Raw genomic sequence first — 55,549 nt, forward strand, 5'->3', positions numbered from 1 at the left:
TTTTGGTCGATCAAATCTTGCAGACGGATGAAGTTGAGAACAGCTGACATGGCGATCCAGATGACGAGTGGAAGGAAGTGCGCTATTTTACCGCAAGCACCAGCGCAATTCGCTGATTTGTCCCGCTTTACTGAAAAACATGCAACAAACGCAATCCGGTGAAAACCAGCATGCCAAACACGATGGTTTGCAGCATATTGCGTCGTATCAAATAAAAAATCGTCGCGGCAATACCGGACAGCAGCTTGGGGTTGAGCAGGTCGAGCTGCAGCTGGGCGCTGTCCATCAGGAGGTCGGGCGCGATAATGGCCGCCAGCGCGCAGGCCGGCGCAAAGCGCAGCATCTCATTGACGCGCCTGGGGATGGTGATGTGGTGGCCGACCAGCCAGAAGGTGCTGCGGGTGGCGGCCGTGGCCAGCACCAGCACCACGATGGTGGCCCAGACGTCGAAGCTGTCCATGTTGATTGCATCAGCCATGCTGGTTCTTCCATTTTTCAGTCAGTTCTTCCACCGCCATGGCGCTCAGCATGCCGGCCAGCACCGCCACCAGCAGGCCCAGCTTATAAGGCAGGCGAAACGCCGCCACCGCCACCGCGCCCGACACCAGCACACCGCACAGGGCCGCGCGCCCCAGCACCAGCGGCACCGTCACGCAGATGATGGCCAGCGTGCCCGCAAAGCCCAGGCCCCATTCGGCGGGCACGGCCGCGCCGAGGAAAATACCGGCCAGCGAGCCGACCTGCCAGGCGGTCCAGTTCGGGTAGATCAGCCCTTTTAAAAACGGCACCTTGCCCGCATCGGGCGTTTCCAGCGGGTAGCGCTTCATGAACAGGCCGACCGCGATATCGCCGGAAATATAGCCGAGCGCCAGGCGCTGGCGCCACGGCAGGTGGGAAAAATGCGGTGCCAGCAGGGCCGAAAAGATCACGAAGCGCAGGTTGACCACCAGCGCGGTGGCAAAGATCACCCAGATCGGCGCGTGCGCGGCCAACAGCGGCAGGGACGCAAGCTGGGCCGAGCCGGCAAATACCAGCAAGGTCATCACGCCAGCCTGCGTGACCGTCAGGCCGCTTTTGACCATGGCGATGCCGACCACCATGCCCCAGGCGGCGATGCCGATCAGGGTCGGCGCGCCCAGCAGCAGGCCTTCGCGAAACGACTGGCGCTCGGCGGTGGTGCTCAAACGGCACCTCGAACGGCAAAGTGTATTATGCGCACAACGGCGGCGCAGGCCAACGGCAGCGCGCCTGGCGTGAAAAAGACGGTATCAGGGTTCATGGTGGCGGCCTGCGCGCGCGCTTTTCACATGAAAACGGCGCCCTGCCCTAGCGGATCAAGCCGCCATTCTACGGATGAATTTTCCTGCCTGCGCGAATCCGTTAAAATCGTGGTTTTTGCACGCCGCGTTTTCACCCTAACTTTATTATTTTAGCCTCACGGAGCATGACAAGATGACAAACACCACCCAGCCAGCGGTCGAACTCGACGGTAAAGACCTGCCAGCCCACTGCCCTAATCCGGCCATGCCGCTGTGGTCGTCGCATCCGCGCGTGTTCCTCGAATTTGACAACCATGGCACGGCCAAGTGCCCGTACTGCGGCACGGCCTACAAACTGAAACCAGGCGCCAGCGCCGGCCACCACTAAGAACACCTGACAAAACTGCTGCGCGTCGGTATTTGTGGCCTGCGATGCTCACCGCCTCGGCGGCCCCGTACTCTGTACGGTTGCGCTTCTCAGCCACAACTCCCTTCCGCTCGCTACGGTTTTGTTAGGCGTTCCAGGCCCTCATAAAATTAACCATCAAGCCCCAAGACCGGAGTCGTCATGAAAAGTGTGAAGGAATTGAATGGCAGCGCCGCCGAAGTCGAGGTGGCTTTCTACGATGCCCTCAACCGCGCCGATCTCGATGCGCTGATGGCGCTGTGGGCCGACGATGAAGAAATCGTCTGCATCCATCCGGGCGGCGCGCGCCTGATCGGCCATGCCGCCATCCGCGCCTCGTGGGAAGCCGTGCTGGCCGGCGGCGGCCTGCACATCCTGCCGACCCAGCTGCATGAAACGCATAATCTGATGAGCTCGGTTCATACGGTGGTCGAAGGCAGCACCGCCAGCGAAGGCGCGGCCGCGCACTTGCTGGCCACCAATGTCTATGTAAAAACCCCGCGTGGCTGGCGCATCGTGCTGCACCATGTCTCGATCGCCCCCGGCGCCGCACCGTCGGACGCGGCCGGAGCGCAGATCCTCCATTAAGTCATCGATGCACTACCGCGCGCCATTCTGGCTGCCCGGCGGCCATCTGCAAACCATCGCGCCGGCCGTCTGGTTTGCCAAGCCGCCGGTGGCGTTCCGGCGCGAACGCTGGCAGGCGCCCGATGGCGATTTTGTCGACGTCGACCTGATCGACGGCCAGCCGGGGCAGCCTTTCGTGGTGCTGTTCCATGGCCTGGAAGGCTCTTCCGACAGCCACTATGCGCGCGCCCTGATGGCGCAGGTGGCGCAGCGCGGCTGGTCGGGCGCGGTGCCGCACTTTCGCGGCTGTTCGGGCGAGGCCAACCTGGGGCCGCGCTTCTATCATTCGGGCGACGCCGAGGAAGTGGACTGGGTGCTGCGCCGCTTGCGCCAGCGCGCCAGCGGCAGGTTTTACGCGGCCGGCGTCTCGCTGGGCGGCAACGCCCTGCTGTGCTGGCTGGGACAGTCGCGGCACGGCGCCGAGTTTGTCGACGCGGCGGCGGCCGTGTCGGCCCCGCTGGACCTGGCGCAGGGTGGCAAAGCCTTGTCTGCCGGCGCCAACCGCCTGTACACGCGCATGTTCCTGCAGACCCTGAAACCGAAATGCCTGGCCAAGCTGGAGCAGTTTCCCGGCCTGTTCGAGCGCGAGGCCATGCTGGCCGCGCGCGACCTGCATGCGTTCGACAATGCAGTGACGGCGCCGCTGCACGGCTACCGCGACGCCGACGACTACTGGCACCGCGCCAGCGCCAAACACGTGTTGCACGACATCACCGTGCCGACCCTGGTGCTCAACGCCCTGAACGATCCGTTCCTGCCGGGCCGGCATTTGCCGCGCAGCGCTGCGCCGGCGGTAGTGCTCGAGTATCCGCGCCATGGCGGCCATGTCGGCTTTGCCGGCAACAACCTCGATTGGCTGCCGCAGCGCCTGCTGCAGTTCTTCGAACGAGGCAGCGCGGCGACACCGTTGGCGCAAAGCTGTCAGGCTGGCCACATCGACCACCCTGCGAAAGCTGCCCTACATGGATGACCTCGTTAAACAGGCGATGGCCAAATGGCCAAATGTGCCCCACTGCTACGGCTGGCTGGGGCTCGACGCGCGCGGCGGCTGGCGCATGCGCGACGAGCGCGCCCAGCAATCGCAGCTGCCCGGCGACAAGATCGCCCACGCCGCCCTGCTCGGCTTTATCAATCGCAACTATTCCCATGATGAACGCGGCTGCTGGTTCTTCCAGAACGGTCCGCAGCGCGTCTACCTGAACCTGGAAGCAACGCCTTTTATTGCCCGCAGCGATCCGCAGCAAGGCTTTGTGCTGCAGACAGGCGCCGCACTGGCGGCGGTCGACGCGGCATTTCTGTGCGATAACGGTGCGCTGATCCTGCGGCAGGGCGACATCGTCGCCCAGGTCGATGACCGCGACATGGCGCAGGTGATGGCGTTACTGCGCCTCGACGGCCAGCCGGTGGGCGACGAGGCCCTGCTGGCCTGGCTGGAACACGCCACTGGCAAGCTGACCTTGCAGCATGGCGGCCAGGCCATTCCGGTGCAGCCGCTGGCCCATGAGCAGGTGCCGCGGCATTTCGGCTTCCAGCGTGCGCCGCAGCCGGCATAACTACGACTTCTGATCCTTGAGCTGCTCGCGGCGTTTTTCCTGCAGCTCGCGTTCGCGCGCGTCGATCACGGCCTGGTCATAAAAGGTGGCGTCGGTCGACTTGCGGGCGATCGTCAGCTGGTCCAGCGCGGCCATGGTGGCGCCCTGCAAGACATACGATTCGGCCAGCGCGATATGCTGCAAGGTGCGCTTGCCCTGGGTCGCATAGGCCCTGGCCAGCAGGTCATGCAGTTCCGGCTCTTCCTTGTATAGCTGCACCTGCTCGCGCAAATAGACGGTGGCCTTGTCGAGCTGCTTGTCGGCGATCAGCGCTTCCGCATACTGATAGGCGATGCCGCGCGACAGCGGAAAGCGGTGGCGCGCGGCGTCCGCCGCCTTGACCGCTCGCGGCGCGACTTCCGGTTTTTGCGCCGGCATCAACAGCACTTCCAGTTCCATCGCCGCCAGCAGCGAGTTGGGTCCTTGCGTGCCGCCCGAAGTAAATACATTGGCCCCGGCTGGCTGGTGCAGGGCCGCATTGGCCGCATCGAGTTCGGCCTGGGCCTCAAGCGTCTTGCCCTCTTTGATGGCGATAAACGCCAGGCCATAATGGGCGGCCGTCACCTGGAAGCGGCTTTGCTGTTCCAGCTGGGTCTTGAAGGTTGCTTTCGCGTTCAGCAGACCCTGCATGCTTTCATCCTGCAGCACGCGGGCGCGCGCCCGCGCCAGGTGAAAGTTCAGGCTGTCGGGCCGCTGCTTGTAGGGCTGCTCGCGGATGCGCGCCTGGATATCGGCGATGCGCTCGGTGGTCAATGGGTGGGTCTGCAAATACGCCGGCATCAGGTCGCTGTACGAGCGGCTGGCCGCCTGCATGCGGCCAAAGAAGGCCACCATGCCGGTGGTGTCGAAACCGGCTTCGCCCATGATCTGGAAACCGATGCGGTCGGCCTCGCGTTCGGCGTCGCGGCCGAAATTGAGCTGGCGCTGGATCGCCAGGCCCTGGCCGGCGGCGAACACGCCCATCGCCACGTCGCCGCCGGCGCGCGAGGCCAGCGCCGCCAGCAAGATGGCCGCCAGCGGCATCAGGGCATCCTGGCGCTGCTGGCCCAGCATGCGCGCGATATGGCGCTGCGCCACATGGCCGATCTCGTGCGACAGCACGGAAGCGAGTTCCGCCTCGGTCTGCGCGGCCAGCAGCAAGGCCGAGTGCACGCCGATAAAGCCGCCCGGCAAGGCAAACGCGTTCAGCTGCGGATCGCGCACGACAAAGAAGAAATAGTCGTAGCTGGTTTCGCCGCGCACGCTGGGGCGCGCCGCCACCAGCGCATTGCCGAAGGTATTCATGTATTCCAGCAAAGGCGCATCATCGAGATAATCGCGGTCGCCACGGATGCCGCGAATGATCTCTTCGCCCACCTTGCGCTCCATCGCCGGCGACAGGTCTTCGCGCGAGGTGTCGCCCAGGGTCGGCAGATTCGGCGTGGGTGCCAGCGGCAGCGGCGTCCAGTTGGCAGCGGGCGTTGCCGGCTTGGCCGGCGTGGCGGCGGGCGCCGGCGTTTGCGCCAGCGCCAATGGGGCGGCCAGCAGCAAGGCCGCCAGCGTGCCGGCTTTTAAACAAGCCATCGGATAAAAAGGGTGGGATTTCACGGCTGCTATCATAACCCGTAAGCGCGATCATTTTCCACGCGTGCGCCGCCCCCTATAATGGTGGCAAGAATAATTGCGAACATCGAGCCGACACCATGAGCATACCCGAGCAAGACGCGCCCGCTGGCGCACTGACCCACTTCGACGCCACCGGCCAGGCCCATATGGTTGACGTCGGCGGCAAGGACGACACGCGCCGCAGCGCCGTGGCGGCCGGCACCATCCGCATGCAACCGGCCACCTTGGCCATCATTGTCAAAGGCAACGCCAAAAAAGGCGACGTGCTGGGCATCGCCCGCATCGCCGCCATCATGGGCGCCAAGCGCACCAGCGATCTGATTCCGCTATGCCACCCGCTGGCGATCACGCGCGTGACGGTCGACTTCGAGATTGACGAAGCGGCCAGCAGCGTCCACTGCCGCGCCCAGGTCGACACGACCGGCAAGACCGGCGTGGAAATGGAAGCGCTGACGTCGGTGCAGATAGGCCTGCTGACCATCTACGACATGTGCAAGGCGGTCGACCGCGGCATGGTGATGACCAATGTGCGGGTGCTGGAAAAGCATGGCGGCAAGTCAGGCGACTGGACGGCCGCGGTGTAGACGCAGCTCATTGAGCAGCCATAGCGCGCAGCCCAGGCACAGCACGATGACCGCCATCGACAGCGGCAAGTGAAATTGTTCCAGCCCCGCCAGCGCAAAGCCGGCGTGGATCACGAAGGTGGCCAGGCCCAGCGCGGCGCAGATGGCGGCGTACAGGCGCGCGCGCGGCAGCGCCAGCAGCACTTGCCGGTAGCCGGCCAGCACCACGGCAATCGCCGCCAGGTTAAAGACCAGGAAGCCCTGCACGCCGCCCGGCAGGTAGAACATTTCCCATTCACGCCAGTAGGCGGCGTCGATCTGATGCAGGATCAGGCATAACATGGTCCAGAAGTAGCTGCGCGCCATGGCGTATTTCATGATGATTAATATTGCCCGATTGTAAAACAAAACGGGCAAGCTGTCGGCGCTTTTTGCTTCACAGGGCGGCTACGGCCGTCGCAATATTGTTGCGCAAGATCGCTTCCCTGGCCGCCGTATTGGTGACCGTGGTGCTGTTGAACCAGGTCAGGCTGCTGCTGCCCGCATCCATCCTCATGGTGATGGTCTGGCCGGCGAGACCGGTGCCCAAGTCGGGCGCCAGAGTCAGCGTGATATTGCCATTTTCGACACCGGCGCTGGCCACTTCGCGCGTCGCGCTGAAGGCGGGAATCGGGCTGGGCCTGGCTTCGGTGGTGGTGCTGCAGGCGGCCGCTTCGCCGCCATTTTCCTGCACACACAAGGCCACCGCCGTCTTCAGGGGCGCCGCGGCCGCCAGCACATTGCTGATCTTGGCCCGCATGGTGTAGTCGCTGTATTGCGGGATCGCCACGGCCGCCAGGATGCCGGCGATCGCCACCACGATCATCAGTTCTATCAGGGTAAATCCGGACTGCGCGCGCATGGTTTCCTCCTGTTGTCAGATGCTCACCAAGGGGAAAGTGCAAGCGCCATGCCAGCGCCACGCACGGGCTACGCCGGGAAGCAAGGCAAGAAAAGCGACGCGGCGCGTCCTGTTTGCGCCCGCCGCCGTCGCCGCGCGACCAGAATGGCCGTGGCTGCCAGACAATAAAAAAAGGAGCCGCAGCTCCTTTTTTATACCACTGTTACCAGGCTGTGATTACAGCATGGCTTTCAGCAGACGCGCCATTTCCGACGGGTTCTTGGTGACGGTGATGCCGCACGCTTCCATGATTTCCAGCTTGGCTTGTGCCGTGTCGGCGCCGCCCGAGATCAGCGCGCCGGCGTGGCCCATGCGCTTGCCTGGAGGCGCGGTGACGCCGGCGATAAAGCCGACCACCGGTTTTTTCATGTTGTCCTTGATCCAATACGCGGCATTGGCTTCGTCAGGACCGCCGATTTCGCCGATCATGATGACCGCGTCGGTATCCGGATCGTCGTTGAACATCTTCATGATGTCGATGTGCTTGAGGCCGTTGATCGGGTCGCCGCCGATGCCGACTGCCGACGATTGGCCCAGGCCCAGTGCGGTCAACTGACCCACTGCTTCATAGGTCAGGGTGCCCGAACGCGATACCACGCCGATGCGGCCCTTTTTATGGATGTGGCCTGGCATGATGCCGATCTTGATTTCGTCTGGCGTGATCAGGCCTGGGCAGTTAGGGCCCAGCAGCAAGGTTTTGCTGCCCGACTTGGCCATGCGGTCTTTCAACGCCATCATGTCGCGTACTGGAATGCCTTCGGTGATGCAAATGGCCAGATCCATTTCAGCTTCGACAGCTTCCCAGATCGCGGCGGCAGCGCCTGCTGGCGGCACGTAGATCACGGAAACATTGGCGCCGGTTTCTTTTTTCGCTTCGGTGACGCTGGCGAAAATAGGAATGCCTTCGAAATCTTCGCCGGCTTTCTTCGGGTTCACGCCTGCCACGAAGGCAGCTTTGCCGTTCGCGTAGTCGCGGCAACCGCGGGTGTGGAACTGGCCGGTCTTGCCGGTGATCCCTTGGGTAACGACTTTGGTATCTTTATTGATCAGAATGGACATGTTGATTCCTTAATTAAGCTTGACCGGCAGCAGCGGCAACGACACTCTTGGCTGCATCTTCCATGGTGTCGGCTGCGATGATAGGCAGACCGGAATCGGCCAGCATCTTTTTGCCCAGGTCTTCGTTGGTGCCCTTCATGCGCACCACCAGCGGCACGTTCAGCGAGACGGCCTTGACCGCGGCGATAACGCCTTCGGCGATCACGTCGCAACGCATGATGCCGCCGAAAATGTTCACCAGGATGGCTTTCAGGCCCGGGTTTTTCAGCATGATCTTGAACGCTTCGGTCACTTTTTCGGCCGTGGCGCCGCCGCCGACGTCGAGGAAGTTGGCTGGCTCGCCGCCGAACAGTTTGATGGTGTCCATGGTGGCCATGGCCAGGCCGGCGCCGTTCACCAGGCAGCCGATGTTGCCGTCGAGCGAAATGTAAGCCAGGTCGAATTTCGACGCTTCGATTTCAGCCGGATCTTCTTCGTCCAGGTCGCGCAGGGCGACGATTTCCGGATGGCGGAACAGCGCGTTCGGGTCGAAGTTGAACTTGGCGTCCAGCGCGATGACCTTGCCGCTGCCGGTGACGATCAGCGGATTGATTTCGGCCAGCGAGCAATCGGTTTCCCAGTAGGCTTTGTACAGGCCTTGCAGGTTGACGCGGGCGTCGACGATGGAACCGGCAGGCACGCCGATTTTGGTGGCGATATCGTCTGCCTGGGCATCGGTCAGGCCAACGCTAGGCTCGATGGTGACATGATGGATTTTTTCAGGATGGCTCTCGGCCACTTCTTCAATGTCCATGCCGCCTTCGGACGAGGCCATCAGCACGATCTTCTGGGTCACGCGGTCGGTGACCAGCGAGACGTACAGTTCCTGTTTGATATCGGCGCCTTCTTCCACCAGCAGGCGGTTGACTTTCTGGCCTTCGGCGCTGGTCTGGTGCGTGATCAGCTGCATGCCCATGATCTGGTCAGCATATTCTTTGACCTGTTCGATCGATTTTGCCACTTTCACGCCGCCGCCCTTGCCACGGCCACCTGCGTGGATCTGCGCCTTGACAACCCATACCGGGCCGCCCAGGGTTTCCGCAGCCTTGACGGCTTCGTCGACGGACATGCACGCAATGCCGCGCGGTACCGTCACTCCGTGCTGCCGGAGGATTTCTTTGGCTTGATACTCATGGATTTTCATGCTGGCTTCCCTTCTGATACTGATTTGTAAAAATACGGTTAGTGGTGCAAAAAAAACAGGAAAAACAGCGCCGGGGTCACGCTTTGGCTACCCAGCGCGGGTAATACCGTGCAACCGCCCCACCATCGGTGCGCAGGGCATGGCATTTGTCGAGTTGAAACGGCTTTTCATGCGGCAAATCAGCATTCTCGCCGTCGCGGGTCGACCAGACATCGCCGGCAAATGCCTGAACCGTTGCAGTCGGCAAGACTTGCGCCAGTTCGGTCAAATGGGTACAGCCAGCGATTCCCGCCAGGCGCTGTTTCAAGTCGCGGCGGAAATTCTTCAACAAATTCAATCCGATCAGCGCCCTGTAAGCGGGGCCGATGGTATCGCAAAAACCGGGATAGGGCACGGCATCGGAGGCAGCTTCGGCCTCGACAATGGTCAGCGCGTGATCGACGGTAATGCGTAAATGGAGGTCATGCAGCGGGGCGCCGGCGGCACGCGGGCCGGAAGCCAGGTTGGCGTCAAACGATTTGATGTCGGTGATATGCGCGTCGATATCCCACAGGCCGTCGTCGCGCACATACGCTTGGACGTCGATAACGCGGGAGTGCCGTAAGGCGCGCCGGGAGACGGGAGTTGACAGGGGCATAGACCGATGCCGCTTGCGCGGCGTAATTAGTAAGCAGCCATGTGCATAAAGCACGCCGTTCGCAGCTTCTACGAACAGCAACCGCACCTGCGGCGCCGCAAAAACCCTAAAAGTGTAGCACATTGCGCGCTGGTTGCGCCGCAACATAATTTTTCACGGTCCAGATAAAAGCAATTCAAATTATAAAAATAAACCGGCTTTTTTCAGCAAGTCATTCGACTCATGAATGATTGATATCATAAAAGTCACGGCAGGGTTAATCGGCCACGCCCAGCGCTTGCAGGATGGGCAGCACAGTGACGTGGAAGTTGTCCGCATGCCTGAGCAGCTCGGCCAGATTGTCTTCCTCGCTGGTCAACGGCAAGCCATCGCGCATCATGGTTTGCCCCAGTGCGCGGAACGGCGGCCAGGCAAAGCGAACCCAGGCTTGCGGCGTGACATGGCCTTCGAGCCGGGCCAACAGAAACAACTGTTGCAAATGAAACACACCGATACCGCCGCCCGTCACCGGACTGGCGAGCGCAGCCAGGTCGATGCGCCCGAGTGCTTTTTCCAGCAGATGCCGGTTCAGCCTGGCCGTGGCCGGCCGTGCCAGCGCAATCGCCGCATCATCCTGCACTGGAGCAATGCAGGATTTATGCGCCAGCACCAGCAGCATCTGCAGCAAACTACCGAGCTCGGCCACCTTCTCCGGCAGGCGCTGCTGCAGTTCGCCGATGCTGTGCGGCTGGTAGTCACCGAGCAATGCCAGCAGCGGTGCATAGCTGTCGTGGTCCATCTCGGCTTCGCCCAGGGCGCCCGTCACCTTCATGCTGATCTGCTCAAATGGCGCCACCAGCAGGATGCGTACCGCCCGCAAGGCGGTAGCCTGCTCATGCGCATTGAGCCGGCGGCTGCCCTTGACCCAGTAATCCTGGCGGAACTGGCGGTTGACCATGAAGTCCGTGGTGGTCTCGCGAAAGGTGGCGTCGGGAATCTGTGCCAGGAACTCGATCTGCTCGGGCGACAGGTTCAGCGGCGGCACGTGGTCGGGATAGGTGGCCGACCCGGCGAAGTCGAGCTTGGCGGCGGCCAGCACCGGCCTGATGGCCGCGAACGACACCGGCTGCCAGTAATGATTGAAATACTCGTGCGACAGGTAATTCGGATCCTGCTCGCCGAGCTGCTGCAGCCGCACGGCGATGGTGGGATTGGCCTGCAGGTAGCGCGGCCTGGTGTCCATCATGCGGTTGACAAAGGACAGCGCGCTGCTCACGCGCGCCAGGGAATCCTGGCCCGGGGCGCTCAGCACGCGGCTGTGCTGCTCCATCAGGTCGCGGATCGGCGCCATCGCCGCCCAGCCCGCCTGGGTGTTGTAGCTGATGTACAGCACGCCACCGGGCTTGAGCTTGCGCGCCAGGAAGTCGGCGATATGTGCCTGGTTTTCCGGCGAAATCCAGCTCCAGATGCCGTGCAGGGCGATGAAATCGAAGTCGGGCAGGTCGGCGCGCGTGCAAAACTCCTGGAACGACTGCTCGCACAAGACGGCGCCGTTGCCCGACACCTCGGCCAGTTCCTGCGCAAAAGCGGTCTGGGCCGGATTGAAGTCATTGCCATACCAGCGCGTGCCGGACGCCGCCGCATGGATATTGACGCTCATGCCCTGGCCAAAACCGAGCTCGCAGGCGGTGCCGACCCTGGGCGGCTGCACCCCCCAGTTCAGCAGCAGCAGCTGCGTGCGCAGCGGATTCAATTCCGTGTAGTAGCCGTACGTGTATGCGGTTTCGGCCGTGTAGCCGGCATGCCAGTTGCTCATCAGCTGTCCAGTATCCCATGATAGAACGTGCCGGCGCGCACCACGCGTCACCGCCCATGGGCAGAATAACTGATCCTTGCCTGCAAGTTAACAATTATTGATCGTCGTCCGGGTCCAGGCCTTTCAGGGCCACTTGCACCGCGCGCTGGGAAAAGCCGCGCTGCATCAGGAAGCGCATCTGCTTGTTGCGCTGTTCGGCGTCCTGCGCCACCGTGCCGAACTTGCGGCGCCATACCTCGCAGGCGCGTTCGGTCTCGCCTTCGGCCAGGCCGGCCTTGAGTTCCTGCAGCGCTTCGCCCTGGATGCCATGGCTTTGCAGTTCGGCCATGATGCGGCTGTTGCCGAAGCGCGCCGAACGGCGGTGGATCAGCGACTCGGAAAAGCGTTCCTGCGACAGCCAATTGGCCTGTTCCAGGCTGTCGAGCAAGGCTTCCACATCGTCGCCTTCCTCGGCATGGCGCTGCAGCTTGCGGCGCAACTCCATGCGACTGTGTTCGCGCATCGACAGAAAGCGCAAGGCCCTGCCCTTCAGGCTCAATTGCACTCTGGCCATATTTCCACCTTGTTTCTGATTGAGCTATTACTGCTATCCAAACACAATCGCCGCCCGGCGCAAAAACGCGAGGCGGCGATCATGGTACTGCGTCTTGCACGTTTTGTGCGTAGGTCGGATTAGGCCGCAGGCCGTAATCCGACAACACCCACAGGCGCCAACAATGTTGTCGGATAGGCCGCAGGCCATAATCCGACAACACCCACAGGCGCCAACAATGTTGTCGGATAGGCCGCAGGCCATAATCCAACAACACCCACAGGCGCCAACAATGTTGTCGGATAGGCCGCAGGCCATAATCCAACAACACCCACAGGCGCCAACAATGTTGTCGGATTACGCGCGAAGCGCTAATCCGACCTACACCGACCTACTCTGGCTTGGCTTCTGCTACCTTGGCAGCTTTGTCAGCTTTTTCAGGCTTTTCAGGCTTTTCAGCGGCCAGCGGCGGCAGTTCGCGCACGCCCAGCGAGGCGCGCACCTTGTTCTCGATCTCACGCGCCAAGGCCGGACGCTCTTGCAGGAAGGCGCGGGCGTTGTCCTTGCCCTGGCCGATGCGCTCGCCATTGTAGCTGTACCAGGAACCGGATTTCTCGACGATCTTCGCGTCGGAGCCGAGGTCGAGGATTTCGCCTTCGCGCGAGGTGCCTGCGCCGTACAGGATGTCGAAGTGCGCTTCCTTGAACGGTGGCGCGATCTTGTTCTTGACGACCTTGACCTTGGTTTCGTTGCCGATCACTTCGTCGCCCGACTTGATCGAGCCGGTGCGGCGGATATCGAGCCGCACGGAAGCGTAGAATTTCAGCGCATTGCCGCCGGTGGTGGTTTCCGGGCTGCCGAACATCACGCCGATCTTCATGCGGATCTGGTTGATGAAGATGACCAGAGTGTTGGTGCGGTTGATCGAGCCAGTCAGCTTGCGCAGCGCTTGCGACATCAATCGCGCCTGCAGGCCTGGCAGCGAGTCGCCCATGTCGCCTTCGATCTCGGCGCGTGGCGTCAGCGCCGCCACCGAATCGATGACCACCAGGTCGACGCTGCCCGAACGCACCAGGGCGTCGCAGATTTCCAGCGCCTGCTCACCCGTATCCGGTTGCGAGATCAGCAGTTCGTGCAGGTTTACGCCCAGCTTCTGGGCGTAGCCGACGTCCAGCGCGTGCTCGGCGTCGATAAAGGCGCAGGTACCGCCCAGTTTTTGCATTTCGGCGATGGTTTGCAGGGTCAGCGTGGTTTTACCCGACGACTCAGGACCGTAGATTTCCACCACGCGGCCGCGCGGCAAGCCGCCTACGCCCAGCGCGATATCGAGGCCGAGCGAACCGGTCGACACGACTTGCACTTCTTCGATCGGCGCGCTGGCATCCATGCGCATGACCGAACCTTTGCCAAACTGCTTCTCGATCTGCGCCAGCGCGGCGGCCAGCGCCTTGGCTTTTTCCGATGCGGGTACTACAGCTTTTTTATCGTCCATTGTGTTCTTTCAGCCCGAACTGGCGCATAGATGTAAAGGGGTGCAGCACTAAATTCATCACAGACACTACTGTATAAAAAAACAGTGCTTAATGCAAGCGGAACGTGCATTTGATTTGAAACAGATCATGACAAGGCGGTTTTTCATAAATATTCGCCACCTTGCGCGAAATGAAACACAATACACACTTCTGATGTCGCAAGCTTAGGAATCTGCCATGCGTATTTTACTTGCCGAAGATGACAGCGTGCTGGCCGACGGGCTGACCCGCTCGCTGCGCCAGTCCGGCTATGCCATCGACTGCGTCAAGAATGGCCAGGAAGCCGATACGGCCCTGTCCACCCAGGAATTCGACCTGCTCATACTTGATCTTGGCCTGCCCAAACTGAGCGGCCTGGAAGTGCTGCGCCGCCTGCGCGCGCGCGCGTCCCTGCTGCCGGTGCTGATACTGACGGCGGCCGATTCCATCGAGCAACGGGTCAAGGGCCTCGATCTCGGTGCCGATGATTATATGGCCAAGCCCTTCGCCTTGTCCGAACTGGAGGCAAGAGTGCGCGCCCTGACCCGCCGCGGCGCCGGCGGCGGCGCCACTGTCATCAGGCACGGTCCGCTCAGCTATGACCAGGTGGGGCGAAGCGCGTATATCAACGAGCAGATGATCGACCTGTCGGCGCGCGAACTGGGCCTGCTGGAAATTTTACTTGGCCGCACCGGCCGTCTCGTCTCGAAAGAGCAGCTGGTCGACCACCTGTGCGAATGGGGCGAGGAAGTGTCGAACAACGCCATCGAAGTCTATGTGCACCGGCTGCGCAAGAAGATCGAGGTCGGCGGCGTGCGCATCGCCACCGTGCGCGGCCTCGGCTATTGCCTGGAAAAGTACACGGAAGCGCGCGCGCCGCTCGACGCCGGCGACGCCGGCCAGTGAAACCGGGTGTCGCGCCAGCGGACCAACCGGCCGAAGACGACTGGTACGAACCGCCCACCAGCGAGCAGGATGAAACCATCCAGCATTCGCTGTTCGGCGAAATCCTCGACTGGATGCTGGCGCCGCTGCTGCTGCTGTGGCCGATGAGCATCGCCATCACCTACCTGGTGGCCAAGGGCATCGCCAACCAGCCTTTCGACCATGCGCTGCGGGACAACGTCACCATGCTGGTGCAGCAGTTCAGGCTGGCCGATGGTGCGCAAGCGAACGGCGCACTGCCGGCGCGCCCCGGCGGCAACGCGCGCGAGACGCTGCGCGGCGACGATGTCGACGCCGTCTATTACCTGATGCTCGACCAGCAGGGGCGCTACCTGGCCGGCGACCGCGACCTGCCGCCGCCGCAGGATGCCGACCGCTACCGTAGCGGTGCGGTGCTGTTTCGCAATGACGCCGTGCACGGCACGCCGGTGCGCGTGGCCTTTTCGTATATCGACACCCCCGACGGCGCCGGCGACGACGATGGCCGCGCGCTGGTGCAGGTGGCCGAAACCCTGGAAAAACGGGCCCAGCTGGCCAACGAAATCATCAAGGGCGTGATCTTGCCGCAATTCATTATCCTGCCCGTCATCCTGGCGCTGGTGTGGTTTGCGCTGTCGCGCGGCCTGTCGCCGCTGGCGCAGCTGCAGGAGCGCATACGGGCGCGTCCGCCCGACGATCTGTCGCCGATCGATACGGACCAGGTGCCCGAGGAAATCACGCCGCTGGTCGGCTCGCTCAACGACATGCTGTCGCGGCTGTCCTTGTCGATCGAGATGCAAAAGCGCTTTATCGCCGACGCCGCCCACCAGATGAAAACGCCGCTGGCCGGCATGCGCATGCAGTCCGAACTGGCCCTGCGCCAGACCGACCAGGACGAGATCCACCGCTCGCTGCTGCAGCTGGCGAAAAGCTCGGAAGCGGCGACGCGGCTGGTCAACCAGCTGCTGGCCCTGGCGCGCGCGGAAAACCAGCCGCAGGCGGGCACGGCGTTCGTGCCGCTGGAACTGAGCGAACTGGCGCGCGCCGTGGTGCACGACTGGGTGCAGGCCTCGTTTGCGCAGCGCATCGATCTCGGCTTCGAACAGGCGACCGAGCCGGTGATGATTTCAGGCAATCCGATGATGCTGCGCGAACTGCTGGGCAACCTGATCGACAATGCGCTGCGCTATACACCGCTGGGCGGCAGCGTGACGGTGCGCGTGCGCGGCACGCCGGAACAGGCCATCCTGGAAGTCGAGGATACCGGCCCCGGCATTCCCCAGGCCGAGCGCGTCCACGTGTTCGAACGCTTTTATCGCATTCTTGGCAGCAATGTCGATGGCAGCGGCCTGGGCCTGGCCATCGTGCGCGAAATTGCCCAGCAACATGGCGCCGAGGTCGACATCTTTCACAATCCGCGCGCGCACACGCCCAAGTTGCCAGGCACCCTGCTGCGCCTGACGTTCGCCCTGCTGCCGCCGCCGCCCACGCTCGAGGACGAGATCAGCTATGGATAAGACCCGGCCGGCGAGCCCCCCAAGCCCCGCCCTGCTGGCGCGCCGCGCCGCGCACTGGAAGGCCACCCAGCGACTGACAGCGGCGCTGCTGCTGGTATGGCTGCTGACGGGCTTTTTGACCGTGTTTTATGCACGCGAACTGCTGCATCTGCAGCTGTTCGGCTGGCCGCTGCCGTTCTATATGGCGGCCCAGGGCGCCTCGCTGGTCTACCTGGCCATCCTCGGCTGCTATGCCTGGCGCATGCGCCGGCTCGACCAGCAATGCCAGCAGTGCAAGGCGGAGGAATTGCCATGAGCGCGCCGCGCACCTTGTTCCAGCGCCTGGCGCGCTATTATTTGCTGTTTTCGGCCGGCTTTGCCGCCTTTTTGCTGGCCCTGACCATGCTGGAACAGGAGGGCATGTCGCGCGTCTGGATCGGCTATCTGTTCATGTTCGCCACCATCACCCTGTACGCCACCATCGGCGTACTCAGCCGCACCTCGAACGTCACCGAATACTATGTAGCCGGGCGGCGCGTGCCGGCCCTGTTCAACGGCATGGCCACCGCCGCCGACTGGATCTCGGCGGCCAGTTTCATCAGCCTGGCCGGCGGGCTGTACCTGAACGGCTTCGACGGCCTGGCCTTCATCATGGGCTGGACCGGCGGCTATTGCCTGGTGTCGCTGCTGATCGCGCCCTACCTGCGCAAGTTCGGCCAGTACACGATTCCCGATTTCCTGGCGGCGCGCTATGGCGGCGGACGTGAAGGCCGCGGCGCGCCGGTGCGCGTGCTGGCCGTGGCCGCCACCATCGTGGTGTCGTTCACGTATGTGGTGGCGCAGATCTACGCGGTCGGCCTGATCGCCTCGCGCTTCACGGGCGTCGATTTTTCGGTCGGCATCTTCCTCGGCCTGGCCAGCATCCTGGTCTGCTCTTTCCTGGGCGGCATGCGCGCCATTACCTGGACGCAAGTGGCGCAGTACATCATCATCGTCGTCGCCTTTTTGATCCCCGCCATGTGGCTGTCGGTCAAGCACGCCGACAACCCCGTGCCACAGATCGCCTACGGCAAGGTCCTGACGCAACTGAGCGCACGCGAACAGGTGCTGGACCAGGACCCGAAGGAGCAGGAAGTGCGCGACATCTACGCCCAGCGCGCGCACAACTACCAGGCCGACCTGGACGGCCTGCCCGCCTCGTGGGACGCGGGACGGCTGGCGGCCCAGCGCCAGCTCGATATCCTGCGCAAGCGCAACGCTTCGCTGTTCGATATCCGCAGCGCCGAGCGCGCCCTGATCGCCTATCCGAAAAGCCCGGAAGAGGCGCGCAGCCTGTGGCAGACGGCGCTGGCGCTCAATTTGAAGCGGGCCGAGCCGATCACGCCGCATGCCCAGCCGTTTCCCGCGCCCGACCGCGCCCAGTCCGATATCAAGCGCAACAATTTCCTGGCGCTCGTCTTCTGCATGATGCTGGGCACGGCCGCGCTGCCGCATATCCTGATGCGCTCGTACACCACGCCGTCGGTGCACGAAACCCGGGTCTCGGTATTCTGGACCCTGTTTTTTATTTTGCTCATTTACCTGACGATACCGGCGCTGGCGGTGCTGGTCAAATACGATATCTATTCGGCCCTGGTCGGCACCCAGTATGCGCACCTGCCGACCTGGGTCTCGTACTGGGCCAATGTCGACAAGCTCAGCCCCCTGATCAGCATCGTCGACGTCAACCGCGACGGCGTGGTGCAACTGGCCGAAATCGCCATCGACGCCGACGTGCTGGTGCTGGCCACGCCCGAGATCGCCGGTCTGCCCTACGTGATCTCGGGCCTGGTGGCGGCCGGCGGCCTGGCCGCCGCGCTGTCGACGGCGGACGGCTTGCTGCTGGCCATTTCCAACGGCCTGTCGCACGACATCTATTACAAGGTGGTCGACCCGACGGCCTCGACGCAAAAGCGCGTGACGATTTCAAAATTGCTGCTGCTGGCGGTGGCCTTTATCGCCGCCTATGCGGCCTCGCAGAAGCCGGCCGATATTCTATCCCTGGTCGGCATCGCCTTTTCGCTGGCCGCCTCGAGCCTGTTCCCGGCGCTGGTGCTGGGGGTGTTCTGGAAACGCGCCAACCACCATGGCGCCGTGGCCGGCATGCTGGCCGGCTTTGGCGTGTGCCTGTACTACATGCTGCAGACCAGCCCCATGCTCGGTGGCGGCCCGGCCGGCCAGTGGTTCCATATCGCGCCGATCGCCGCCGGCATTTTCGGCATGCCGGCCGGCCTGGCCACCGCCGTGCTGGTCAGCCTGCTGACACCGGTGCCGGGCCGGCGCAGCACGGGGCTGGTCGACCATATCCGCGCGCCGGAATAGGACGGCACAAGTTGCAGTGGAATTATATTTATCTTAATGATAATATATTTCTTTCTGTTAATTTTAAAAAGGCAATATGTCGATCCAGCACGCATGCGTGACGTTCTTTGCCAGCCTGTGCCTGCTTGCCATGGCGCCGGCAGCCGGGGCAAGCGGGCAAGGCAGTGGCGCCCATCCACCGCCGATCGCCGACTTCTTTGCCAACCCCGAGTTCAGCGAAGTGCAGCTATCGCCCGATGCGCGCCACCTGGCCGTGCTGGTGCTGGGACCGAACGGACGCAAGCGCCTGGCGGTGGTCAATCTGCTCGATCACGGCATCAAGGTGGTGGCGCAGTTCGATGACGTTGACGTGGGCGAAGTGGAATGGGTCAATCCCGAGCGCCTGGTGCTCACCACGCGCGACTACCAGACGGCGCCCGGCGAGCAGCGCTATGCGCCCGGCCTGTACGCCGTCAACCGCGACGGCGGCGATTTTCGCCAGCTGGCCGAGCGCGGTTTCGCGCCCAACTTGTCGACCTCGGTCTACAAGCCGCTGCCCTGGCATACCTGGCTGACCGGCCAGCGCGGCGCGCAGGATTCCAATGTGATTTATGTGCGCAGCACCGTCTACACGGCCACCCGCGAAGTCGACTACACGGCCCTGCTGCGCCTGGACACCGTCACCGGCCGCAGCACGGCCGTGGCGCCGCCGGGCAAGGTGCGGCGCTGGCTGCTGGACCAGGATGGCGAGCCGCGCATCGCCGTCACCAGGGTGCGCAATGTCGAGACCATCCTGTACCGCGATCCGGCCAGCGGCGCCTGGCGCCAGCTGGCGCAATTCGACGCCTATCTGAAGGGGAAGGACGCGTTCACGCCGCTCGCCTTCGGCCCCGACGGCACCCTGTATGTCAGCGCCCGCATCGGTAGCGACACGCTCAATCTGTACGCCTGGGACCTGGCCGCCAACCGCATCGATGCAACGCCCGTGATGGCGCTGCCCGGCTATGATTTCAGCGGCAGCCTGATCGTCGGCAAGGGCAAGCTGCTGGGCCTGCGCTACCTGGCCGAGCGGCGCGGCACGCGCTGGTTCGACCAGGCCATGGCCGCCACCCAGGCCGGCATCGATGCGGCGCTGCCGCAGACCGTCAACCTGATCTCGACGGCGCCGAAGGCGGCCACGCCGTTCATGGTGGTGGCCTCGTATGCCGACGTGCAGCCGGTCACTTTTTCCCTGCTCAACAGCGAAACCGGGCAGTTGACCGCCATCGGCGCCTCCATGCCGCACATCCAGGCGGCGCAGATGAGCAAGCAAAAGCTGGTGCATTACCCGGCGCGCGACGGTTTGCCTATCCCGGCCTGGCTGACGGTGCCCGTCAGCAGCGGCGGCAAAAACCTGCCGCTGGTGGTGATGGTGCATGGCGGCCCATATGTGCGCGGCGCGTCCTGGCAGTGGGACAGCGAAGTGCAGTTCCTGGCCTCGCGCGGCTACGCCGTGCTGGAACCGGAATTTCGCGGCAGCACCGGTTTCGGCAGCAAGCATTTTCATGCGGGCTGGAAGCAATGGGGCCTGAAAATGCAGGACGATATCGCCGATGGCGCGCGCTGGGCGATTGCCCAGGGTGTGGCGGACAGCGAGCGCATCTGCATCGCCGGCGGCAGCTATGGCGGCTATGCGGCCCTGATGGGGCTGGTCAACGATACGCACCTGTACCGCTGCGGCATCGACCTGGTCGGCGTCACCGATATCGGCCTGCTCTATACCGGCCACTGGAGCTTTGCCTCGGACATGAGCGGCGACTGGAAACAGTACGGCATGCCCGAGCTGATCGGCGACCCGGTCCGGGACGCGGCCCAGTTCAAGGCCACCTCACCGATCGCCCAGGCCGCGCGCATCACCCAGCCGCTGCTGCTGGCCTATGGCGCGCTCGACAAGCGCGTGCCGCTGTATCACGGCAAGCAGTTTTACGCGGCCGTGAAGCAGCATAACCCGCAGGTCGAATGGGTGGTCTACGAGGAAGAAGGCCACGGCTGGTCGCTGCCGAAAAACCGCATCGATTTCTGGTCGCGGGCCGAGCGCTTCCTCGAGCGCCATATCGGAAAACCCGGCGCGGCGGCGAAAAAGGAGTAGGCTGGAGGGCCGTGTTCCCTGCCAGGAGATTCTATGCCATCCGGAAAAATTCTTGTTGCGCAAGGTGGTGGCCCCACCGCCGTCATCAACCAGTCGCTGGTGGGCGTGGTGCTCGAATCGCGGCGCTTCCAGCACGTCACGCGCGTCTACGGCGCGCTGCATGGCGTGCGCGGCATCATCAATGAAGACTTTATCGACCTGACGCAGGAAACCAGCCACAACCTCGAACTGGTGGCCGCCACGCCCTCGTCGGCGCTCGGCTCCACCCGCGACAAGCCCGATATCGCCTATTGCCAGAAAATTTTCGAGGTGCTGCGCGCGCACGAGATCGAACACTTCTTTTATATCGGCGGCAACGATTCGTCCGACACGGTGCGCATCGTCAGCGAGGAAGCGCACAAGGCCGGCTACCCGCTGCGCTGCATCCATATCCCGAAAACCATCGACAACGACCTGGTCGGCAGCGACCATACACCGGGCTTTCCGTCGGCCGCGCGCTTTGTCGCGCAGGCGTTTGCCGGCGCCAATCTCGACAATGCCGCCCTGCCCGGCGTCTACGTGGGCGTCGTCATGGGCCGCCATGCGGGCTTTCTGACGGCCGCCGCGGCGCTGGGGAAAAAATTTCCCGACGACGGGCCGCACCTGATTTACGTGCCGGAACGCACGTTTGTACTGGAACAGTTTCTGGCCGACGTCAAAGCCGTTTATGAGCAACATGGCCGCTGCGTGATCGCCGTCTCCGAAGGCATCCACGACGCCTCGGGCGAGCCGATCGCCAGCCTGCTGGCCAAGGAGGTGGAACGCGATGACCACGGCAATGTGCAGTTGTCGGGCACCGGCGCCCTGGCCGACCTGCTGTGCGGCGAGATCAAGGCCAAGCTCGGCATCAAGCGCGTGCGCGGCGACACCTTCGGCTACCTGCAGCGCTCGTTCATCGGCTGCGTGTCCGACGTCGACCAGCGCGAAGCGCGCGAGGTGGGCGAAAAAGCCGTGCAATACGCCATGTGGGGCGACCGCGACGGCTCGGTCGCCATCAAGCGCACCGGTTATTACTCGGTCGACTACGAGCTGCTGCCGTTGACGGACGTGGCCGGCAAGACGCGCACCATGGACGACGCCTTTATCAGCGACAGCGGCACCGATGTGACGGACGCCTTCCGCCTGTATCTGCGTCCGCTGCTGGGCTCGAAAATGCCCGATGCGTTCCGGCTGCGCTGCGCCAGGGTAGCGAAAATCCTCAAGCCGTAAATGAAGCGGGCGTAAAAAAAGCAGGCGCTTGTAAAGGACAAGCCCTGCTTTTTTCGTAACGCGGTAAAACTCAGATCACGATGGTCTGATGCTCATCGCCGTTACGGGCGCGGATTTTACCGATGGTGTAGACGATTTCGCCCGCTTCTTCCAGTTGCGCGATGGCGGCGGCGGCGTTTTCTTTCGACACGATCACCGTCATGCCGATGCCGCAGTTGAACACGCGGTGCATTTCGGCGTCGGCCACGCCGCCGTGCTGCTGCAGCCAGGTAAACAGCGGTGGCATGGTCCACGCTTTCGAATCGAGCTCGGCGACCAGGCCAGGCTGCAGCACGCGTGGAATATTCTCCACCAGGCCGCCGCCGGTGATGTGCACCATGCCTTTGACTTCCATCGAGGCCATCAGCGCCAGCAGCGGCTTGACGTAGATGCGCGTCGGCTGCATCAGCACGTCGGCCAGTTTGCGGCCGTGGAAGTCGCCTTCCAGGTCCGGTTTAGCCACTTCGATGATCTTGCGCACCAGCGAGTAACCGTTCGAGTGCACGCCCGACGAGGCCAGGCCCAGCACCACGTCGCCCGGGGCGATTTTGGTGCCGTCGATGATGTTGGCTTTTTCCACGGCGCCGACGGCAAAACCTGCCAGGTCGTATTCGCCGGCCGGGTACATGCTCGGCATTTCCGCCGTTTCGCCGCCGATCAGCGCGCAGCCAGCTTGTTCGCAACCCTGGGCGATACCCTTGATGACGTCGGTGGCAATCGCCACGTCAAGCTTGCCGCAGGCAAAATAGTCGAGGAAGAACAGCGGCTCGGCGCCTTGCACCAGGATATCGTTGACGCTCATGGCGACCAGGTCGATGCCGACCGTGTCGTGGCGGTTCAGTTCGAACGCCAGGCGCAATTTGGTGCCCACGCCGTCGGTGCCCGAGACCAGCACCGGTTCCTTGTACTTCTTGCTGATTTCAAACATGGCGCCAAAACCGCCCAGGCCGCCCATCACGCCTTCGCGCATGGTGCGCTTGGCGTAAGGCTTGATTGCTTCGACTAAAGCGTCGCCTGCGTCGATATCGACGCCAGCGTCACGGTAGGAAAGGGAAACATTAGAAGTCTGGTTCATGGTGTGGTGGCAGCGGAGGCGGTAAAATAGAAGGCGGAATACAAGGCGGATCACCATCAGCACGCCTGCACGGCAAGGGTTGCAACCCTTGTGCGAGCGGCGCGCCAGCCGGTCGATTCGGTCGATCAAGCCGCTATTTTATCAAACTGCCCCCCGAGTTTGTAATTAACTGCCTTTTTTTAACGCAAAATCGGAAACTTCACTGCCGTCGCTGCTACGGATGGCCGCTTTCACGCATGTAAGACGCCACTAGCGGTCCGGCAGCTTCTATAATGCTTGAATATAATTATCCATCATGCCAATCCAATAACAGCGACGACGCATACGCAGTAATGAAAAACAGGACAAGGCGTACGCCATGAAACAACTGGTGCTCGATCTCGGCACAGACCAGGCGCACAGCCTCGATACCTTCGAGGTGGGACAGAATGCCGAAGTGGCGCAGCTGATGCGCCAGTTCGCCGCGCGCACCTCGCGCGAGCATTTTGCCTACCTGTGGGGCGAGCTGGCCGCCGGCAAGAGCCATCTGCTCAAGGCCCTGGCCAGCACCGAGCGCGCGCGCTATATTTCGCCGTTCTCGATCGAGTCCGAATTCGCCTATTCCCCCGAGGTCGACCTGTATCTGCTCGACGACTGCGAAAAACTCTCGCCGCTGGCGCAGATCGACGCCTTTGCCCTGTTCAATGAAATCCGCGCCAACCGGGCCTATATGGTGTGCAGCGGCGCCGTGCCGCCGGCCGTGCTGCCGGTGCGCGAAGACTTGCGCACGCGCATGGGGTGGGGCCTGATCTACCAGATCCACGGCCTGACCGACGATGAAAAAATTGCCGCCCTGACACAAGCGGCCACCACCCGCGGCTTGACCTTGTCGCCCGGCGTGTTACCCTATCTGCTGTCCCATTTCCGGCGCGACATGCGTTCGCTGTCGACGATGCTGGACTCACTCGACCTCTACTCCCTTGAAACCCAACGCCCGATCACCTTGCCCTTGTTGCGCGAGTTGTTGCAGGCGGAAGCGAAAGAATGATGAATCTGGCCCTGTTTGACCTCGACCATACCCTGCTGCCCATCGACTCCGATCACGAGTGGGGCGAATTTCTGGTACGCAGCGGCGTAGTGGACGCCACCGAATTTACCCGCCGCAATGACGGTTTTTTTGCCCAGTACCAGGCCGGTACCCTGGACGCGGTGGAATACCTGGAGTTTTCGCTGGGTAACCTGGCGCTGTTCCCGCGCGCCCGCCTCGACGAACTGCATGCGCAGTTCATGGCCGAAGTGGTGCTGCCGGCGATCCGCCCCGAAGTCGTCGCGCTGCTGAAACAGCACCACGATGCGGGCGACCTGGTGGCCATCGTCACGGCCACCAACCAGTTCGTCACCAAGCCGATCGCCGCCGCCCTGGGCGTGGAACACCTGATCGCCGCCATGCCCGAATACGATGCCGACGGCAACGTCACGGGCAAGCTGGTCGGCACGCCGACCCTGGGCGCCGGCAAGCTGACCCACACCCACGCCTGGCTGGAAAAGCTGGGCAAGCAACTGGGCCAGTTCGAACGCAGCTATTTCTACAGCGATTCGCACAACGACATCCCCCTGCTGTCGGTCGTCACCCACCCGGTCGCGACCAACCCCAACGCGGCCTTGAGCGCACACGCATCCCTCCACGGCTGGCCATCACTCCACTTATTCAATGATTAAAAAATTCATCCGCAAGATCCTCGGCGTTAAAAAAGAGGCAGCGCGCGACACCACGGTAGCGACCGTGCTCGGTCCCGCGCAACACGGAATCGATCCGAAACTGGTGACCTCGAACGCCATCCGCGTCACCAGCAGCCTGCAGGAAGCGGGCTTTGAAGCGTTCGTGGTGGGCGGCGCGGTGCGCGATTTGCTGCTGGGCGTGAAACCGAAAGACTTCGACATCGCCACCAACGCCACGCCGGAACAGGTCAAGCGTTTGTTCCGGCGCGCCTTTATCATCGGCAAGCGCTTCCAGATCGTGCATGTGATGTTCGGCCAGGACCTGCTGGAAGTGACGACCTTCCGCGGCGCCGGCGCCGATTCGGCGCCGAAAGATGAACATGGCCGCGTGCTGCGCGACAACACCTTCGGCCTGCAGCACGAAGACGCACTGCGCCGCGACTTCACCATCAACGCCATGTACTACAACCCGGCCACGCAGGAAGTGCTGGACTACCACGGCGGCGTGGAAGATATCCGCGCGCAAACCCTGCGCATGATCGGCAAGCCCGAAGAGCGCTACCGCGAAGACCCGGTGCGCATGCTGCGCGTGGTGCGCTTTGCAGCAAAGCTCAAATTCACGATCGAGCCGCATACGGCCGAACCGATCGCCGTGATGGCGCCATTGATCAACAATGTGCCGGCGCCGCGCGTGTTCGACGAAATGCTCAAATTGCTGATGAGCGGCCATGCGCTGGCCTGTTTGCAGCAGCTGCGCAAGGAAGGCCTGCATCATGGCCTGCTGCCGCTGCTCGACGTGGTGCTGGAGCAGCCGCTGGGCGCCAAATTCGTCACCCTGGCGCTGGACGCCACCGATGCCCGCATCGCCGCCGGCAAGACAGTCTCGCCGGGCTTTTTGTTCGCTTCCCTGCTGTGGCACCAGGTACTGGAAAAATGGACCGCCTACCGCGCCGCCGGCGAGTCGACCATCCCCGCGCTGCACCTGGCGGCCGACGACGTGCTCGATTCGCAAACGGAAAAACTGGCGCTGCAGCGCAAGATCGGCTCGGACATGCGCGACATCTGGTCGATGCAGCCGCGCTTCGAGCGCCGGGTTGGCAAGGCGCCGCACAAACTGCTCGAGCATTTGCGCTTCCGCGCCGGCTACGACTTCCTGCTGCTGCGCTGCGCCTCGGGCGAGATCGAGTCCGAGATCGGCGAGTGGTGGACCGCGTTCTACGAAGGCGACGAAGAGACGCGCGAAGCGCTGCTGGCCAGCGCCAGCGCCGCACCGGGCGCCGTCAAGAAAAAACGCCCGCCACGGCGCAGCACCCGCAGCAAGAGCGGTGGCACGGTCACCGGCAGCACTGGCGAGCAATAACACGCCATGGCGATAGTGACCGCCTACATCGGCATCGGCGCCAACCTCGGTGACGCGCGTGCGAATGTGCTTGAGGCCATCGCGCGCCTGGCGCGCCTGCCCGGCGCCAGCCTGGTCGACGCCTCGCCCAGCTACCGCACGGCGCCCATCGATGCCAGCGGCGACGACTATATCAATGCGGTGGCGCGCATCGCTACCGCCTTGCCGGCCGAGGAACTGCTGCAGGCGCTGCACAGCATCGAAGCGGCGCACGGGCGCGAGCGGCCCTACCGCAACGCGCCGCGCACCCTCGACCTGGACCTGCTGCTGTACGGCGAGGAACAGATCGCCAGCGCCACCCTGACGGTACCGCATCCGCGCATGACCGAACGCGCCTTTGTGCTGGTGCCGCTGCTGGCGCTGGCGCCGGCGATCAGCGTGCCGGGCAAAGGCGCGGCCAGCGATTATCTCGCAGCGGTTGCCGGCCAGGCCATCAGCAAATTGTGACCGCAGCGGGGCCATGCTCTACAATGCCGCCCCTGCACGCCGACCTATAAAGGTCTACACTAGCGGCGCTGCTCCCTTTCACTTTAGAGAATACTTATGTCCGCTTATTTGCAAGGAACCGATCTGGCCGCCAAAGAGCAGGCGGGTACGCCTGCGCCTGCCCCTGCGCCATCCAAGAGCGTCGCCAGCAAGGCCGTGACCATCCATACCCTGGCCACCCTGCGCGCGGCCGGTGAAAAGATCTCCATGCTGACCTGCTACGACGCCAGCTTCGCCTCGCTGATGGACCGCTGCGGCGTCGAAATCTTGCTGATCGGCGATTCGCTCGGCATGGTCTGCAACGGCCACAATTCCACCCTGCCGGTGACGGTGGCCGAACTGGCCTACCACACGGCGTCGGTGGCGCGCGGCGCCAAATCGGCCATGGTGATGGCCGACCTGCCGTTCGGCGCCTACGGCACCGTGGAAACCGCCTACGCCAACGCCGTGATCCTGATGCAGGCCGGCGCGCACATGATCAAGATCGAAGGCGGCGCCTGGCTGGCTGACACGGTCAGGTTTTTGACCGAGCGCGGCATCCCCATCTGCGCCCATATTGGCCTCACGCCGCAATCGGTGCACCAGCTCGGTGGCTACAAGGTGCAGGGCAAGAGCACGGAAAGCGCCGACCAGCTGAAAAACGACGCGCTGGCGCTGCAGAACGCCGGCGCGGCCATCGTGCTGATGGAAGCCATGCCGGCCCAGCTGGGCAAGGAAGTGACCGGGATGCTGCATGTGCCGACCATCGGCATCGGCGCCGGCCCCGACTGCTCGGGCCAGGTGCTGGTGATGCACGACATGCTGGGCGTCTTCCCGGGCCGCAAGGCGCGCTTCGTGCGCAACTTCATGGAAGGCGCGGCCAGCATCGACGAAGCCGTGACCGGCTATGTGAAAGCCGTCAAGGATGGCAGTTTTCCGGCGATGGAACACTGCTTCTGATAGCTTGACTCAGTAGAGGTTGGGCGTAGGTCGGGTTAGCGCAGCGTAACCCGACAACCACCACCAGCCTCAAACAGCATATCACCTACCCCACCTGTATCCACGTCGTCTTCAGCTCCGTGTATTTATCCAGCGCATGCAAGGATTTGTCGCGCCCGTTGCCCGACTGCTTGTAGCCGCCAAATGGCACGGTGATATCGTCGCCGTCATACTGGTTCACGTGCACGGTGCCGGCGCGCAGGGCGCGTGAAGTCCGAATCGCCTTGCCAATGTCGGACGTCCAGACGGCCGCCTGCAAGCCGTAGGGCGTGGCGTTGGCCTGGCGGATCGCCTCTTCGATGTCGGTAAAACCGAGCACCGACAATACTGGCCCGAAGATCTCTTCGCGCGCGATCGTCATGCTGGCGTCCACGCCATCGAACAGGGTCGGCTGCACGTAGTAGCCACCCGTATCAAGCCGCGCCGCCTCGCCGCCGCCCAGCAGCTGCGCGCCCTCGCTCCTGCCCTTGGCGATATAGCCCATCACCGTCTGCATCTGCGTGGCGTCAACGATGGCGCCCATGACGGTGGCCTCGTCGAGCGGATCGCCGGGCTGGAACTGCGGCAGCATCGCCTTCGCCTTGGCCAGGAATTCGGCCTTGATCGACTCTTCCACGAACAGGCGCGACGGCGCATTGCAGCTTTCGCCCTGGTTGAAAAAGATCGAACCGATGGCGGCCGCTACCGCCTTGTCGAGGTCGGGGCAATCGGCGCAGACGATATTGGCCGACTTGCCACCGAGCTCGGTCCAGGCCCGTTTCAGATTCGACTGGCCCGCCATCTGCACGATCAATTTGCCGGTGCGGGTCGAGCCCGTAAAGCCGATGCAATCGATATCCATGTGCAGCGCCAGCGCGGCGCCAGCTTCAATCCCGTAGCCGGGCAGCACATTCAATACGCCCGGCGGCAGGCCCGCTTCCAGGCCCAGGTCGGCCAGGCGCAAGGCTGTGAGAGGAGATTTTTCGGACGGTTTCAGGATCACGCTGTTGCCGGCCGCCAGCGCCGGCGCGATCTTCCAGGCGGCCATGATCATCGGGTAGTTCCACGGCACGATGGCGGCCACCACGCCCACCGGTTCGCGCTGAATCAGCGCCAGGCTGTCGGACGGCGTGGGCGCGATTTCATCGTAGATTTTGTCGATCGCTTCGCCATACCAGCGCAGGCAGTTGGCGGTGGCGCCCACGTCCACGCTCTGGCTGTATTTGATTGGTTTGCCCATGTCCAGCGTTTCAAGCAGCGCCAGCTCGGGGCCGTTCTGTTGCACCAGGTCGGCAAACTTGATCAGCACGCGCTTGCGCTGGGCCGGCGACTTGCCAGCCCAGCGGCGGTCGTCGAAGGCGGCGCGCGCGGCCAGCACGGCCACATCGACGTCCAGGCTGTCGCAGCGCGCCACCTGGCCCAGCAGGCGGCCGTCGACCGGCGACAGATTGTCGAACTGCAGGCCGGCAATCGCCCACACCCGTTCGCCATTGATCAACGCCCTTCCATCGATCGTCAGTTCCGCCGCACGCGCATGCCAGTTCATGGTGATCTCCCGAGGTGGTTTGGTAGCAGCTTACTCCTGGTCGCGCGTATATGCAGCCGACATCTGGCGCCGGCGCCGGCGCTCGCTGCGCGCCAGCATCACCGCATAGACGATCACGGCGATGGTCACCACCAGTATCGTCAGCGCGGCGATGGCATTGACGCGCGGATCAAGGCCCAGCCGCGCGCGCGAAAAGATCACCAGCGGCATGGTGGTCGAACCGGGGCCGGACAAAAACGCCGACAGCACCACGTCGTCCAGCGACAGGGTAAAGGTGAGCAGCCAGGCGGACGCCAGCGCCTGCGTGATGTTCGGCAGGGTCACCAGGAAAAACACCTGGTGCGCGCGGCAGCCCAGGTCCATCGCCGCCTCGGCCAGGGACTTGCTCATCTCCTGCAGGCGCGACTGCACCACCACGGCCGCGTAGGCCATGCCCAGCAGGGTATGGCCCAGCCAGATGGTGAACACCCCGCGCTCGGGAAAACCGAATACCTTTTGCAGGGACACCAGCATCAGCAGCAGGGACAGGCCGATGATCACCTCGGGCATCACCAGCGGCGCGCTGACCATGGACGAGAACAGGGTGCGGCCCCTGAAGCGCTGGTAATTGACCAGCGCAAAGGCGGCAAAGGTGCCCAGCACCACCGACGAGGTGGCCGACATGAAGGCGATTTTCAGCGACAGGCCAAAGCCGGCGATGATCTCGGAGTCGCTCATCAACTCCTGGTACCAGCGCAGCGAAAAGCCGGTCCACACCATGTCCTGGCGCGAGCTGTTGAACGAGAACACGATCAACACGATGATGGGCAGGTAGAGGAACAGATAGCCGAGCGAAAGCCAGCCGCGGCCGAACCAGCGCTGCAACAAGGTACGCCCGGTCATGCTTTCTCTCCCGTGTGTTGATCCGTCTTGTACTTGTTAAAAATCGCCATCGGCACCAGGATCAGCAGGATCACCAGCACCGTCACCGACGAGGCCATGGCCCAGTCGTTATTGGTGAAGTATTCGTCCCACAGCACGCGGCCGATCATCAGGGTTTCCGGGCCACCGAGCAGCTCGGGAATCACGTATTCGCCCACCGAGGGAATAAACACCAGCATGGCGCCGGCGATAATGCCCGACTTCGACAGCGGCACGGTAATGCGCCAGAAAGCCTGGAAAGGCGTGGCGCCCAGGTCGGCCGCCGCTTCCAGGTAACGCAGGTCCATTTTGACCAGGTTGGCGTACAGCGGCAATATCATGAACGGCAGGTACGCATACACCATGCCGACCACCAGCGAGAACGAGGTGTTCATCATCGGCAAAGGTTCCTGAACGACGCCCAGCGCGATCAGGAGGTCATTGAGCAGGCCATGGTTGGCCAGGATGCCCTTCCATGCATACACGCGCAGGAGAAAAGAAGTCCAGAACGGCAGCATCACCAGCATCATCAGGATCGGCCGCAAGCTCGGTTTGGCGCGCGCCATGAAATAGGCGAACGGATAGCCGATGAACAGGCAAATCGCGGTGGTGATCGCCGCATATTTGATGGAACTGAGGTAGGTCAGCAAGTACAATTCATCGGCGGCGATAAACAGGTAGTTGGCCACTTTCACCTTCAGCACGACGATGCCGTCAACATACGACAGCAGGCCGCCGAAGGGGCTGCCGGCCGTGTCCATGTCGGACAGGCTGATGCGCAGCACGATCAAAAAGGGAATCAGGAACGCGGCCGTCAAAAACAGCGACGGCACGGCGATCACGGCGCTGCGGCCGGTGAGCCAGCGCAGGGTGACCAACTTGCGCAGCGATTGGAGGATGGCGCTCATACGTCCCTTCAGCTGGTCAGCACGACGATGTCGGCGCCATCCCACCAGACCCATACGCGCTGCTCGCGCTCGAGGCGCGCGGCGTCGTGGCGGGCCGCGTTGGTGCGCGACACTTTCACCACCGCGCCGCTGTCGAGGCGCACATGGTAGCTGGTCTCATTGCCAAAATAGGCCATGGCGACAATCGCGCCCTGGGCGCAGTTGTAGCCGTGTTCCGCCGCCGAGGCGCGTTCTTCCAGGCCTGGCGCATCGAGCTGAATGCCGATTTTTTCGGGGCGCACCGCCACTGACACTTCCATGCCCAGGTTGCCCGTGACGCCGTGGGACACGTAGTGGCGCACGTCCGGCGTATCGACCACCACGTGATCGGGTTCGTCCTGCGTGACGTGGCCATCGAACAGGTTGACGCTGCCGATAAAGTCGGCCACGAAACGGCAGTTCGGCGTTTCATAGATGTCGCCCGGCGCGCCCACCTGCAGGATGCGCCCTTCGCTCATCACGGCGATGCGCGTGGCCATGCTCATCGCCTCGTCCTGGTCGTGGGTCACCATCACGCAGGTCACACCCACCTGTTCGATGATATTGACCAGTTCCATCTGCGTGCGCTCGCGCAGCTTTTTATCGAGCGCACCGAGCGGTTCATCGAGCAGCAGCAACTGCGGCCGCTTGGCCAGGCTGCGCGCCAGCGCCACGCGCTGCTGCTGGCCGCCGGACAATTGATGCGGCTTGCGTTTGGCATACTGCCCCAGCTGCACCAGCGCCAGCATCTGCTCGACCCGGGCCGCCACTTCCGCCTTCGGCAGGCCATCGCGGCGCAAACCAAACGCGATATTGTCCCACACCGACAGATGCGGAAACAGCGCATACGACTGGAACATCATGTTGATCGGCCGCTGATGCGGCGGCACCTCGACGATGCTGTTGCCGCCCAGCAGGATGCGGCCCGAGGTCGGCGTCTCGAACCCGGCCAGCATGCGCAGCAGGGTGGACTTGCCGCAGCCCGAACTGCCCAGCAGGGCGAAGATTTCGCCCTGGTTGATGGTCACGGAAATATCATTGACAGCGCGCACGCCATCGAATTCCTTGACCAGTTGGTCTATCAGCAGGAAAGGCGCTTGGGCGTCACTGGCCGACGCGGCAGATGTTGCTATCGTCATGGTTGGTAGCTTGGGATGGAGTGGGCAATGAAAAACTGGCCGCAGGAGCGGCCAGAGTGGGAGTTTAGCGGAACTGCTGACAAAGCGGTCCAAAAAATGCAGGAACCGCCTTGATTTTGGTGTAAATCCTACACCCAGCCCTTGGCCTTCACATCGGCATGGGTCTTGTCCAGGCACAGGCGTATCAGATCGGTCATCTCGTCGATCTGCGCGCGCGTCATCACCAGCGGCGGGGCGACGATCATGCGTTCGCCCACGGCGCGCATGATCACGCCGTTGTCGAACATATGGCCGCGGCAGATCATGCCCACGCCCTGCTCTTCGTCGAACAGCTCGTTTTCGTGCACGGTGGCGCCCTTCTTGCGCACCAGATTTAACCCGGCCACCAGGCCACAGCTGTCGGCGTAGCCGACCAGCGGATGCTCGCCCAGGCTGGCGAAACGCTGCTTCAGGTATGGCCCGGTGTCTTCCGCCACCTTGTTCACCAGTCCCTCTTCTTCGATGATGCGGATATTTTCCAGCGCCGCCGCGCACGCCACCGGGTGGCCCGAATAGGTGTAGCCGTGGGTGAATTCGCCTCCCTGCTCGATCAACACTTTCGCCACGCGCTCGCCGACCATCACGCCGCCCAGCGGCACGTAGCCCGAGGTGACGCCCTTGGCAAAGGTGATCAGGTCGGGCCTGATGCCGAACAGTTCGGAGCCGAACCAGCGGCCCAGGCGGCCAAAGCCGCAGATCACTTCATCGGCGATCAGCAAGATGCCGTACTTGTCGCAGATACGCTGTATTTCAGGCCAGTAGGTCGACGGCGGAATGATCACGCCGCCGGCGCCCTGCACCGGTTCGCCGATGAATGCCGCCACCTTGTCCGGCCCCACCTCGAGGATTTTTTCTTCCAGCCAGCCGGCCGCCTTCAGGCCGAATTCCTCGGGTGTGAGGCCGTGGCCCGCTTCCAGGTAATTGGGCTGGCCGATATGCACGATGCCGGGAATCGGCAGGCCGCCCTGGGCGTGCATGCCATCCATGCCGCCGAGCGAGGCGCCGGCCACCGTGCTGCCGTGATAGGCATTGTGGCGGCTGATGATGGTGTGGCGCTCCTTGTAGCCGAGCAGGTCCCAGTAGCGGCGCACCATGCGCAGATTGGTGTCGTTCGCTTCCGAGCCGGAGCTGGTAAAGAACACATGCTGGAACTGCGGCGGCGATATTTGCGCCAGCTTGGCCGCCAGCTGCACCGCCGGCACATTGGTGGTGCCAAAGAAGCTGTTATAGAAGGGCAGCGTTTCCATCTGCCGGTAGACCGCTTGCGAGATCGAGGTGCGGCCGTAGCCCACGTTGACGCACCACAGGCCCGACATGCCGTCGACGATTTTCTTGCCCTGGCTGTCCCACAGATAGACGCCCTCGCCGCGCACCATCACGCGCGCGCCTTTCGAGGCCAGGTCCTGGAAATCGGTAAACGGATGCAGGTAGTGGGCCGAGTCGGCTTTCTGGATGGCGGCCGTGTCGTACACCTGCGGCGCGGCGTTTTTCTGCGCCACGGAGGCGACCAGCGCGGCGCTTGGCGCCAGCGGATTGTTGTTGTTTGTAATCATGGATGATCCTTTATACGTGCAGTAACAAGTGTTCGCGTTCCCAAGGGCTGATGACGGTCATGAATTCCTGGTGTTCCAGGTCCTTGATGGCCGCATACACGTCGATGAAGCGCTCGCCGAGCACCGTGCGCAGTTTGTCTTCGGCGCGCAGCAGCTGCAGCGCCTCGGGCAGGCCTTGCGGCAGCTCGAACTTCATGTCGTAGGCGCTGCCGACCATCATCGGCGTCGCTTCGAGCTGCTCCGTCATGCCCAGGTAGCCGCAGGCCAGGGTGACGGCCAGCGCCAGGTAGGGGTTGGCGTCGGCGCCGATAATGCGGTTTTCCACGCGGCGGTCCTGCACCCCCGACTCGGGCACGCGAAAGCCCACGGTGCGGTTGTCGAGGCCCCATTGGATGTTGATCGGGGCGGCCGTATGGCGCACGATGCGGCGGTAGGAATTGACGTACGGCGCGACGATCGCCATCGCCGACGGCATATAGCGCTGCAGCCCGGCGATGTAGTGCTTGAAGATCGGCGCGGCCGAACCGTCTTCGTTGCTGAAGATGTTCAGGCCGGTTTTCGCATCGACCACGCTCTGGTGCACATGCATGGCCGAACCGGGTTCGCCGGCCATCGGCTTGGCCATGAAGGTGGCGTACATGTCGTGCTTGAGCGCCGCTTCGCGCAAGGTGCGCTTGAAGAAGAACACCTTGTCGGCCAGGCCCAGCGGGTCGCCATGCAGGAAGTTGATTTCCATCTGGCCGGCGCCGATCTCGTGGATCAAGGTATCGACGTCGAGATTCATCAGTTCGCAGTAGTCGTAGATATCCTCGAACAGCGGATCGAATTCGTTGACGGCGTCGATGCTGTAGACCTGGCGGCTGGTCTCGGCGCGGCCACTGCGCCCGATCGGCGGTTTCAAGGGCAGGTCGGGATCGGTGTTTTTCGCCGTCAGGTAGAACTCGAGTTCCGGCGCGACCACCGGCTTCCAGCCCTTGTCGGCATACAGTTTCAATACGCGGCGCAGCACCGAGCGCGGCGCGAAATCGACCAGCGCGCCATCGGCAAAATAGCAGTCGTGGATCACCTGCGCGGTCGGGTCGGTGGCCCACGGCACCATGGTGATGGTGGTCGGATCGGCCTTTAGAATCATGTCGCGGTCGGTGCTGGAGATGGCGCGGTCATAGCCGCCGTCGTCGACCGGGTAATTGCCCGTCACCGTCATGCCCAGTACCGCTTCCGGAATGCGCATGCCGCGCTCCTGGGTGAATTTTCCGCGCGGCAGGATCTTGCCGCGCGCGACACCGGTCAGGTCGGGTACCAGGCATTCGATTTCCGTGACCCGCTTCTCGTTGAGCCACAGGTCCATGTCGGTATAAGTGAAGTTCTCGCGTATCGCCATCTTGTCCTCTCGCTGGTCTTGATCAAGCGCCGCCCATCACCGCTGCGGCGCGCTAGTTACTGAAGGTCATTCTGTGTATCCATGATGCGTGTGCTGGTATTCGCGGCAGGCCTGGCCGAAGGCCTCGAACAGCCGCATCGACTGCGGGTTGTCTTCCACCTGCCATTCCGGGTGCCACTGCACGCCCAGCGCAAAGCCGGGCATGGCCGCCACCGTATACGCCTCCACCAGGCCGTCGTCGGCCAGCGCTTCAACCAGCAGGCCGTCGGCCAGGCGGGCGATGCCCTGGCCGTGCAGGGAATTGACCATCATCTCGCTCTCGCCACCCAATATGCGCGACAGCAGCGCGCCCGGTGTCAGGCGGATGCGGTGCGCCGGGCCGTACTGGCGCGCCAATGGATCGTTGATGTTTTCACGGTGGTCCAGCATGCCGGGCACCGCATGCACGGCCTGGTGCAGGCTGCCGCCAAGCGCCACATTGACTTCCTGGCAGCCGCGGCATATCGCAAAGAGCGGTAGCTGGCGCGCCAGCGCGGCGCGGATCAAGGGCAAGGTGGTGGCGTCGCGCGCCGTATCCTGCGGCAGTTCGGGGAAGGCAATCTCCTGCCCATACAGGCGCGCATCGACATTCGAGGCCGAGCCGGTCAGCAGCACGCCATCGGCGATGCGCAGCGCCGCCTCCAGGTCGGCGTCCTGGCCCAGGGCCGGCAACAGCAGCGGCATGCAGCCGGCCGCCGCAACCACGGCGTGCAGGTATTTATCCTGCGCCGTGTGGTAGGCGTGGCTGCCAAGCTGGCGGTGGCAGGCCGGAACGAGGACGATGGGACGATACATGGCTGGCTCTCGGTAGCGTGACAGCCCTACTCTACAGGATGGAGTTGCCAAACTGCCACACTAATGGTTATTGCATGAAGACGAACAACAGCGTGATCAAATTGGCGGCAACGGCTACACTGCGACCCTCGTTATTGCTCCAAGTGAATTGATCAAATGCCTGTCCTGGTAAGTCTGCCATGAAAAGCATGGCCTGGCGTGACTTTTTCGCCCTGGTGGTGAGCATCGGCGTGGTCGGCCTGGGCCTGGGCGCGACCATGCCGCTGACCGCCCTCACGCTGGACGGGCGCGGCGTGGGCACCGACGTGATCGGCATGATCACGGCCGTCAGCGCGCTGGGCATCCTGGCCGCCTCGCCCTTCGTCTCGCGGGCGGTAGGCCGCTACGGCGCGCGCGCCACCATGCTGGGCGCCGTCTGGGCCGCGTCGCTGGCCACCATCGCCATGCAGTGTACCGACAGCCTGCTGGCCTGGAGCGTGCTGCGCTTTGTGTTCGGCGGCGCCATGGGCGTGCTGTTTACCATCGGCGAAGCCTGGGTCAACCGCCTCGCACCTGCCGATTCGCGCGGCAAGGTGGTGGCCATGTACACCACCAGCTTCACGTTTTTCCAGCTGATCGGCCCGGCCCTGGTGGCTGCCTTCAACCACAAGATTGCCTGGAGCTTTGCCGCCTGCGGCCTGTTGTTTTTGCTGGCCCTGCCCGGGCTGATGCTGATCTCGAACAGCGGTCCGGAACAAGACGCCGAGGAAGCTAACGCGCCCGGCGTGAAATGGACCTTGATCCTGCCGCGCATGCCGATGATCGTGCTGGGCGCTGCTTTCTTTGCCCTGTTCGACACGCTGGCGTTAAGCCTGCTGCCGCTGTATGCCATGCGCCATGGCATCAGCACCGAACTGGCGCTGCTGTCGGCCACGGTGGTGCTGGTAGGCGACACGGGCTTGCAGTTTGCGCTGGGCTGGATGGCCGACCGCTATGGCCGCGCCAGGGTGCATGCCGGCTGCGGCGTGGCCGTCTGCCTGCTGCTGCCGCTGCTGCCCTTCGCGGTGCATACCCCGTGGCTGTGGTGGACGGTATTGCTGCTGGGTGCGGCCGCCGGCGGCATCTACATGCTGGCGCTGGTGGCCTGCGGCGAGCGCTTTACGGGGCTGCCACTGACCAGCGCCAGCGCCATCGTTAACGCCACCTGGGGCGTGACCAGCGGCGGCGGCCCGCTGCTGACGGGCGTGCTGATGCAGTCGGTGGGCGTAAATGCCCTGCCGGTCGTGATGTGGGTTTGCGCCGCCGTATTTGTCGGCAGCGCCGTGTGGGAAAAACGCAGGGGAATTTAAACACGTAGGTCGGATTAGCGGCTTCGCCGCGTAATCCGACACCACCACCGGCCCAAGCCAACAATGTTGTCGGGTTACGCGCTTGCGCGCTAACCCGACCTACGGTTCCAGCTTCTGTTGCAGCTGTTTTTCCACCGGATAGTCGGGATATGCCTGTTTGAAGGCCGCCCACTCCTGCTGCGCGGCCGGCTTCTGGCCCGCTTTCAGCAGGCCGTCGATCTTGACCAGCCAGACGGACGCGTCGAGTTTCGGCGGCGCCGGCATCGGCTCGGCAGCTGAAGGCGCCGGTGGTGGTGGCAGCGTCATCGCGCGGCGCACCGATGGTGCCGGACGCACCGTGCCCGAAGGTTCGGCTTTTGATTCCATCTGGTCGGCCGATGGCGCGACCGACGTCGCCACGGGCGGATCGAGCGGTTCGCCGACCACCGGGTATGTGGCCTGCTTGTGGCCGAAGAAGTCACCACCGACCAGATTAAACGTCAGCAGCACGGCGGCGGCCAGGCCCAGCGGAAGGCGCCAGCGCGTCAGGTAGTCGGTGGTTTTTTTTGCCGGCAGCGTGCGTACCACGCCATCACCGCTGTCGTTCGCGGCCAGCGGTTTGGCCACGGGCGTCACCAATGCCTGTTCGGCATCCGCCAGGATGGCCGCATCGAGTTCGGCGGACGGCGACGGCTGCGGCAAGGCTGCCAGCAGCGCGGTCAATTCTTCGTCTTGATGGTCGGGATTCATGCTCGTACTCCTTTGCCGCTGGCCGCGTCTAGCTGCGCGCGCAATTTCTGCATCGCGTAGCGCAGCCGGCTTTTCACGGTTTCCGCTTCGGTCCCCGTCACCACGGCAATCTCGGCAATGCTCATGGCGCTGAACTGCTGCAGCACCAGCGCTTCCTTCTGTTCCGCCGGCAGCAGCGCGATGGCCGCGTGCAGCAGCGCGTGCTGCTGCTTCTGTTCGAACGACTGCTGCGGCGAGGCGTCGTCGCCGGGTGCTTCGGCCGCCACTTCAGGACCCAGCCACAGCGCTTCTTTCTGGCGCAGGATGTCGATCAGCCGGTTGCGCGCCAGTTGGTACAGCCAGGTGCGAAACGCCGCCTGCGGCTGGTAGCTGGCGCGCGCCGCATGCAGGCCGGCCCAGGCATCCTGCACGATCTCGTCGACCCAGGCGCGGCGCGGCGAGCGCCAGGCCACGAAACGGTACAGGCCCTCGCGATGGCGCCGGTACAGTTCGCGAAATGCCGGCAGGTCGCCGCCGCCATAGCGCAGCATCAGCTCTTCATCGGTGTCGTTCGGTAAGGTGTCGGCCATGCGGACCAGTGTAGCCGAAGCCGGCGGCGGCCACAATCGCCGCACGTCATCGTGCCCTGAGCGGCGCATAGCTGATGCGGCGCGTCTCGCGGATCTTGCCATCGGCCACCTCCCCTTCCACCAGTTCGTAGCCGAGCAAGGCGAACACCCGGCCCTGCAGGAACAGCGGGCGCGCATTGCCATACCAGTCGACGCACGAGGCGCGGCAGCCGTCGTCCGGCGGCGCACCGGGTTTGGCCGCCAGCGCGCCGAGCTCCGTCAGGGCCAGCGCCTTATTGCGCAGATAGAGCACCGAGGCCGATTCCGTGTGCGGGCCGGCGCGCTCGGTGGCGCCCAGGATCGGCAGGCCGATCACGCCGTCGCTGCCGGTGTCCGGCTTGTAGAAAAAGCCGTGGCTGCGCGTTTCGCCCTGGGCTGCGTTGGCACGCACATAGCTGCCGGCAACCATCGCCTGGCTGCCCAGGCCGATGCTGGTGAAATGCAGGTCCTGTCCTTTGGCGCCGACCGCCACCGCGTCATTGCCCAGTGCTTCGATGCGCTCGACGCCATGCGGCAGGGCCAAGGCCTGCGGCGCGTCCTTGCCGGCCCAGCGCAGCGCATGCAAAGGCTGCAAAGGCCAGTTCGGATCGACCTGGCGCCGCGCGGAATTGCCTGGCTGGCCATACAAAAGATACGGCCCCACATAGCGGTTCTGCAGGCCGTAGTCGCCATTGCCTGGCAAGGCCCGGTAGCTGGCGGCCGGCGCGCTGTCGCGGCCATCGGAAAAGCTGTTCAGCCGCACGCGCAGCAGCGCCAGCTCGCCGCGGCCTTTTTCGCTGTCCCACATGGCGTCGCCGCGCCCTTGCGAGCGCAGCAAGACGTTCAGATGGCCGTCGGCGCTTTCCAGGAACGAGAACTGGTCGACCGGCGCGCCGGCCGTTTTCAGGGCGCTGGGCGCCGTGCCGTCGAGCGGTAGCCGGAACACGCTCGACCCGCCGCCACGGCGCGTGGTCCACACATACACCGACTCGCCCGAGACATAGAACACGCGGCCAGGAGGGCCCATCACGGCGCTCGCTTCGCAGCGCAGCTCGCGGCTGGCCAGGTCGCAGCTGGTGACCGTATGCAGGGCGATGGCCGCGCCAGGCTCCGGTTCTTCATCGGTGCGGAAAATGCGCGTGGCCGGCGCGATGCGCTGGAAGTCCTGCGGCACGGCGTCGCTGCGCCAGCGGCGCAGCGCGGGAAAACCGCCGAACGGGTCGCCGCGGCGCACATTGAGCGACAGCGGCGAGTAGAACACCAGTTTCGTGCCGACCAAGCGGCTGGCGTAATTGCGCGCCGAATAGTAGTCATTCGAGCGCAGGTGATAAGTGGCGCGGTAGGCCAGGCTGCCAGCGGCATCGATGTCGAACAGGCCCACCTCGGTGCCGCCACGGCTGTAGCTGTAGCCGATCACCGCCACCGTATCGCCCGAGACCAGCAGTTCGTCGTACCAGCTGCCCGACGGATCGCTGCCCGGCGCAAACGCATCGAGCGAGGCCACCGGGCGCAAGGCCTGCTGGCCCACATCGACCGTAAACAGCTTGCCACGCCGCAGCACCACCAGGTGCTTGCCATGCACCTTGACGATGCCGCCTTCGTCGACGCCGGCCGTCTGGGTATTGGTGACCGATTGGGCCACCGCTCCCGCCACTTCGGCCGATTTGGAGGCCGATGACGCCATCGGCGCCGGCATGGGTGCGGCCTTCATCTGCAGCTCGGCGCGCCGGGCAAGCGCCGCCTGCCGGACAGCCAGCTGGTCCAGATAAGCACGCAAGGCCGGTTCGCTGGCAAACGCCGTCAGGGTCTTGCGCGGCGCCGTATCGACGGCGGCGGCATGGGCGGTGGACGACAGCAGCAGCGACAGCAGCAAGGTCGTTTTCAGGGCGGTGGGCATCGCGGTTTCTCCGGTGGTCACGTGGGTGTTGATCATGAAACGCGGCGGCAAGCAAAACGGGGTCAAAGCCAAGCAAAAAAATTTCCGGCGTGAGCCAGCTCACACCGGGCGCATGGGCGCCCAATCGTGCGCCTGTCAAAAAGGGCTACCATGAAAGACCCAGTCACCACTTGCCGAAAGAACGCCATGCCGACCACCACGCTGACCTTGAACGATCCCGCGCTGCTGCGCCAGCAATGCTATATCAACGGCCAATGGCGCGATGCCGGCAGCGGCAAGACGACCGATGTCAGCAACCCCGCCACCGGCGCGGTGATCGGCAATGTACCGACCATGGGCAAGCAGGAAACCGCGCAGGCCATCACTGCCGCGAACGAGGCCTGGCCGGCCTGGCGCAAGAAAAGCGCGGCCGAACGGGCCGGCTATCTGCGCCGCTGGAATGACCTGATGCTCGAACACGCCGACGACCTGGCGCTCCTGATGACGGCCGAACAGGGCAAACCGCTGGCCGAATCGAAAGGCGAGGTGAAATACGCGGCCTCCTTCATCGAATGGTTTGCCGAGGAAGGCAAGCGCGTCTCGGGCGACACCATCGCTTCGCCGTGGCCGGACCGCCGCATCGTGGTGACGAAAGAGCCGATCGGCGTGTGCGCCGCCATCACGCCGTGGAATTTTCCGGCCGCGATGATCACCCGCAAGGTGGGCCCGGCGCTGGCGGCCGGCTGCCCCATCATCGTCAAGCCGGCCGGCCTCACACCATTTTCCGCGCTGGCGCTGGCCGTGCTGGCTGAACGGGCCGGCATTCCGCCCGGCGTATTCAATGTGATCACCGGCTCGTCGCAGGAGATCGGCGACGAGCTGACGGCCAACCCGCTGGTGCGCAAACTCAGTTTTACCGGCTCGACCGAAGTGGGCCGCAAGCTGATGGCGCAGTGCGCGCCGACCATCAAGAAGCTGTCACTGGAACTGGGCGGCAACGCGCCCTTCATCGTGTTCGACGATGCCGACCTCGATGCGGCGGTGGAAGGCGCGATCGCCTCGAAATACCGCAACGCCGGCCAGACCTGCGTATGCGCCAACCGCCTGTATGTGCAGGACGGCGTGTATGACGCGTTTGCCGAAAAGCTGGTGGCGGCGGTGGAAAAACTCAAGGTCGGCAATGGCGTCGACGACGGCGTCACGCAAGGGCCGCTGATCGAAGAAAAAGCCGTCAAAAAAGTCGAACAGCACGTGGCCGACGCGCTGGCCAAGGGCGGCCGCTTGCTCACCGGCGGCCAGCGCCATGCGCTGGGCCACAGCTTCTTCCAGCCCACCGTGATCGCCGAGGTGACGGGCGACATGCTGGTGGCGAAAGAGGAAACCTTCGGCCCGCTGGCGCCCCTGTTCCGCTTCCAGACCGACGACGAAGTGGTGGCCATGGCCAACGACACCGAATTCGGCCTGGCCGCCTATTTCTATTCGCGCGATATCGGCCGCATCTGGAAAGTGGCCGAGGGCCTGGAATCGGGCATGGTGGGCGTGAACACGGGCCTGATCTCGACCGAAGTGGCGCCGTTCGGCGGCGTCAAGCAGTCAGGCCTGGGCCGCGAAGGCTCGTCGTACGGTATCGATGATTACCTGGTGATCAAATATATCTGCATGGGCGGGATTTAAGTGCTTACTCAAAACCCCGTATGCGGTCGCCATTGAAATTGGGCAGCCGCCATGAAAAGCGCAGCGCCAGGAAGCGCAGCAGCAGGCCGGCCGCGATCGACGCCAGCTGCGCCACCGCGCTGTCGACCTGGAAGTGCAGCAGCGCCACATACAGCACGCCCGTCAACACCGCCACGGTGGCATACACTTCGCGCTGCAGCACCAGCGGGATCTGGTTGCATAAAATATCGCGCAGCAGGCCGCCGAACACGCCGGTGATCATGCCGGCCAGCACCACGATGGCCGGGTGCATGCCGGCCGACATGGCGATGTCGCAGCCGATCACGCAAAAGGCCACCAGTCCCAGGCCGTCGACGATCAAAAATACCGAACGCAGGTGATGCAGATAGCGCGCCACGAACGCCGTGACGACGGCCGCGCCGCCGGTGAACAGCAGGTATTCGGGATGGGCGATCCAGCCCAGCGGATAGTGGCCCAGCAGCACGTCGCGGATGGTGCCGCCACCGAGGGCGGTGACGGTGCCGATCATCACGATGCCGAACAGGTCCATGCCGCGGCGCATGCCCATGATGGCGCCGGACATGGCTTCGGCCGTGATGGCCACCAGGTAGATCGTATAGAGCAGCATGGTTTATTCTTCCAAAGTACGGCAGGGTGCAAAAACGTCATTGTGCACCGCAACACGCCGTTCCTTATCAAAAGTAAGTATTATTTGGGAACGATAAATTTTTCTAATGACAGGCGGCGCTGATGGAACTCAATCCCAAGCATACGGAAGCGTTTCGCGCCGTGATCGAGACCGGCAGTTTCGAGCAGGCGGCGCTGCGGCTGCACCTGACCTCGCCCGCCATCTCGCAGCGCGTGCGCGCGCTGGAAAGCCAGCTGGGCAACGCCCTGATCGTGCGCAGCCGCCCTGCCCGCGCCACCCGCACCGGCCAGCGCCTGATGCAGTACCTGAAACGCGCCAGGCTGCTCGAAGCGGACCTGGAGGCGGAACTGGCGGTGCAGCAGGACGCGCCGCTGACCCTGGTGCTGGCGCTGAATGCCGACTCGATGGGCACCTGGTTTTTCCCGGCCCTGGCCGATATCCTCAACCGCGAGCGCGTGCTGCTGGACCTGACCGTGGAAGACCAGGACCATACATATACCTTGCTGGAAACCGGGATGGCGATCGGCTGCATCAGCACCGAAGCGAAGCCGATGCGCGGCTGCAGCGCCGAGCCGCTGGGCGTGATGCGCTACTGGCTGGTGGCCACGCCGGCGTTTCGCCGGCAGTGGTTCGCCCAGGGCCTGACGCGCAAGGCGGCGCGCACGGCGCCGGTGGTGGCCTACACGCGCAAGGACACCTTGCAGTCCAACTACCTGCAACAGGCGCTGGGCCTGCCAGAAGGCGCCTATCCTTGTCATTATGTGCCGGGGGCCACCTCGCACTTCAACGCCATCCGCTACGGGCTCGGCTACGGCATGGTGCCGGAGCTGCTGCTGCAGGCCAATCCCGATGGCCGGCTGGTGGAGATGCTGACGCCGCAGCAGCCGGCCGACGTGGCGCTGTACTGGCATACCTGGAAAGTGCAGTCGCCGCGCATGGAGCAACTGTCGCGGCAGATCGTGGCGGCGGCGCGCGCGGTGCTGAGATGAATCGCGCCCTTCATACCGGCCAACCTAACTTTTTATATAAGACACTGCATCAGTCAACGGCTATATTGAAGCGACAGATCACCCACTCATAAAACAAGGAGTTGTCATGTCACTCACCGTAGCAGATCTTCTGGCCACCACACTTGCCGAGGCGGGCGTCACGCGCATATGGGGCGTCACGGGCGACAGCCTCAATGGCCTGAGCGACAGCCTGCGCCGGATGGGGGGCATTGAATGGATGCATGTGCGCCATGAAGAAACGGCCGCCTTCGCCGCCGGCGCCGAGGCGGCGATCACGGGCGGCCTGGCGGTCTGCGCGGGCAGTTGCGGGCCCGGCAATCTGCACCTGATCAACGGCCTGTTCGACTGCAAGCGCAACCATGTGCCGGTGCTGGCCATCGCCGCCCACATCCCGTCTTCCGAGGTGGGCTTGGGCTATTTCCAGGAAACCCATCCGCAGGAGCTGTTCCGTGAGTGCGCCGATTTCATCGAACTGATCTCGAACCCTGAACAGTTGCCGGGCGTGCTGCACCGCGCGCTGAACACGGCTATCGGCCGCAATGGCGTTGCCGTGCTTGTCATACCCGGCGATGTCGCGCTCATGCCCGCCCCGGCCGGCAAGCTGCCGAAGCTGGCCCTGCCTGAAGCGCCGCGCGTGATCCCCGTCGCTGCCGAGATCGAGCGGCTGGCCGGCTTGCTCAACGGTTCGACGAAGGTGACCATCCTGGCCGGCAGCGGCTGCGCCGGCCAGCACGACGCGGTGGTGGCGCTGGCCGCCGCGCTCAAGGCGCCCATGGTCCATGCCCTGCGCGGCAAGGAGCATGTCGAGTGGGACAACCCCTATGACGTGGGCATGACCGGCATGATCGGCTTTTCATCGGGCTACCATGCGATGATGTCGTGTGACACGCTGCTGATGCTCGGCACCGACTTTCCTTATCGCGCGTTCTACCCCAGGGAGGCGCAAGTCATCCAGATCGACCGCGATCCCGGTGCGCTGGGCCGGCGCGTGCCCCTGACGCAGGGCCTGGTCGGCGATGTCGGGGAAACCATCGCCGCCCTGCTGCCGCTGCTTCAGGCGCGCACCGAGCGCGGTTTCCTCGACCAGGCCCTCGAGCATTACCAGGAAGCGCGCCACGGACTGGACGAGCTCGCCTCACCATCGGCGTCCGGCCGGCCGATCCACCCGCAATATCTGGCGCGCCGCCTCAGCGAGCTCGCGGCCGACGACGCCATCTTTACCGCCGATGTCGGCACACCGACGGTGTGGGCGGCGCGCTACCTGGCCATGAACGGCCGGCGCCGCCTGCTCGGCTCGTTCAACCACGGCTCGATGGCCAACGCGCTGCCGCAGGCGATCGGCGCGCAGGCGGCCGCGCCGCACAAGCAGGTGATCTCGCTGTCGGGCGATGGCGGCTTCACCATGATGATGGGCGATTTCATTTCATTGTCTCAACTGGGCCTGCCGGTCAAGGTGGTGGTCGTCAACAACGGCTCGCTGGGCTTTGTGGCGATGGAAATGAAGGCGGGCGGCTATCTCGACACCGGCACCGACCTGGCGAACCCCGATTTCGCCGCCATGGCCTCGGCGATGGGCATCCTGGGAATTCGCGTCGACAATGCGTCCGATCTGGACGAGGCGCTGCGCCGCGCTTTTGCCCACCCGGGGCCGGTGCTGGTCGATGTGGTCACGGCCAAACAGGAACTGGTCATCCCACCCAGGATCGGGCTCGAACAGGCCAAGGGCTTCAGCCTGTTCATGTTGAAGGCGATGATCAACGGACGTGGCGACGAGGTGGTCGACCTGGCGCGCACCAACCTGCGGTTCTGAGGGGGAACGAAATAGAAAACGGTTCGCCGCGCTGGCGAACCGCTCGGGATGATTATGCTTCTTCGTAGCTGGCCAGGCGGGCCGCCATGCGCGGCGCCAGTTCGTGACCGGCCGTAATGGTCACGTTCAGGTCGTTCAGCACGCCGTCTTTCAGGCCATACACCCAGCCGTGCACGCTGACTTCCTGACCACGTTCCCAGGCATCCTGGACGATGGTGGTCTGGCACACGTTCAGCACCTGCTCGGCCACGTTCAGTTCGCACAGGCGGTCGCTGCGCTGGCGGCTGGTCAGCACGTCGCCCAGGTAGCGCTCGTGCTTCTGGCTCACGTCCTGCACATGGCGCAGCCAGTTGTCGACCAGGCCGATGCGCGTGCCCGTCATGGCCGCGTGCACGCCCTTGCAGCCATAATGGCCGACGATGATCACATGCTTGACCTTCAGCACGTCGACGGCGAACTGCAGCACCGACAGGCAGTTGAGGTCGGAGTGCACCACCACGTTGGCGATATTACGGTGCACAAACACATCGCCTGGCGGCATGCCCAGCAGTTCGTTGGCCGGTACGCGGCTGTCCGAACAACCGATCCACAGGTATTCGGGCGAGGTCTGCGATTCCAGGTTCTTGAAGTATTCCGGATTCTTCTCCACCATCGAACTGGCCCAAGCCTTGTTGCGCTTGAGCAGTTCCGTCAGGGCCGGGCCGTTTTTTACTTCAGTCATGATATTTCCTTAAAAAAACGCCGGGATGTGGTTGGCATCCCGGCGAATATTGATTAATGCTTATTCAAAGAAATCCTTGACCTTGTCCTTCCAGGTCTTGCTTTGGGGGCTGTGCTTGGCACCGCCCTCGGTGGTGGATTTCTCAAAGTCGCGTAGCAGTTCTTTTTGTTTTTCGGTCAGCTTGACCGGCGTTTCAATGGCCACGTGGCAGAACAGATCGCCCGCATAGCCGGAGCGCACGCCCTTGATGCCCTTGCCCTTGAGGCGGAAGGTCTTGCCCGACTGGGTGCCTTCAGGAATCGTGAACGACACTTTGCCGTTCAGGGTCGGCACTTCGATATCGCCGCCCAGGGCCGCCTTGGTAAACGAGATCGGCATTTCGCAATGCAGGTCGTCGCCTTCGCGCTGGAAGACGGCGTGCGCCTTGATATGGATTTCCACATACAAATCGCCCGCCGGACCGCCATTCGTGCCCGGTTCGCCGTTGCCGGACGAACGGATACGCATGCCGTTGTCGATGCCCACTGGAATCTTCACTTCCAGCGTCTTGTTGCGCTTGATGCGGCCCGCGCCGGCGCACGTGGTGCACGGCTCGGGGATCACCTTGCCGCTGCCATGGCATTTCGGGCAGGTTTGCTGGATGCTGAAGAAGCCTTGCTGCATGCGTACCTGGCCGTGGCCGGCGCAAGTGCCGCAAGTGACGGGCTGGGTGCCCGGCTTGGCACCGCTGCCATGGCAGGTTTCGCACTTGTCCCAGCTCGGCACGCGGATGGTCGTGTCGAAGCCGTGCGCAGCTTGCTCAAGTGTAATTTCCAGGTTGTAGCGCAAATCGGCGCCACGGTACACCTGCGGCCCCGCATTGCGGCTGCGTCCGCCGCCACCGCCAAAGATGTCGCCGAAGATATCGCCGAAGCTGTCGGCAAAGCCGCCAGCACCGCCGCCAAAGCCACCGCCGCCGCCCATGTTCGGGTCTACGCCGGCGTGACCATAGCGGTCGTACGCTTCGCGCTTTTCCGGATTGGTCAGCATTTCGTAGGCTTCTTTGACTTCCTTAAACTTTTCTTCCGATTCCTTACTGTCCGGATTGCGGTCCGGATGGTATTTCATCGCCAGTTTACGGTAAGACTTTTTGATCTCTTCTTCCGAAGCATTTTTTGCGACACCGAGTGTCTCGTAAAAATCACGCTTTGCCATGTTGTCGGCACCTTGCAGTCTATCTACTGATGTAAAAATTACACGAAAAAGCCGAGTCGAGTGCCGCGCTGGGCGGCGACTCGGCTCGGCCGGTCTTCGTGGCTAATGCCGCGATGTAGCGTTCAGCCCGGCTGCCCCCAAGTTGCAGGAGCGCAAGAGATTACTTGCTGTCTTTGACTTCCTTGAAGTCAGCGTCAACCACGTCATCTTGCTTGGCGCCAGCATCGGAGGCGCCACCAGGGGCTTGTTGTGCACCTTCCGCACCGCCGGCAGCTTGCTGGGCTTGCATGTCGGCGTACATTTTTTCGCCCAGTTTCTGCGATGCGGTCGACAGTGCTTCCAGCTTGGCGTCGATCTCGGCCTTGTCGCCGGCCTTGATGCTCGCTTCCAGGTCGGTGATGGCCGCTTCGATCTTTTCTTTCTCGCCAGCTTCCAGCTTGTCGCCGTATTCCGTCAGCGATTTGCGGGTCGAGTGTACCAGAGCATCGGCCTGGTTGCGCGACTCGGCCAGCTCTTTCACCTTCTTGTCTTCTTCTGCGTTCAACTCGGCGTCTTTGACCATCTTCTGGATTTCCGCCTCGGTCAAACCGGAGTTCGCCTTGATGGTAATCTTGTTTTCCTTGCCGGTGGCCTTGTCTTTCGCGCCGACATGCAAGATGCCGTTGGCGTCGATGTCGAAGGTCACTTCGATCTGTGGCGTGCCGCGCGATGCTGGCGGGATGCCTTCCAGATTGAATTCGCCCAGGCCCTTGTTGCCGGCCGCGATTTCACGCTCACCCTGGTAGACCTTGATGGTCACGGCAGGCTGGTTGTCGTCGGCGGTCGAGAACACTTGCGAGAACTTGGTCGGAATCGTCGTGTTTTTGTGTATCATCTTGGTCATCACGCCACCCAGGGTTTCGATACCCAGGGACAATGGCGTCACGTCCAGCAGCAGCAAGTCCTTGCGTTCGCCCGACAGCACCGAACCCTGGATCGCTGCACCGACGGCCACGGCTTCGTCCGGGTTCACGTCCTTGCGCGGGTCCTTGCCGAAGAATTCCTTCACTTTTTCCTGCACCTTCGGCATACGGGTCATGCCGCCGACCAGGATGATGTCGTCGATGTCCGACACTTTGACGCCGGCATCCTTGATCGCCATGCGGCAAGGTTCCATCGTGGCCGAGATCAGCTCTTCGACCAGCGATTCCAGCTTGGCGCGGGTCATTTTGAGGTTCAGGTGAACCGGCGCGCCATTGGCCATGGCGATGTAGGGCTCATTGATTTCGGTCTGTTGCGACGACGACAGCTCGATCTTCGCGCGCTCGGCCGAAGCCTTGATGCGCTGCAGGGCGATCGGATCTTTTTTCAGGTCGATGCCGTTGATCTTCTTGAACTCGTCGATGATGTAATCGATGACGCGCTGGTCGAAGTCTTCGCCGCCCAGGAAGGTGTCGCCGTTGGTGGCCAGCACTTCGAATTGTTTTTCGCCATCGACGTCGGCGATTTCGATGATCGACACGTCGAACGTGCCGCCGCCCAGATCGTACACGGCGATCTTGCGGTCGCCCTTTTCGTTCTTGTCCAGGCCAAAGGCCAGTGCGGCCGCGGTCGGCTCATTGATGATGCGCTTGACGTCCAGGCCAGCGATACGGCCGGCGTCCTTGGTTGCCTGGCGCTGCGAGTCGTTGAAGTAGGCCGGTACCGTGATGACGGCTTCGGTCACTTCTTCGCCCAGGTAATCTTCGGCGGTTTTCTTCATCTTGCGCAGCACTTCAGCCGAAATTTGCTGTGGCGCCAGTTTCTTGTCGCGCACACCGATCCACGCATCGCCGTTGTCGGCTTTGGTGATCTGGTAAGGCATCAGGCCGATGTCTTTCTGTACTTCTTTCTCGTCGAACTTGCGACCGATCAGACGCTTGACTGCGAACAGCGTGTTTTTCGGATTGGTCACGGCCTGGCGTTTGGCCGGCGCGCCGACGAGAATCTCGCCATCTTCCTGGTAAGCGATAATCGACGGCGTCGTGCGTGCGCCTTCGGCGTTTTCGATTACCTTTGGTTGACCGTTTTCCATGATGGAAACGCAGGAATTCGTGGTTCCCAGATCGATACCGATAATTCTACCCATGATTTATTTCCTTTTATTCGCTAGATTTCAGATGGTTCTTATATGTGGCAAAGCGGCATGGTTTCAAGGCTTGCTTGATGCCGCACTCTGATTATTTTGCTTGCGCGGTGGTCACGATGGCCGGACGCAACAGGCGGTCGGCGATCATATAACCTTTTTGCAACACTGACACGACCGTATTGGCTTCCTGCTCGGCAGGCACCACGGCGACGGCCTGGTGCTTCATCGGGTCGAGCTTGTCGCCTTGTGCCGGCAGGATCTCGACCAGGCGGTTGCGCTCGAACGCCGAGCTCAACTGTTTCAAGGTCATTTCCACGCCTTCTTTCAGCGATTCAATCGTCGGCGCTTCCACCGTCAGTGCCATTTCCAGGCTGTCTTTCACCGGCACCAGGGCTTCGGCAAAGCTTTCAACGGCAAATTTATGCGCCTTGGCAACATCTTCCTGGGCGCGGCGGCGGATATTTTCACCGTCGGCCTTGGCGCGCATGAAGGCATCGTGCATCTCTGCAAGACGCGCTTCGGTACTGGCCAGCTGCTCTTCCAAAGTAGGCTCTGCGGGAGTCGATGGTGCAGCCGCCGCAGCGTCCGCTGGCTGATTAGGTACAGCTTGGTTTTCCTGATCTTGCATCTGAAAAGCTCCTACAATCAATGACTTAATATTAGTTAGGCTACGTCGCACTACAACACTGAGCGGCAGATGGGGCTATATCCCTCTCTTTCAAGGGGTATTGGCAACATCGCCAGAAAAGTCGCTCCATGTTGTCGGGATTACATGCGCGAAGCCCGGCATTCTACCAGTGCCGCACGCTGGCCCGCCATTTCGGTGTTGCCATTTAGAAATTAATCGGCCGCCCCCAGCGCCAACGCCGCCGCCCGCGCCTGTTGCCCGGCCTGCTGCTGGGCTTGCTGTTCGGCCGGCGTGCGCCTGGTGGGCCAGCCCACCATATGCTGCTCGGCGACCTCCGCCATGCCCGTGATCCAGGCAGGAGTTTCGTTCAGGCAATGGATATAGTGAAACGCCTGACCGCCCGCCGTTTCGAAATCATGTTTTGCTTCCATCGCGATCTCTTCGAGGGTTTCCAGGCAATCGCTGGTAAAGCCCGGGCACAGCAGATCGACCCGCTTGACGTCCTGCTGCGCCAGCGCGATCAGGGTTGGTGCCGTGTAGGGCTGCAGCCACTCGGCCTTGCCGAAGCGCGACTGGAAGGTGACCATATACTGATCTTTGCTCAGTTTTAACTGTTCGGCCAGCAGGCGCGCCGTTTTCAGACACTGGCAGTGATACGGGTCGCCCAGCATCAGGGTGCGTTTGGGCACGCCGTGAAAGCTCATCACCAGCTTGTCCGGGCGGCCATGGCTTGCCCAGTGCGCCAGCACCGAATCGCGCAAGGCGGCGATATAGGTGGCGTGCTCATGATACTGCTTGATAAAGCGCAATTCCGGCACATTGCGCACCGTGGCGTAATGGCTGAACACGGCGTCATAGATGGAGCCGGTGGTGGTGGCCGAATACTGCGGATAGGCAGGCAGGATGGCGATACGCTCGCAGCCTTCGCGTTTCAGCTGCGCCAGCACTTCGGGCAAGGACGGCGAACCGTAGCGCATGGCCATGGCCACCGTCAGGCCATCGTGGCCGCGTTCGGCGAGCGCGCCGGCCAACAGCTGTGCCTGCTTTTGCGTATGGACTTTCAACGGCGAACCTTCCTTGGTCCAGATCGACGCATATTTCTTGGCCGACTGGCCGGATCGAAACGGCAAAATGATCAGGTTCAGGATAAACCACCACACCAGGCGCGGGATTTCCACCACGCGCGGATCGGACAAAAATTGCTTCAGATAGCGCCGCACGGCCGGGGCGGTGGGCGCGTCGGGCGTACCCAGATTGACCAGCACCACGGCGCTGCGCGCGACGGTGCCGTGGGTGTGGGGTGGTTCGGGTTGGAAGGGCATGGGGTTCTTTGATCACGTTGGACAGGTAGCTGGACATTATAAGTGCTACTTGCCGCAGCTAACCCCACTGCAAAACGGGAGTACCCTACGTCGCCAGCAGTTCGCGCGCATGCTTGCGCGTGGTGGCGGTGATTTCCAGGCCGCCCAGCATGCGCGCCACTTCTTCCACGCGGGCCTTGGCGTCGAGCATGTCGATGCGCGAGGCGGTCTTGCCGTTGTCGAGCGTGCCTTTGGCCACCTGGAAATGCTGGTTCGCCTGGCTGGCCACCTGCGGCAAGTGGGTCACGCACAGCACTTGCCGGCCCTGGCCCAGGCGTTTCAACAAGCGTCCCACCACTTCGGCCACGGCGCCGCCGATGCCGCTGTCGACTTCGTCGAAGATCAGGGTCGGCGTGGTGGTGGCGTGCGAGGTGATCACGGAAATGGCCAGCGCGATGCGCGCCAGCTCGCCGCCGGAGGCGACCTTGGCCAGCGGCTTGGGCACCGTGCCCGCATGGCCGGCCACCAGGAACTCCACTTGCTCCAGGCCATGCGCGCTCGGCTCGCACGGGTTCAGGGCGATCTCGAAGCTGCCGCCCGTCATGCTCAGCTCCTGCATGGCGCGCGTGACGGCCTGGCCCAGTTCCAGCGCGGCAGCGCGGCGCGTGACGGACAGGCGCGCGGCGACATCGCGGTATTCGGTTTCGATCTTTTCTTCCTGGCGGCGCAAGCCTTCGATATCGCTGGCGTCGGCCAGGTGCTGCAGTTTTTCGGACAGCTTGGCGTGTTCTTCAGGCAATTCTTCGGGGGTGACGCGGAATTTGCGCGCCGTACTGTGCATCGCTTCCATCCGCGCGTCGAGCTGGTGCAGCCGGTCCGGGTCGAGTTCCACCCGGTCCAGGTAGTTGTTCAGTGCATACACGGACTCCTGCAGCTGGATGCGCGACGATTCGATCAGGTCGACAATCGGCTGCAGTTCCGCATCGACCGAGACCAGCTTGCCCAGCTTCTGGTTCAGGGTGGCCAGCTGGGAAATCACCGGGTGTTCTTCCGCTTCGGAAATGATAGCCAGCGCGTCCTGCGCACCCTCAAGCAGGCTGGCCGCGTGCGACAGACGGCTGTGCTCGTTGGTAATCTCGGTCCATTCGCCGGGCTTGGCGGCCAGCTTTTCCAGCTCGCCGACCTGCCATTCGAGCCGTTCGCGCTCGTACAGCACATTGGCGGCGTTGGTTTCGAATTCTTCGCGCTGGCGCACCAGCGCGCGCCAGCGCTTGTGCAGCAGACCTACCTGGCGCGCGTCCTGCTCCGCACCGGCCTCGCGCGCAGTCGCCTGGCCGTCGAGCAAGGCGCGCTGCGCCTCGCTTTTCAGCAAGGACTGGTGGGCGTGCTGGCCATGGATGTCGACCAGCATGTCGCCCAGCTCGCGCAATTGCGCGGCGGTGGCGGCGATGCCGTTGATATAGGCTTTCGAGCGGCCGGCGTTGTCGATCACGCGGCGCAGCAGCGCGCCGCCATCGTCGTTGGCAAATTCATTGGCCACCAGCCAGGCCTGCGCCACCTCGCTGACGGAAAAGTCGGCCGTGATGTCGGCCTTGGCCGCGCCTTCGCGCACCACGCTGGCGTCGCCGCGCCCGCCCAGCGCCAGGGTCAGCGCATCGATCAGGATGGACTTGCCGGCGCCGGTTTCGCCCGTGAGCACGCTGAAGCCGGCGGAAAACTCCAGCTCGATGGTATCGACAATGACAAAATCGCGGATGGACAGTGTATGGAGCATGGCTTCAATAGTTGGGCGGCAATCAGGCAAGGCGCCGCGGGGTTGGCGTGGGTTGGCGTAAAAAGCGCGCTTAAACGAGTTTGCCCTCGCCGGACGGGTACTCGTTCCAGTGCAGCTTTTCGCGCAGGGTGTTGTAATAACTCCAGCCTTCGGGATGGAGGAAGGTGATCGTGTGCGGCGAACGGCGGATCAGAATGCGGTCTTGCTGCAGCAGGCTGGCGAAGGTCTGCATGTCGAAGTTGACGCTGATATCGCGTCCACGCACGATTTCCACCACGATCTGGCTCGAATCGGGCAGCACGATGGGCCGGTTCGACAGCGCGTGCGGCGCGATCGGCACCAGCACCATGCCGCCGAGAGTGGGGTGCAGCAGCGGCCCGCCGGCCGACAGCGCATAGGCGGTCGAGCCGGTCGGCGTGGAGATGATCAGCCCGTCCGAGCGCTGGTTGTACATGAAGTGGCCGTCCACTTCGACCCGCAGCTCGGCCATGCCGGCGCCGGCGCCGCGCGACACCACCACGTCGTTGACGGCCATGCCCACATGAATCGCCTTGCCATCGCGCATCACGCTGCCTTCGAGCAAAGTACGGCGCTCGGCCTTGAAATTGCCGCGCAAGATATCGGCCAGCACCGGCAGCATGCGGTCCAAGGGAATATCGGTCATGAAACCCAGCCGCCCCTGGTTGATGCCGATCAAGGGCACGTCATACGGCGCCAGCTGGCGCGCAATGCCCAGCATGGTGCCGTCGCCGCCCATGACGATGGCGCAATCGGCGGCGGCGCCGATCTCGGCGGCCGACATGGCGGCCACGCCGGCGACATCCAGATGGGCCGCGGTTTCCGCTTCGAACACCACCGTGTGGCCCAGAGCGCGCAGGAAGTCGATGATGCTTTTGACGGGCTCGGCAATGCCGTCGGTATTCTGGCGCACGACCAGCGCGATGGTCTTGGGCCCCATGTTGAAACTGGAACCCGGGGCTGGCGGCGGCGCTGGCGATAGATGGTCGTGGTGATCGACGGGCATAAAAATCTCGGCAAAGGAATTCGGTGGCAAGTCGCCCCAGGGCTGTCGCGATCAGCAGGCCACTACCGCCAATACTGTATATAACCACAGTATAGTGCGGCAGCGGGCCGGCTGCAAGGGGCGTTCGGTAAGTCGTGCATGCAGTGTAATCGGGATGGACGGCGCGGGGGAGAAGAAAAAGATAGGCCCCTGCGTGCGCCAGCGCGCCCTCGGCCGGGAAATCCGCTTGCATGCACCGGCACGCAAAGAGACACTGAAGCATGTCATTTCTTTGATTTCAGGAGGCCATATGGTTACCGAAGCTGGCGAGCGCAAGATCAATACCGATGAGAAAGTAAAAAATGATGGCATGGACCGCCTGCCGCACGAGCGCGACGAGTCGCCCGACGCGCAGAACGTCAAGCCGCGCGACATCATGAAGCAGGCCGCCAGCGACCTGGAACAAGGCCTGGTCGACACCGACCTGCGCAACGGGCCCGGCGTGGAAAAGGTCAAGCCGGCGCCGGCCGGCCAGGCCAAGCCCGATCCCGGGCTGTCGTCCGACACCCTCCGCAAAACCTGACCCGGAGCCTGCCATGCCCTTCCCCGCCCCGCGCTTGCGCGTTTCCCTGTTGGCCCTGGCCGCCATGACGGCGTTTGCCGGCGCCGGCGGCGCCCTGGCGCAAGCCATGCCGCCCGGCTTCGGCGCCAATCCGACCCTGCCCAAGCCATCGAAACAACTGATTCCCACGGTGCAGGTGGCGCCGGTGGAGCGCTGGGCCGGCGAGGCCAAGCCGACGGTGGCGGCCGGTTTTGCCATCCATGCGCTGGCGCGCGACCTCGACCATCCGCGCTGGCTCCATGTGCTGCCCAATGGCGACGTGCTGGTGGCCGAAACCAACGCCCCGCCCAAGCCCGAGGACGGCAAGGGTATCAAGGGCAAGATCATGAAGATGACCATGAAAAAAGCCGGCGCCGGCACGCCGACGGCCAACCGCATCACCCTGCTGCGCGGGGTGGACGCGAACGGCGTGGCGCAGACCCGCACTATCTTCATGCAGGGTCTGAATTCGCCGTTCGGCATGGCGCTGGTCGGCAAGGACCTGTATATCGCCAACGCCGACGCACTGGTGCGCGTGCCCTACGAAGAAGGCCAGACCGAGATCACGGCCAAACCCGTCAAGGTGATGGACTTGCCGGGCGGGCCCATCAACCACCACTGGACCAAGAACGTGGTGGCCAGCCCCGACGGCAAGTTTTTATATGTGTCGGTCGGCTCGAACAGCAACGTGGCCGAGAACGGCATGGGCGCCGAAGAAGGCCGCGCGGCCATCTGGCAGT

53 protein-coding genes (2 of these 53 only partly in view) are annotated in these 55,549 nt (G+C 63.4%); 22 read left to right on the top strand and 31 right to left on the bottom strand.

Annotation, left to right across the window (positions count from 1 at the left end; genetic code table 11):
* The 3 genes from ASR47_RS06480 to ASR47_RS06490 form a co-directional block, all read right to left on the bottom strand.
* On the bottom strand, nt 1-50 hold the 5' end (the start) of the coding sequence (locus ASR47_RS06480) for a phosphoglycerate kinase (RefSeq protein ID WP_065306939.1). It extends 1,162 nt beyond the left edge of the window; only the first 50 of its 1,212 coding nucleotides appear in the window; it begins with the start codon at nt 48-50; its stop codon lies beyond the left edge, outside the window.
* A 77-nt stretch (nt 51-127) separates the two neighbouring features.
* Complete coding sequence (locus ASR47_RS06485) at nt 128-478, bottom strand: AzlD domain-containing protein (RefSeq protein WP_425402721.1); 351 nt, start codon at nt 476-478, stop codon at nt 128-130.
* Entirely contained in the window at nt 471-1,184 is a 714-nt protein-coding gene (locus tag ASR47_RS06490; RefSeq protein ID WP_065306940.1) for an AzlC family ABC transporter permease, read from the bottom strand. The genes ASR47_RS06485 and ASR47_RS06490 overlap by 8 nt, the downstream gene beginning before the upstream one ends.
* A 268-nt stretch (nt 1,185-1,452) precedes the next feature.
* Between ASR47_RS06490 and ASR47_RS06495 the strand changes: the two genes are divergently transcribed.
* From ASR47_RS06495 to ASR47_RS06510, 4 genes are all read left to right on the top strand, one after another.
* A complete protein-coding gene (locus tag ASR47_RS06495; protein ID WP_065306941.1) occupies nt 1,453-1,647 on the top strand; it encodes a zinc-finger domain-containing protein in 195 nt (64 codons plus the stop codon).
* A gap of 180 nt (nt 1,648-1,827) precedes the next feature.
* Nucleotides 1,828-2,253, top strand: coding sequence for a YybH family protein (locus ASR47_RS06500; RefSeq protein WP_065306942.1), 426 nt, complete (start codon nt 1,828-1,830; stop codon nt 2,251-2,253).
* A gap of 7 nt (nt 2,254-2,260) precedes the next feature.
* Complete coding sequence (locus ASR47_RS06505; protein WP_065306943.1) at nt 2,261-3,262, top strand: YheT family hydrolase; 1,002 nt, start codon at nt 2,261-2,263, stop codon at nt 3,260-3,262.
* Nucleotides 3,255-3,845, top strand: a complete 591-nt coding sequence (locus ASR47_RS06510; RefSeq protein WP_065306944.1) for a DUF2946 family protein — start codon at nt 3,255-3,257, stop codon at nt 3,843-3,845. The genes ASR47_RS06505 and ASR47_RS06510 overlap by 8 nt, the downstream gene beginning before the upstream one ends.
* On the opposite strand, the gene ASR47_RS06515 is transcribed toward ASR47_RS06510, so the two are convergent.
* Nucleotides 3,846-5,447, bottom strand: a complete 1,602-nt coding sequence (locus ASR47_RS06515; protein ID WP_065306945.1) for a M48 family metalloprotease — start codon at nt 5,445-5,447, stop codon at nt 3,846-3,848. It lies immediately after the preceding gene.
* Nucleotides 5,448-5,566: 119 nt separating this feature from the next.
* On the opposite strand from ASR47_RS06515, the gene moaC reads away from it, so the two are divergent.
* A complete protein-coding gene (gene moaC, locus ASR47_RS06520) occupies nt 5,567-6,073 on the top strand; it encodes a cyclic pyranopterin monophosphate synthase MoaC (RefSeq protein ID WP_065306946.1) in 507 nt (168 codons plus the stop codon).
* On the opposite strand, the gene ASR47_RS06525 is transcribed toward moaC, so the two are convergent.
* The 8 genes from ASR47_RS06525 to recA all read right to left on the bottom strand — a co-directional run bounded on the left by ASR47_RS06525 (nt 6,047) and on the right by recA (nt 13,690).
* Nucleotides 6,047-6,430, bottom strand: coding sequence for a DUF6713 family protein (locus ASR47_RS06525; protein WP_217270537.1), 384 nt, complete (start codon nt 6,428-6,430; stop codon nt 6,047-6,049). The two genes, moaC and ASR47_RS06525, sit on opposite strands and share 27 nt — an antisense overlap.
* Before the next feature lie 58 nt (nt 6,431-6,488).
* On the bottom strand, nt 6,489-6,953 hold the full coding sequence (locus ASR47_RS06530; RefSeq protein WP_065306948.1) for a pilin: 465 nt from the start codon (nt 6,951-6,953) through the stop codon (nt 6,489-6,491).
* Nucleotides 6,954-7,169: 216 nt separating this feature from the next.
* A complete protein-coding gene (gene sucD, locus ASR47_RS06535; RefSeq protein ID WP_065306949.1) occupies nt 7,170-8,051 on the bottom strand; it encodes a succinate--CoA ligase subunit alpha in 882 nt (293 codons plus the stop codon).
* A 13-nt stretch (nt 8,052-8,064) separates the two neighbouring features.
* Nucleotides 8,065-9,234: an ADP-forming succinate--CoA ligase subunit beta gene (gene sucC, locus ASR47_RS06540; protein WP_065306950.1), complete on the bottom strand. Its 1,170-nt coding sequence runs from the start codon at nt 9,232-9,234 to the stop codon at nt 8,065-8,067.
* Between the two features lie 76 nt (nt 9,235-9,310).
* Complete coding sequence (locus ASR47_RS06545) at nt 9,311-9,871, bottom strand: DUF2889 domain-containing protein (protein ID WP_065306951.1); 561 nt, start codon at nt 9,869-9,871, stop codon at nt 9,311-9,313.
* Between the two features lie 256 nt (nt 9,872-10,127).
* Complete coding sequence (locus ASR47_RS06550) at nt 10,128-11,666, bottom strand: class I SAM-dependent methyltransferase (RefSeq protein ID WP_065306952.1); 1,539 nt, start codon at nt 11,664-11,666, stop codon at nt 10,128-10,130.
* A gap of 94 nt (nt 11,667-11,760) precedes the next feature.
* Nucleotides 11,761-12,219, bottom strand: a complete 459-nt coding sequence (gene recX / locus ASR47_RS06555; RefSeq protein WP_065306953.1) for a recombination regulator RecX — start codon at nt 12,217-12,219, stop codon at nt 11,761-11,763.
* Nucleotides 12,220-12,589: 370 nt separating this feature from the next.
* Nucleotides 12,590-13,690: a recombinase RecA gene (gene recA, locus ASR47_RS06560; protein WP_065306954.1), complete on the bottom strand. Its 1,101-nt coding sequence runs from the start codon at nt 13,688-13,690 to the stop codon at nt 12,590-12,592.
* 217 nt (nt 13,691-13,907) lie between these two features.
* Between recA and ASR47_RS06565 the strand changes: the two genes are divergently transcribed.
* The 6 genes from ASR47_RS06565 to ASR47_RS06590 all read left to right on the top strand — a co-directional run bounded on the left by ASR47_RS06565 (nt 13,908) and on the right by ASR47_RS06590 (nt 21,845).
* Nucleotides 13,908-14,615 (top strand): response regulator, encoded by a 708-nt coding sequence (locus ASR47_RS06565; protein ID WP_065306955.1) that lies wholly within the window; start codon nt 13,908-13,910, stop codon nt 14,613-14,615.
* Nucleotides 14,612-16,150, top strand: coding sequence for a sensor histidine kinase (locus ASR47_RS06570; protein ID WP_065306956.1), 1,539 nt, complete (start codon nt 14,612-14,614; stop codon nt 16,148-16,150). Before ASR47_RS06565 ends, ASR47_RS06570 begins: the two co-directional genes overlap by 4 nt.
* Nucleotides 16,143-16,445 (top strand): DUF4212 domain-containing protein, encoded by a 303-nt coding sequence (locus tag ASR47_RS06575; protein WP_065306957.1) that lies wholly within the window; start codon nt 16,143-16,145, stop codon nt 16,443-16,445. The genes ASR47_RS06570 and ASR47_RS06575 overlap by 8 nt, the downstream gene beginning before the upstream one ends.
* The gene (locus ASR47_RS06580) at nt 16,442-18,490 is read left to right on the top strand and encodes a sodium:solute symporter family protein (RefSeq protein WP_065306958.1); all 2,049 of its coding nucleotides are present in this window, start codon (nt 16,442-16,444) and stop codon (nt 18,488-18,490) included. Before ASR47_RS06575 ends, ASR47_RS06580 begins: the two co-directional genes overlap by 4 nt.
* A 76-nt stretch (nt 18,491-18,566) precedes the next feature.
* Nucleotides 18,567-20,597, top strand: coding sequence for an alpha/beta hydrolase family protein (locus ASR47_RS06585; RefSeq protein ID WP_082988774.1), 2,031 nt, complete (start codon nt 18,567-18,569; stop codon nt 20,595-20,597).
* A 33-nt stretch (nt 20,598-20,630) separates the two neighbouring features.
* Nucleotides 20,631-21,845 carry a 6-phosphofructokinase gene (locus ASR47_RS06590; protein ID WP_065306959.1) on the top strand — a complete coding sequence of 405 codons (1,215 nt, stop codon included), beginning with the start codon at nt 20,631-20,633 and terminating at the stop codon, nt 21,843-21,845.
* Nucleotides 21,846-21,915: 70 nt separating this feature from the next.
* Here the strand turns inward: ASR47_RS06590 and purM are convergent, their stop codons facing one another.
* Nucleotides 21,916-22,959 (bottom strand): phosphoribosylformylglycinamidine cyclo-ligase, encoded by a 1,044-nt coding sequence (purM, locus tag ASR47_RS06595; protein ID WP_065306960.1) that lies wholly within the window; start codon nt 22,957-22,959, stop codon nt 21,916-21,918.
* Between the two features lie 358 nt (nt 22,960-23,317).
* Between purM and hda the strand changes: the two genes are divergently transcribed.
* The 5 genes from hda to panB all read left to right on the top strand — a co-directional run bounded on the left by hda (nt 23,318) and on the right by panB (nt 27,481).
* Nucleotides 23,318-23,986 (top strand): DnaA regulatory inactivator Hda, encoded by a 669-nt coding sequence (hda, locus tag ASR47_RS06600; RefSeq protein WP_065306961.1) that lies wholly within the window; start codon nt 23,318-23,320, stop codon nt 23,984-23,986.
* On the top strand, nt 23,986-24,657 hold the full coding sequence (locus ASR47_RS06605; protein ID WP_065307009.1) for a histidinol-phosphatase: 672 nt from the start codon (nt 23,986-23,988) through the stop codon (nt 24,655-24,657). Before hda ends, ASR47_RS06605 begins: the two co-directional genes overlap by 1 nt.
* Nucleotides 24,650-26,017 carry a polynucleotide adenylyltransferase PcnB gene (pcnB, locus tag ASR47_RS06610; RefSeq protein WP_065306962.1) on the top strand — a complete coding sequence of 456 codons (1,368 nt, stop codon included), beginning with the start codon at nt 24,650-24,652 and terminating at the stop codon, nt 26,015-26,017. The genes ASR47_RS06605 and pcnB overlap by 8 nt, the downstream gene beginning before the upstream one ends.
* A 6-nt stretch (nt 26,018-26,023) precedes the next feature.
* Nucleotides 26,024-26,503, top strand: coding sequence for a 2-amino-4-hydroxy-6-hydroxymethyldihydropteridine diphosphokinase (gene folK / locus ASR47_RS06615; RefSeq protein WP_065306963.1), 480 nt, complete (start codon nt 26,024-26,026; stop codon nt 26,501-26,503).
* Between the two features lie 96 nt (nt 26,504-26,599).
* Nucleotides 26,600-27,481 carry a 3-methyl-2-oxobutanoate hydroxymethyltransferase gene (gene panB, locus ASR47_RS06620; protein WP_171898905.1) on the top strand — a complete coding sequence of 294 codons (882 nt, stop codon included), beginning with the start codon at nt 26,600-26,602 and terminating at the stop codon, nt 27,479-27,481.
* A gap of 85 nt (nt 27,482-27,566) precedes the next feature.
* On the opposite strand, the gene ASR47_RS06625 is transcribed toward panB, so the two are convergent.
* The 7 genes from ASR47_RS06625 to ASR47_RS06655 all read right to left on the bottom strand — a co-directional run bounded on the left by ASR47_RS06625 (nt 27,567) and on the right by ASR47_RS06655 (nt 35,817).
* Complete coding sequence (locus tag ASR47_RS06625) at nt 27,567-29,045, bottom strand: aldehyde dehydrogenase (RefSeq protein WP_065306964.1); 1,479 nt, start codon at nt 29,043-29,045, stop codon at nt 27,567-27,569.
* 30 nt (nt 29,046-29,075) lie between these two features.
* Nucleotides 29,076-29,927, bottom strand: coding sequence for an ABC transporter permease (locus tag ASR47_RS06630; RefSeq protein ID WP_065306965.1), 852 nt, complete (start codon nt 29,925-29,927; stop codon nt 29,076-29,078).
* Nucleotides 29,924-30,853 carry an ABC transporter permease subunit gene (locus ASR47_RS06635; protein ID WP_065306966.1) on the bottom strand — a complete coding sequence of 310 codons (930 nt, stop codon included), beginning with the start codon at nt 30,851-30,853 and terminating at the stop codon, nt 29,924-29,926. Before ASR47_RS06635 ends, ASR47_RS06630 begins: the two co-directional genes overlap by 4 nt.
* An 8-nt stretch (nt 30,854-30,861) precedes the next feature.
* Nucleotides 30,862-32,010, bottom strand: a complete 1,149-nt coding sequence (locus ASR47_RS06640; protein WP_065306967.1) for an ABC transporter ATP-binding protein — start codon at nt 32,008-32,010, stop codon at nt 30,862-30,864.
* A gap of 128 nt (nt 32,011-32,138) precedes the next feature.
* Nucleotides 32,139-33,602, bottom strand: coding sequence for an aspartate aminotransferase family protein (locus tag ASR47_RS06645; protein WP_065306968.1), 1,464 nt, complete (start codon nt 33,600-33,602; stop codon nt 32,139-32,141).
* Between the two features lie 10 nt (nt 33,603-33,612).
* Nucleotides 33,613-34,983: a glutamine synthetase family protein gene (locus ASR47_RS06650; RefSeq protein ID WP_035822563.1), complete on the bottom strand. Its 1,371-nt coding sequence runs from the start codon at nt 34,981-34,983 to the stop codon at nt 33,613-33,615.
* 66 nt (nt 34,984-35,049) lie between these two features.
* Nucleotides 35,050-35,817, bottom strand: a complete 768-nt coding sequence (locus ASR47_RS06655) for a gamma-glutamyl-gamma-aminobutyrate hydrolase family protein (RefSeq protein ID WP_065306969.1) — start codon at nt 35,815-35,817, stop codon at nt 35,050-35,052.
* 179 nt (nt 35,818-35,996) lie between these two features.
* Between ASR47_RS06655 and ASR47_RS06660 the strand changes: the two genes are divergently transcribed.
* Nucleotides 35,997-37,145, top strand: coding sequence for an MFS transporter (locus ASR47_RS06660; RefSeq protein WP_065306970.1), 1,149 nt, complete (start codon nt 35,997-35,999; stop codon nt 37,143-37,145).
* A 99-nt stretch (nt 37,146-37,244) separates the two neighbouring features.
* Here ASR47_RS06660 and ASR47_RS06665 read toward each other — a convergent pair whose 3' ends face one another.
* The 3 genes from ASR47_RS06665 to ASR47_RS06675 are packed head-to-tail and all read right to left on the bottom strand — an operon-like array spanning nt 37,245 to nt 40,394.
* Nucleotides 37,245-37,874 (bottom strand): hypothetical protein, encoded by a 630-nt coding sequence (locus tag ASR47_RS06665; protein WP_065306971.1) that lies wholly within the window; start codon nt 37,872-37,874, stop codon nt 37,245-37,247.
* A complete protein-coding gene (locus tag ASR47_RS06670; protein ID WP_245714277.1) occupies nt 37,871-38,443 on the bottom strand; it encodes a sigma-70 family RNA polymerase sigma factor in 573 nt (190 codons plus the stop codon). Before ASR47_RS06670 ends, ASR47_RS06665 begins: the two co-directional genes overlap by 4 nt.
* 46 nt (nt 38,444-38,489) lie before the next feature.
* Nucleotides 38,490-40,394, bottom strand: a complete 1,905-nt coding sequence (locus tag ASR47_RS06675; RefSeq protein ID WP_245714278.1) for a beta-propeller domain-containing protein — start codon at nt 40,392-40,394, stop codon at nt 38,490-38,492.
* 114 nt (nt 40,395-40,508) lie between these two features.
* Between ASR47_RS06675 and gabD the strand changes: the two genes are divergently transcribed.
* Nucleotides 40,509-42,011 carry an NADP-dependent succinate-semialdehyde dehydrogenase gene (gene gabD, locus ASR47_RS06680; protein WP_245714279.1) on the top strand — a complete coding sequence of 501 codons (1,503 nt, stop codon included), beginning with the start codon at nt 40,509-40,511 and terminating at the stop codon, nt 42,009-42,011.
* Nucleotides 42,012-42,015: 4 nt separating this feature from the next.
* Here the strand turns inward: gabD and ASR47_RS06685 are convergent, their stop codons facing one another.
* On the bottom strand, nt 42,016-42,639 hold the full coding sequence (locus tag ASR47_RS06685; RefSeq protein ID WP_065306974.1) for a trimeric intracellular cation channel family protein: 624 nt from the start codon (nt 42,637-42,639) through the stop codon (nt 42,016-42,018).
* 122 nt (nt 42,640-42,761) lie between these two features.
* Here ASR47_RS06685 and ASR47_RS06690 point away from each other — a divergent pair, with 122 nt between their 5' ends.
* Nucleotides 42,762-43,649 (top strand): HTH-type transcriptional regulator ArgP, encoded by an 888-nt coding sequence (locus ASR47_RS06690; protein ID WP_065306975.1) that lies wholly within the window; start codon nt 42,762-42,764, stop codon nt 43,647-43,649.
* A gap of 106 nt (nt 43,650-43,755) precedes the next feature.
* Entirely contained in the window at nt 43,756-45,480 is a 1,725-nt protein-coding gene (gene poxB / locus ASR47_RS06695; RefSeq protein WP_065306976.1) for a ubiquinone-dependent pyruvate dehydrogenase, read from the top strand.
* Between the two features lie 52 nt (nt 45,481-45,532).
* Here the strand turns inward: poxB and can are convergent, their stop codons facing one another.
* The 7 genes from can to ASR47_RS06730 form a co-directional block, all read right to left on the bottom strand.
* A complete protein-coding gene (gene can, locus ASR47_RS06700) occupies nt 45,533-46,201 on the bottom strand; it encodes a carbonate dehydratase (RefSeq protein WP_065306977.1) in 669 nt (222 codons plus the stop codon).
* A gap of 60 nt (nt 46,202-46,261) precedes the next feature.
* Nucleotides 46,262-47,395 (bottom strand): molecular chaperone DnaJ, encoded by a 1,134-nt coding sequence (gene dnaJ / locus ASR47_RS06705; RefSeq protein WP_065306978.1) that lies wholly within the window; start codon nt 47,393-47,395, stop codon nt 46,262-46,264.
* Between the two features lie 160 nt (nt 47,396-47,555).
* Nucleotides 47,556-49,502 carry a molecular chaperone DnaK gene (gene dnaK, locus ASR47_RS06710; protein ID WP_065306979.1) on the bottom strand — a complete coding sequence of 649 codons (1,947 nt, stop codon included), beginning with the start codon at nt 49,500-49,502 and terminating at the stop codon, nt 47,556-47,558.
* Between the two features lie 91 nt (nt 49,503-49,593).
* A complete protein-coding gene (gene grpE, locus ASR47_RS06715; protein ID WP_065306980.1) occupies nt 49,594-50,130 on the bottom strand; it encodes a nucleotide exchange factor GrpE in 537 nt (178 codons plus the stop codon).
* Between the two features lie 212 nt (nt 50,131-50,342).
* Entirely contained in the window at nt 50,343-51,452 is a 1,110-nt protein-coding gene (gene hemH, locus ASR47_RS06720; RefSeq protein WP_065306981.1) for a ferrochelatase, read from the bottom strand.
* Between the two features lie 85 nt (nt 51,453-51,537).
* Nucleotides 51,538-53,205 carry a DNA repair protein RecN gene (gene recN, locus ASR47_RS06725; RefSeq protein WP_065306982.1) on the bottom strand — a complete coding sequence of 556 codons (1,668 nt, stop codon included), beginning with the start codon at nt 53,203-53,205 and terminating at the stop codon, nt 51,538-51,540.
* Nucleotides 53,206-53,275: 70 nt separating this feature from the next.
* Complete coding sequence (locus ASR47_RS06730; protein ID WP_065306983.1) at nt 53,276-54,163, bottom strand: NAD kinase; 888 nt, start codon at nt 54,161-54,163, stop codon at nt 53,276-53,278.
* Between the two features lie 355 nt (nt 54,164-54,518).
* On the opposite strand from ASR47_RS06730, the gene ASR47_RS06735 reads away from it, so the two are divergent.
* Together ASR47_RS06735 and ASR47_RS06740 are read left to right on the top strand one after the other, a co-directional pair.
* A complete protein-coding gene (locus ASR47_RS06735) occupies nt 54,519-54,791 on the top strand; it encodes a hypothetical protein (RefSeq protein ID WP_065306984.1) in 273 nt (90 codons plus the stop codon).
* Between the two features lie 13 nt (nt 54,792-54,804).
* Nucleotides 54,805-55,549 carry the 5' portion of a PQQ-dependent sugar dehydrogenase gene (locus ASR47_RS06740; RefSeq protein WP_065306985.1) on the top strand. It continues 584 nt past the right edge of the window, so the window shows 745 of its 1,329 coding nt (coding positions 1-745); it begins with the start codon at nt 54,805-54,807; the stop codon falls past the right edge of the window.

Origin of the sequence: Janthinobacterium psychrotolerans (assembly GCF_001677885.1) — a bacterium.
Classification (GTDB): Bacteria; Pseudomonadota; Gammaproteobacteria; order Burkholderiales; family Burkholderiaceae_D; genus Janthinobacterium; species Janthinobacterium psychrotolerans.

What these genes read in the sequence shown, in the direction of transcription:
- ASR47_RS06485 (WP_425402721.1), bottom strand. Translation starts at nt 478, where the DNA reads ATGGCTGATGCAATCAACATGGACAGCTTCGACGTCTGGGCCACCATC.
- ASR47_RS06495 (WP_065306941.1), top strand. Translation starts at nt 1,453, where the DNA reads ATGACAAACACCACCCAGCCAGCGGTCGAACTCGACGGTAAAGACCTG.
- ASR47_RS06500 (WP_065306942.1), top strand. Translation starts at nt 1,828, where the DNA reads ATGAAAAGTGTGAAGGAATTGAATGGCAGCGCCGCCGAAGTCGAGGTG.
- ASR47_RS06505 (WP_065306943.1), top strand. Translation starts at nt 2,261, where the DNA reads ATGCACTACCGCGCGCCATTCTGGCTGCCCGGCGGCCATCTGCAAACC.
- ASR47_RS06510 (WP_065306944.1), top strand. Translation starts at nt 3,255, where the DNA reads ATGGATGACCTCGTTAAACAGGCGATGGCCAAATGGCCAAATGTGCCC.
- ASR47_RS06515 (WP_065306945.1), bottom strand. Translation starts at nt 5,447, where the DNA reads ATGGCTTGTTTAAAAGCCGGCACGCTGGCGGCCTTGCTGCTGGCCGCC.
- moaC (WP_065306946.1), top strand. Translation starts at nt 5,567, where the DNA reads ATGAGCATACCCGAGCAAGACGCGCCCGCTGGCGCACTGACCCACTTC.
- ASR47_RS06525 (WP_217270537.1), bottom strand. Translation starts at nt 6,430, where the DNA reads ATGAAATACGCCATGGCGCGCAGCTACTTCTGGACCATGTTATGCCTG.
- ASR47_RS06530 (WP_065306948.1), bottom strand. Translation starts at nt 6,953, where the DNA reads ATGCGCGCGCAGTCCGGATTTACCCTGATAGAACTGATGATCGTGGTG.
- sucD (WP_065306949.1), bottom strand. Translation starts at nt 8,051, where the DNA reads ATGTCCATTCTGATCAATAAAGATACCAAAGTCGTTACCCAAGGGATC.
- sucC (WP_065306950.1), bottom strand. Translation starts at nt 9,234, where the DNA reads ATGAAAATCCATGAGTATCAAGCCAAAGAAATCCTCCGGCAGCACGGA.
- ASR47_RS06545 (WP_065306951.1), bottom strand. Translation starts at nt 9,871, where the DNA reads ATGCCCCTGTCAACTCCCGTCTCCCGGCGCGCCTTACGGCACTCCCGC.
- ASR47_RS06550 (WP_065306952.1), bottom strand. Translation starts at nt 11,666, where the DNA reads ATGAGCAACTGGCATGCCGGCTACACGGCCGAAACCGCATACACGTAC.
- recX (WP_065306953.1), bottom strand. Translation starts at nt 12,219, where the DNA reads ATGGCCAGAGTGCAATTGAGCCTGAAGGGCAGGGCCTTGCGCTTTCTG.
- recA (WP_065306954.1), bottom strand. Translation starts at nt 13,690, where the DNA reads ATGGACGATAAAAAAGCTGTAGTACCCGCATCGGAAAAAGCCAAGGCG.
- ASR47_RS06565 (WP_065306955.1), top strand. Translation starts at nt 13,908, where the DNA reads ATGCGTATTTTACTTGCCGAAGATGACAGCGTGCTGGCCGACGGGCTG.
- ASR47_RS06575 (WP_065306957.1), top strand. Translation starts at nt 16,143, where the DNA reads ATGGATAAGACCCGGCCGGCGAGCCCCCCAAGCCCCGCCCTGCTGGCG.
- ASR47_RS06580 (WP_065306958.1), top strand. Translation starts at nt 16,442, where the DNA reads ATGAGCGCGCCGCGCACCTTGTTCCAGCGCCTGGCGCGCTATTATTTG.
- ASR47_RS06585 (WP_082988774.1), top strand. Translation starts at nt 18,567, where the DNA reads ATGTCGATCCAGCACGCATGCGTGACGTTCTTTGCCAGCCTGTGCCTG.
- ASR47_RS06590 (WP_065306959.1), top strand. Translation starts at nt 20,631, where the DNA reads ATGCCATCCGGAAAAATTCTTGTTGCGCAAGGTGGTGGCCCCACCGCC.
- purM (WP_065306960.1), bottom strand. Translation starts at nt 22,959, where the DNA reads ATGAACCAGACTTCTAATGTTTCCCTTTCCTACCGTGACGCTGGCGTC.
- hda (WP_065306961.1), top strand. Translation starts at nt 23,318, where the DNA reads ATGAAACAACTGGTGCTCGATCTCGGCACAGACCAGGCGCACAGCCTC.
- ASR47_RS06605 (WP_065307009.1), top strand. Translation starts at nt 23,986, where the DNA reads ATGAATCTGGCCCTGTTTGACCTCGACCATACCCTGCTGCCCATCGAC.
- pcnB (WP_065306962.1), top strand. Translation starts at nt 24,650, where the DNA reads ATGATTAAAAAATTCATCCGCAAGATCCTCGGCGTTAAAAAAGAGGCA.
- folK (WP_065306963.1), top strand. Translation starts at nt 26,024, where the DNA reads ATGGCGATAGTGACCGCCTACATCGGCATCGGCGCCAACCTCGGTGAC.
- panB (WP_171898905.1), top strand. Translation starts at nt 26,600, where the DNA reads ATGTCCGCTTATTTGCAAGGAACCGATCTGGCCGCCAAAGAGCAGGCG.
- ASR47_RS06625 (WP_065306964.1), bottom strand. Translation starts at nt 29,045, where the DNA reads ATGAACTGGCATGCGCGTGCGGCGGAACTGACGATCGATGGAAGGGCG.
- ASR47_RS06630 (WP_065306965.1), bottom strand. Translation starts at nt 29,927, where the DNA reads ATGACCGGGCGTACCTTGTTGCAGCGCTGGTTCGGCCGCGGCTGGCTT.
- ASR47_RS06635 (WP_065306966.1), bottom strand. Translation starts at nt 30,853, where the DNA reads ATGAGCGCCATCCTCCAATCGCTGCGCAAGTTGGTCACCCTGCGCTGG.
- ASR47_RS06640 (WP_065306967.1), bottom strand. Translation starts at nt 32,010, where the DNA reads ATGACGATAGCAACATCTGCCGCGTCGGCCAGTGACGCCCAAGCGCCT.
- ASR47_RS06645 (WP_065306968.1), bottom strand. Translation starts at nt 33,602, where the DNA reads ATGATTACAAACAACAACAATCCGCTGGCGCCAAGCGCCGCGCTGGTC.
- ASR47_RS06650 (WP_035822563.1), bottom strand. Translation starts at nt 34,983, where the DNA reads ATGGCGATACGCGAGAACTTCACTTATACCGACATGGACCTGTGGCTC.
- ASR47_RS06655 (WP_065306969.1), bottom strand. Translation starts at nt 35,817, where the DNA reads ATGTATCGTCCCATCGTCCTCGTTCCGGCCTGCCACCGCCAGCTTGGC.
- ASR47_RS06660 (WP_065306970.1), top strand. Translation starts at nt 35,997, where the DNA reads ATGAAAAGCATGGCCTGGCGTGACTTTTTCGCCCTGGTGGTGAGCATC.
- ASR47_RS06665 (WP_065306971.1), bottom strand. Translation starts at nt 37,874, where the DNA reads ATGAATCCCGACCATCAAGACGAAGAATTGACCGCGCTGCTGGCAGCC.
- ASR47_RS06670 (WP_245714277.1), bottom strand. Translation starts at nt 38,443, where the DNA reads ATGGCCGACACCTTACCGAACGACACCGATGAAGAGCTGATGCTGCGC.
- ASR47_RS06675 (WP_245714278.1), bottom strand. Translation starts at nt 40,394, where the DNA reads ATGATCAACACCCACGTGACCACCGGAGAAACCGCGATGCCCACCGCC.
- gabD (WP_245714279.1), top strand. Translation starts at nt 40,509, where the DNA reads ATGAAAGACCCAGTCACCACTTGCCGAAAGAACGCCATGCCGACCACC.
- ASR47_RS06685 (WP_065306974.1), bottom strand. Translation starts at nt 42,639, where the DNA reads ATGCTGCTCTATACGATCTACCTGGTGGCCATCACGGCCGAAGCCATG.
- ASR47_RS06690 (WP_065306975.1), top strand. Translation starts at nt 42,762, where the DNA reads ATGGAACTCAATCCCAAGCATACGGAAGCGTTTCGCGCCGTGATCGAG.
- poxB (WP_065306976.1), top strand. Translation starts at nt 43,756, where the DNA reads ATGTCACTCACCGTAGCAGATCTTCTGGCCACCACACTTGCCGAGGCG.
- can (WP_065306977.1), bottom strand. Translation starts at nt 46,201, where the DNA reads ATGACTGAAGTAAAAAACGGCCCGGCCCTGACGGAACTGCTCAAGCGC.
- dnaJ (WP_065306978.1), bottom strand. Translation starts at nt 47,395, where the DNA reads ATGGCAAAGCGTGATTTTTACGAGACACTCGGTGTCGCAAAAAATGCT.
- dnaK (WP_065306979.1), bottom strand. Translation starts at nt 49,502, where the DNA reads ATGGGTAGAATTATCGGTATCGATCTGGGAACCACGAATTCCTGCGTT.
- grpE (WP_065306980.1), bottom strand. Translation starts at nt 50,130, where the DNA reads ATGCAAGATCAGGAAAACCAAGCTGTACCTAATCAGCCAGCGGACGCT.
- hemH (WP_065306981.1), bottom strand. Translation starts at nt 51,452, where the DNA reads ATGCCCTTCCAACCCGAACCACCCCACACCCACGGCACCGTCGCGCGC.
- recN (WP_065306982.1), bottom strand. Translation starts at nt 53,205, where the DNA reads ATGCTCCATACACTGTCCATCCGCGATTTTGTCATTGTCGATACCATC.
- ASR47_RS06730 (WP_065306983.1), bottom strand. Translation starts at nt 54,163, where the DNA reads ATGGGGCCCAAGACCATCGCGCTGGTCGTGCGCCAGAATACCGACGGC.
- ASR47_RS06735 (WP_065306984.1), top strand. Translation starts at nt 54,519, where the DNA reads ATGGTTACCGAAGCTGGCGAGCGCAAGATCAATACCGATGAGAAAGTA.